The sequence below is a fragment of the Flavobacterium undicola genome (assembly GCF_009909155.2).
Taxonomy (GTDB): Bacteria; Bacteroidota; Bacteroidia; order Flavobacteriales; family Flavobacteriaceae; genus Flavobacterium; species Flavobacterium undicola.
Genome location: NZ_JAAAPM020000011.1, coordinates 1 through 57671, shown reverse-complemented (window position 1 = coordinate 57671; position 57671 = coordinate 1). Strand labels below are relative to the sequence as shown.

General features: G+C 34.1%; 56 protein-coding genes (1 of these 56 running past the window's edge). 15 read left to right on the top strand and 41 right to left on the bottom strand.

Annotated elements, in window-relative coordinates:
• Positions 1–239 carry the 3' end of a tetratricopeptide repeat protein gene (locus GTZ96_RS08175; protein ID WP_161642772.1) on the top strand. 1483 nt of this gene lie to the left of the window's left edge, so only the last 239 of its 1722 coding nucleotides appear in the window; the start codon falls outside the window, past its left edge; it ends in the stop codon at positions 237–239.
• Between the two features lie 56 nt (positions 240–295).
• On the opposite strand, the gene GTZ96_RS08170 is transcribed toward GTZ96_RS08175, so the two are convergent.
• Positions 296–733, bottom strand: coding sequence for a DUF4844 domain-containing protein (locus tag GTZ96_RS08170; protein ID WP_161642770.1), 438 nt, complete (start codon positions 731–733; stop codon positions 296–298).
• Positions 734–1394: 661 nt separating this feature from the next.
• On the opposite strand from GTZ96_RS08170, the gene ltrA reads away from it, so the two are divergent.
• Entirely contained in the window at positions 1395–2711 is a 1317-nt protein-coding gene (ltrA, locus tag GTZ96_RS08165) for a group II intron reverse transcriptase/maturase (protein ID WP_161642768.1), read from the top strand.
• 163 nt (positions 2712–2874) lie between these two features.
• Here ltrA and GTZ96_RS08160 read toward each other — a convergent pair whose 3' ends face one another.
• Positions 2875–3288 carry a hypothetical protein gene (locus GTZ96_RS08160; RefSeq protein ID WP_161642766.1) on the bottom strand — a complete coding sequence of 138 codons (414 nt, stop codon included), beginning with the start codon at positions 3286–3288 and terminating at the stop codon, positions 2875–2877.
• A gap of 63 nt (positions 3289–3351) precedes the next feature.
• Here GTZ96_RS08160 and GTZ96_RS08155 point away from each other — a divergent pair, with 63 nt between their 5' ends.
• Positions 3352–3540, top strand: coding sequence for a hypothetical protein (locus tag GTZ96_RS08155; protein WP_161642764.1), 189 nt, complete (start codon positions 3352–3354; stop codon positions 3538–3540).
• On the opposite strand, the gene GTZ96_RS08150 is transcribed toward GTZ96_RS08155, so the two are convergent.
• Positions 3518–3754, bottom strand: a complete 237-nt coding sequence (locus GTZ96_RS08150) for a hypothetical protein (RefSeq protein ID WP_161642761.1) — start codon at positions 3752–3754, stop codon at positions 3518–3520. The two genes, GTZ96_RS08155 and GTZ96_RS08150, sit on opposite strands and share 23 nt — an antisense overlap.
• 230 nt (positions 3755–3984) lie before the next feature.
• The gene (locus GTZ96_RS08145) at positions 3985–4662 is read right to left on the bottom strand and encodes a Crp/Fnr family transcriptional regulator (RefSeq protein WP_161642910.1); all 678 of its coding nucleotides are present in this window, start codon (positions 4660–4662) and stop codon (positions 3985–3987) included.
• Positions 4663–4772: 110 nt separating this feature from the next.
• On the opposite strand from GTZ96_RS08145, the gene GTZ96_RS08140 reads away from it, so the two are divergent.
• From GTZ96_RS08140 to GTZ96_RS08105, 8 genes are all read left to right on the top strand, one after another.
• Positions 4773–7229: a heavy metal translocating P-type ATPase gene (locus GTZ96_RS08140; protein ID WP_161642759.1), complete on the top strand. Its 2457-nt coding sequence runs from the start codon at positions 4773–4775 to the stop codon at positions 7227–7229.
• 158 nt (positions 7230–7387) lie between these two features.
• A complete protein-coding gene (gene ccoS / locus GTZ96_RS08135) occupies positions 7388–7591 on the top strand; it encodes a cbb3-type cytochrome oxidase assembly protein CcoS (RefSeq protein WP_161642757.1) in 204 nt (67 codons plus the stop codon).
• 46 nt (positions 7592–7637) lie between these two features.
• A complete protein-coding gene (gene ccoN / locus GTZ96_RS08130) occupies positions 7638–9815 on the top strand; it encodes a cytochrome-c oxidase, cbb3-type subunit I (protein WP_161642755.1) in 2178 nt (725 codons plus the stop codon).
• Between the two features lie 103 nt (positions 9816–9918).
• A complete protein-coding gene (locus GTZ96_RS08125) occupies positions 9919–10086 on the top strand; it encodes a CcoQ/FixQ family Cbb3-type cytochrome c oxidase assembly chaperone (protein WP_128194637.1) in 168 nt (55 codons plus the stop codon).
• A gap of 28 nt (positions 10087–10114) precedes the next feature.
• Positions 10115–11020: a cbb3-type cytochrome c oxidase N-terminal domain-containing protein gene (locus GTZ96_RS08120; RefSeq protein ID WP_161642753.1), complete on the top strand. Its 906-nt coding sequence runs from the start codon at positions 10115–10117 to the stop codon at positions 11018–11020.
• An 85-nt stretch (positions 11021–11105) separates the two neighbouring features.
• Positions 11106–12539: a cytochrome c oxidase accessory protein CcoG gene (gene ccoG / locus GTZ96_RS08115; RefSeq protein ID WP_161642751.1), complete on the top strand. Its 1434-nt coding sequence runs from the start codon at positions 11106–11108 to the stop codon at positions 12537–12539.
• A 67-nt stretch (positions 12540–12606) separates the two neighbouring features.
• Positions 12607–13116, top strand: coding sequence for a FixH family protein (locus tag GTZ96_RS08110; RefSeq protein WP_161642749.1), 510 nt, complete (start codon positions 12607–12609; stop codon positions 13114–13116).
• Between the two features lie 106 nt (positions 13117–13222).
• Positions 13223–13924, top strand: a complete 702-nt coding sequence (locus GTZ96_RS08105; protein WP_161642747.1) for a sulfite exporter TauE/SafE family protein — start codon at positions 13223–13225, stop codon at positions 13922–13924.
• 379 nt (positions 13925–14303) lie between these two features.
• Here GTZ96_RS08105 and GTZ96_RS08095 read toward each other — a convergent pair whose 3' ends face one another.
• The 7 genes from GTZ96_RS08095 to nhaA form a co-directional block, all read right to left on the bottom strand.
• Positions 14304–14546 carry a hypothetical protein gene (locus GTZ96_RS08095; RefSeq protein ID WP_161642745.1) on the bottom strand — a complete coding sequence of 81 codons (243 nt, stop codon included), beginning with the start codon at positions 14544–14546 and terminating at the stop codon, positions 14304–14306.
• Between the two features lie 211 nt (positions 14547–14757).
• Positions 14758–15255 (bottom strand): GNAT family N-acetyltransferase, encoded by a 498-nt coding sequence (locus GTZ96_RS08090; RefSeq protein WP_161642743.1) that lies wholly within the window; start codon positions 15253–15255, stop codon positions 14758–14760.
• Entirely contained in the window at positions 15248–15541 is a 294-nt protein-coding gene (locus GTZ96_RS08085; RefSeq protein ID WP_161642741.1) for a type II toxin-antitoxin system TacA family antitoxin, read from the bottom strand. Before GTZ96_RS08085 ends, GTZ96_RS08090 begins: the two co-directional genes overlap by 8 nt.
• A 119-nt stretch (positions 15542–15660) precedes the next feature.
• A complete protein-coding gene (hemN, locus tag GTZ96_RS08080) occupies positions 15661–17025 on the bottom strand; it encodes an oxygen-independent coproporphyrinogen III oxidase (protein WP_161642739.1) in 1365 nt (454 codons plus the stop codon).
• A gap of 226 nt (positions 17026–17251) precedes the next feature.
• Positions 17252–19225, bottom strand: a complete 1974-nt coding sequence (locus GTZ96_RS08075) for a DUF349 domain-containing protein (protein ID WP_161642737.1) — start codon at positions 19223–19225, stop codon at positions 17252–17254.
• Between the two features lie 241 nt (positions 19226–19466).
• Entirely contained in the window at positions 19467–20078 is a 612-nt protein-coding gene (locus tag GTZ96_RS08070; protein ID WP_161642735.1) for an alpha-ketoglutarate-dependent dioxygenase AlkB family protein, read from the bottom strand.
• Positions 20065–21234: a Na+/H+ antiporter NhaA gene (nhaA, locus tag GTZ96_RS08065; protein WP_235972905.1), complete on the bottom strand. Its 1170-nt coding sequence runs from the start codon at positions 21232–21234 to the stop codon at positions 20065–20067. The genes GTZ96_RS08070 and nhaA overlap by 14 nt, the downstream gene beginning before the upstream one ends.
• A gap of 261 nt (positions 21235–21495) precedes the next feature.
• Between nhaA and yaaA the strand changes: the two genes are divergently transcribed.
• Positions 21496–22254, top strand: a complete 759-nt coding sequence (gene yaaA / locus GTZ96_RS08060; RefSeq protein ID WP_161642733.1) for a peroxide stress protein YaaA — start codon at positions 21496–21498, stop codon at positions 22252–22254.
• A gap of 327 nt (positions 22255–22581) precedes the next feature.
• Here the strand turns inward: yaaA and GTZ96_RS08055 are convergent, their stop codons facing one another.
• From GTZ96_RS08055 to GTZ96_RS08040, 4 genes are all read right to left on the bottom strand, one after another.
• Positions 22582–24162: an MDR family MFS transporter gene (locus GTZ96_RS08055; protein WP_161642731.1), complete on the bottom strand. Its 1581-nt coding sequence runs from the start codon at positions 24160–24162 to the stop codon at positions 22582–22584.
• Positions 24163–24517: 355 nt separating this feature from the next.
• A complete protein-coding gene (locus GTZ96_RS08050; protein WP_161642729.1) occupies positions 24518–25597 on the bottom strand; it encodes an HlyD family secretion protein in 1080 nt (359 codons plus the stop codon).
• Positions 25598–25609: 12 nt separating this feature from the next.
• Positions 25610–26947, bottom strand: coding sequence for a TolC family protein (locus GTZ96_RS08045; protein WP_161642727.1), 1338 nt, complete (start codon positions 26945–26947; stop codon positions 25610–25612).
• Positions 26937–27563, bottom strand: a complete 627-nt coding sequence (locus GTZ96_RS08040) for a TetR/AcrR family transcriptional regulator (protein WP_207720163.1) — start codon at positions 27561–27563, stop codon at positions 26937–26939. The genes GTZ96_RS08045 and GTZ96_RS08040 overlap by 11 nt, the downstream gene beginning before the upstream one ends.
• A gap of 437 nt (positions 27564–28000) precedes the next feature.
• On the opposite strand from GTZ96_RS08040, the gene GTZ96_RS08035 reads away from it, so the two are divergent.
• On the top strand, positions 28001–28555 hold the full coding sequence (locus GTZ96_RS08035) for a DUF4494 domain-containing protein (protein ID WP_161642902.1): 555 nt from the start codon (positions 28001–28003) through the stop codon (positions 28553–28555).
• 116 nt (positions 28556–28671) lie between these two features.
• Here GTZ96_RS08035 and GTZ96_RS08030 read toward each other — a convergent pair whose 3' ends face one another.
• From GTZ96_RS08030 to GTZ96_RS08010, 5 genes are all read right to left on the bottom strand, one after another.
• Positions 28672–28968, bottom strand: coding sequence for a hypothetical protein (locus GTZ96_RS08030; protein ID WP_161642725.1), 297 nt, complete (start codon positions 28966–28968; stop codon positions 28672–28674).
• Between the two features lie 344 nt (positions 28969–29312).
• Positions 29313–30305: a bile acid:sodium symporter family protein gene (locus tag GTZ96_RS08025; protein ID WP_161642723.1), complete on the bottom strand. Its 993-nt coding sequence runs from the start codon at positions 30303–30305 to the stop codon at positions 29313–29315.
• Positions 30306–30421: 116 nt separating this feature from the next.
• Positions 30422–31804, bottom strand: coding sequence for a DUF6055 domain-containing protein (locus GTZ96_RS08020; protein ID WP_161642721.1), 1383 nt, complete (start codon positions 31802–31804; stop codon positions 30422–30424).
• A gap of 70 nt (positions 31805–31874) precedes the next feature.
• Positions 31875–32741, bottom strand: coding sequence for a class I SAM-dependent methyltransferase (locus tag GTZ96_RS08015; protein WP_161642719.1), 867 nt, complete (start codon positions 32739–32741; stop codon positions 31875–31877).
• A 143-nt stretch (positions 32742–32884) separates the two neighbouring features.
• Positions 32885–33274 carry a VOC family protein gene (locus GTZ96_RS08010; RefSeq protein WP_161642718.1) on the bottom strand — a complete coding sequence of 130 codons (390 nt, stop codon included), beginning with the start codon at positions 33272–33274 and terminating at the stop codon, positions 32885–32887.
• A gap of 290 nt (positions 33275–33564) precedes the next feature.
• Here GTZ96_RS08010 and GTZ96_RS08005 point away from each other — a divergent pair, with 290 nt between their 5' ends.
• Positions 33565–33846, top strand: coding sequence for a hypothetical protein (locus GTZ96_RS08005; protein ID WP_161642716.1), 282 nt, complete (start codon positions 33565–33567; stop codon positions 33844–33846).
• 305 nt (positions 33847–34151) lie between these two features.
• Here GTZ96_RS08005 and GTZ96_RS08000 read toward each other — a convergent pair whose 3' ends face one another.
• Positions 34152–34760: a hypothetical protein gene (locus GTZ96_RS08000; protein ID WP_161642714.1), complete on the bottom strand. Its 609-nt coding sequence runs from the start codon at positions 34758–34760 to the stop codon at positions 34152–34154.
• A gap of 111 nt (positions 34761–34871) precedes the next feature.
• Here GTZ96_RS08000 and GTZ96_RS07995 point away from each other — a divergent pair, with 111 nt between their 5' ends.
• On the top strand, positions 34872–35759 hold the full coding sequence (locus GTZ96_RS07995) for a winged helix-turn-helix domain-containing protein (RefSeq protein ID WP_161642712.1): 888 nt from the start codon (positions 34872–34874) through the stop codon (positions 35757–35759).
• 496 nt (positions 35760–36255) lie between these two features.
• Here the strand turns inward: GTZ96_RS07995 and GTZ96_RS07990 are convergent, their stop codons facing one another.
• From GTZ96_RS07990 to GTZ96_RS07895, 20 genes are all read right to left on the bottom strand, one after another.
• Positions 36256–37053 carry an SRPBCC family protein gene (locus GTZ96_RS07990; RefSeq protein WP_207720162.1) on the bottom strand — a complete coding sequence of 266 codons (798 nt, stop codon included), beginning with the start codon at positions 37051–37053 and terminating at the stop codon, positions 36256–36258.
• 555 nt (positions 37054–37608) lie between these two features.
• Positions 37609–38496 (bottom strand): WG repeat-containing protein, encoded by an 888-nt coding sequence (locus GTZ96_RS07985; RefSeq protein WP_161642710.1) that lies wholly within the window; start codon positions 38494–38496, stop codon positions 37609–37611.
• Positions 38497–38731: 235 nt separating this feature from the next.
• Positions 38732–39493 carry a tryptophan synthase subunit alpha gene (gene trpA / locus GTZ96_RS07980; RefSeq protein ID WP_161642708.1) on the bottom strand — a complete coding sequence of 254 codons (762 nt, stop codon included), beginning with the start codon at positions 39491–39493 and terminating at the stop codon, positions 38732–38734.
• A gap of 156 nt (positions 39494–39649) precedes the next feature.
• The gene (locus GTZ96_RS07975) at positions 39650–39970 is read right to left on the bottom strand and encodes a gamma-glutamylcyclotransferase family protein (protein WP_161642706.1); all 321 of its coding nucleotides are present in this window, start codon (positions 39968–39970) and stop codon (positions 39650–39652) included.
• 140 nt (positions 39971–40110) lie between these two features.
• The gene (trpB, locus tag GTZ96_RS07970; RefSeq protein ID WP_161642704.1) at positions 40111–41292 is read right to left on the bottom strand and encodes a tryptophan synthase subunit beta; all 1182 of its coding nucleotides are present in this window, start codon (positions 41290–41292) and stop codon (positions 40111–40113) included.
• A 10-nt stretch (positions 41293–41302) separates the two neighbouring features.
• Positions 41303–41941, bottom strand: a complete 639-nt coding sequence (locus GTZ96_RS07965; protein ID WP_449528464.1) for a phosphoribosylanthranilate isomerase — start codon at positions 41939–41941, stop codon at positions 41303–41305.
• A gap of 271 nt (positions 41942–42212) precedes the next feature.
• Positions 42213–43004 (bottom strand): indole-3-glycerol phosphate synthase TrpC, encoded by a 792-nt coding sequence (gene trpC, locus GTZ96_RS07960; RefSeq protein WP_161642700.1) that lies wholly within the window; start codon positions 43002–43004, stop codon positions 42213–42215.
• 3 nt (positions 43005–43007) lie between these two features.
• Positions 43008–44000, bottom strand: coding sequence for an anthranilate phosphoribosyltransferase (gene trpD, locus GTZ96_RS07955; RefSeq protein WP_161642698.1), 993 nt, complete (start codon positions 43998–44000; stop codon positions 43008–43010).
• Between the two features lie 82 nt (positions 44001–44082).
• A complete protein-coding gene (locus GTZ96_RS07950; protein WP_161642696.1) occupies positions 44083–44649 on the bottom strand; it encodes an anthranilate synthase component II in 567 nt (188 codons plus the stop codon).
• 131 nt (positions 44650–44780) lie between these two features.
• Positions 44781–46181, bottom strand: a complete 1401-nt coding sequence (locus tag GTZ96_RS07945) for an anthranilate synthase component I family protein (protein ID WP_161642694.1) — start codon at positions 46179–46181, stop codon at positions 44781–44783.
• A 255-nt stretch (positions 46182–46436) separates the two neighbouring features.
• On the bottom strand, positions 46437–47003 hold the full coding sequence (locus GTZ96_RS07940) for a YceI family protein (protein ID WP_161642692.1): 567 nt from the start codon (positions 47001–47003) through the stop codon (positions 46437–46439).
• Positions 47004–47293: 290 nt separating this feature from the next.
• Positions 47294–48568, bottom strand: a complete 1275-nt coding sequence (locus GTZ96_RS07935; RefSeq protein ID WP_161642690.1) for a hypothetical protein — start codon at positions 48566–48568, stop codon at positions 47294–47296.
• A 217-nt stretch (positions 48569–48785) separates the two neighbouring features.
• Entirely contained in the window at positions 48786–49352 is a 567-nt protein-coding gene (locus GTZ96_RS07930) for a YceI family protein (protein ID WP_161642688.1), read from the bottom strand.
• Positions 49353–49380: 28 nt separating this feature from the next.
• A complete protein-coding gene (locus tag GTZ96_RS07925; protein WP_161642686.1) occupies positions 49381–50013 on the bottom strand; it encodes an NAD(P)H-dependent oxidoreductase in 633 nt (210 codons plus the stop codon).
• A gap of 13 nt (positions 50014–50026) precedes the next feature.
• Positions 50027–50482 (bottom strand): MarR family winged helix-turn-helix transcriptional regulator, encoded by a 456-nt coding sequence (locus GTZ96_RS07920; protein WP_161642684.1) that lies wholly within the window; start codon positions 50480–50482, stop codon positions 50027–50029.
• A 164-nt stretch (positions 50483–50646) separates the two neighbouring features.
• Complete coding sequence (locus tag GTZ96_RS07915; RefSeq protein ID WP_161642682.1) at positions 50647–51609, bottom strand: alpha/beta hydrolase; 963 nt, start codon at positions 51607–51609, stop codon at positions 50647–50649.
• 44 nt (positions 51610–51653) lie between these two features.
• A complete protein-coding gene (locus GTZ96_RS07910; RefSeq protein ID WP_161642680.1) occupies positions 51654–54374 on the bottom strand; it encodes a family 78 glycoside hydrolase catalytic domain in 2721 nt (906 codons plus the stop codon).
• A 109-nt stretch (positions 54375–54483) separates the two neighbouring features.
• Positions 54484–54777 carry a chaperone modulator CbpM gene (locus GTZ96_RS07905; RefSeq protein WP_181033163.1) on the bottom strand — a complete coding sequence of 98 codons (294 nt, stop codon included), beginning with the start codon at positions 54775–54777 and terminating at the stop codon, positions 54484–54486.
• The gene (locus tag GTZ96_RS07900; RefSeq protein WP_161642678.1) at positions 54774–55673 is read right to left on the bottom strand and encodes a DnaJ C-terminal domain-containing protein; all 900 of its coding nucleotides are present in this window, start codon (positions 55671–55673) and stop codon (positions 54774–54776) included. Before GTZ96_RS07900 ends, GTZ96_RS07905 begins: the two co-directional genes overlap by 4 nt.
• A gap of 239 nt (positions 55674–55912) precedes the next feature.
• The gene (locus GTZ96_RS07895; protein WP_161642676.1) at positions 55913–57361 is read right to left on the bottom strand and encodes a hypothetical protein; all 1449 of its coding nucleotides are present in this window, start codon (positions 57359–57361) and stop codon (positions 55913–55915) included.
• Between the last annotated feature and the right edge of the window lie 310 nt (positions 57362–57671).

Here is a 57671-nt window from a genome sequence, read left to right as displayed (position 1 = left end):
TTTTTTCGGTAAGACATCATTTGGGAGCCGTACAAATAGAAGCCGGGAAATATGATGACGCCATAAAAACCTATGAAGAAGATTTAAAAAGATTACCAAAAAATGGCTGGGCACATCACGGATTGAAATTGGCTTATGAAAAACTGAACAACAAAGCTAAAGTTGCAGCAATGGAAAGACTGATTGCTAAAAGTTGGGCTACCGCCGATGTGAAAATTACAACTTCAAGGATTAAATAACAATACCGTTAATTTTGAACATGCCCCAAAAAGTTAGACACTATTTGGGGCATTTTTTATTGCTTTTGTGTTCCGTCAAAACCATATCTAAAGTTGTTCAATTGTCCGTCTGAACTTTCAAGTCCAACTATATCCATTAGTTCTTCAAAATAATAACAAATTCTTTCTTGGTTTTCGGAATCAATGTAAATACCTGCGAATCTTTCAAGTCCAATTTTGATGGCATTTTGATAGTCTTTGTCTGTTGCGTTACCTCTTTTGGCAAGTTTCTCAAAATCATCTGCCACTAAATTTATTTTTTCTGTAAGTATAGGTTTTTGGGTTGGGTCTCCAATGCCTGGATAAAATAATTTTTCGTCAGGGATAAACTTTTCCTTGAGTTTAAACTCTTCAAATTTTGCCATTGCTTTTTCAGGTGTTTTTATTTGCCCTTGTCCACAAGCTATGAACAAAATCAAAGTCATTCCGATTAATAAGTTAGTTATTAGTTTCATTATGGTTTTTTAAAATGTCAACGTTCCTACGCTACAATAAGTTTAGGGATTAAATTAAGATTTATGTTTCGGTTAAAAACTAATAATTCAAGTACAAAACCATCTATAAATCTAACACTATACCCAAATTTATTGTAGCGTATGTGTGTGCCTTGCATGCACTTCCAATTCCTCAAAAGTAGGAATTTTATCTAGAGGGTGCAAGTCCCTTATCGGCAAGTTGTTGCATTATATTGAGCCGATTAGCAAGTGGCAAGTTGGTTTGGGGCGAGCCATGCAGTGAAGGAAGCCCAACTGCAAAAGTCTGTACCGAGGAACACGAAGCGCATATGAGGCTAGCTAAATTGGGTAAGCATGCACAGCAATGCAAAGCCTAGAGACAACAGGTTTAGTTAGTAGATGCGTCGGGGATAGATGGAAAGAGGAAGTGCTTACCGAGGGAGGTCTCTTGGATTACGGGTTAATCCCAAAAGAGAAGTCAGCCGAGGTCATAGTACTTGGGGCAACGAGTTACCAATAGAAACGGTATAGGACTCACAAACAAGGAAGGACTGAACGCAAGTGGTTCTCAATTTCTAACGGAATAGCTCAAGTTATAGCCCTGGAAAAGCGGGACAGGTTAAACAAGAATCTGAAATAAATTCAGATTAAAACAACAAGTATGATTACACAAGTAACACATTCTTATAATCTCCAAAAGGCACTACATCAAGTAGTTGTCAATAAAGGCAGTGCAGGCGTTGATGGCTTAAAAACCACTCAACTGGCGGATTATTTCCGTGAACATAAGTCTGCAATACTGGAAGACATTAAGAATGACCGTTACTTGCCGCAAGCCATTCTTGGTGTGGAAATTCCAAAAGGAGGCGGAAAGTTCCGACTCTTAGGAATCCCAACAGTAGTGGATAGACTACTTCAACAAGCCGTATCACAAGCAATGATGCCAAGATTTGAAAAAGATTTTAGTGTGAACAGCTTCGGATTTCGCCCCAACAAAAACGCCCGCCAAGCGGTAGGCAAAGCCTTGAGGAACATTCACGAAGGCTACAATTATATTGTGGACATTGACCTAAAGACCTTCTTTGACGAAGTGGATCATTGCTTGTTGCTGAGCCTGATTTACCAAAAGGTAAAATGCCCAACCACCCTGCGATTAATCCGCAAATGGTTGCGAGTGCCGATACTTATTAAAGGGAAACTGGTCAAACGACGAAAAGGCGTTCCGCAGGGGAGTCCGATAAGTCCGCTTTTGTCAAATATTTTGCTCCATGAATTGGACAAAGAACTGACACGAAAAGGCTTAAAGTTTGTCCGTTATGCCGATGATTTTAGTATCTATACCAAATCGAAATACCAAGCCAAAACGGTTGGTAACGCTATCTTTCTATTTTTGAAAGACAAGCTGAAACTAACCATTAATTTGGAAAAGAGCGGGATTAGAAAACCCATTCAGTTCACGATATTGGGATTTTCGTTTGCATCGACCTATCAAAAAGGGGTAAAGGGCAGGTATCAATTAACGGTAGGTGACAAAGCTTGGGCAAAACTAAAGCAGAGTTTAAAAGAAGTTACGCGCAAAACCGCACCGAGAAGTTTCGAGGAACGCATCCGAAAAATCAACGAAATCCAACGGGGATGGTTAAACTATTTTCGGGGGACTAGTATTCAAGGAAAATTACGAGATATTGACGGATGGTTGCGCAATAGACTGCGCTATTGCATTTGGACGGACTGGAAGAAACCCGAACGCAAAAGGAAAAACCTGATACGACTAGGGATTGACAAAGACCACGCTTATGCATGGAGCAGAACCAGAAAAGGAGGATGGCGCATCGCCCAAAGTCCAATTCTAACCACTACAATTACCCTACTGCGACTTAAGAAGAAAGGCTATCAATCAATGTTGGAGATTTACATGGAACTCAACCCATCACTTTGCGAACCGCCGTATACGAGACCCGTACGTACGGTGGTGTGAGAGGCGCACTCCGTCAGTTTCTGGCGGAGCCGTCTACTCGATTGGCGAATCGGTTTTATGGACGGTCACACTTTCCATTAGGCTGAGTAAAACTTTAAAATTATGTCAGATAAAAAAAAAGATGATGATGATTTATTTATTATTATAGTATTAGCTTTTGTATCTATTTTATGTAGTTTAAGTACGCTATTATAGTACTTATAATTGCTATAACTAATGTTATTACTATTGTAATATTATTCCCTTTTTGTATCCAATGATTTTTAATCATCCATTTAATTTTTAGTCTTTCAATGAAATTCAGTTTAACATAAAAGCTACTACCGTTTGTAATTGTAATTTTAGCATTGTATTTGTTTTGGTATATATCGTGCCTGTTTATGTATTCTACTTCGTATGTGGCTTTGTTAGACTTAATTATTTTAATGTCTTGAATATCTAATAATGATTGATTATGTTCTTGCTCTTCATTTTGGATGAATTTTACAATTTTGTTGTCAAAAATAATTATTCTTCCAGAATTTATATCGCAACCACTATCGCTTAAATTTCGGTTTATGTCGGTTTCTATTTCCACTTATATTATTTTAAATTAAACTACTAATCAGTGATTCTTCGGAATCTCACAAATACAAAAAAAATGCAATATTCAGATTTAAAAACCAAAATTCAACAACAAGTCATTTTAATAAATGAACTTTTACTAAAAGCGTGTGAAGAAGATTTATTAGTTAAAATTTCAACTCCATCCAAAACAATTGGAAGAGATGGTGATTTAGAAAGTAAGTATTATAACGAAATTGAAATTAATCTTCTTGTTTCTCTATAATACTTCTTAATTGTTTATCAAGTCCATCGAATGAATCTAAAAAATCTTCAAAAGTTTTTCCTTTGTGTTGATTATTTTTACTGAAATCATCTTTATATTTATCAAATAGGAAGGTATAAATTTTATAAATTCTTTGCTCTGTTCTGACTTGATTGCTAACAATTAATTCAAGTAATTCTCGGTCTGTGTACTGGTCAAGTGCTTTTAATTCCATAATTTATTGTTTTCTGTTATATTCTCTTCTTCTACTAAACTGTTCGCCAACTCGTTTATACTCGCTACAAAGTAGCGACAATCTACCCAATTATGGCTGTATTGTCGCTATTGAATAACGCATTTCTAACAAATATAGAAATAATATTTTTATTACAAAATATCGGAAAGACTATTACTTAGAGGGATTTCTAATTTTATAGGAAAGAGAATAAGAAAATAAAGAAAACCTTAAATCATCTTTTTAAGTTGTGCGATATTTTTAAGGGTAATCTTTTTTCCTTTTAATTCGATTAAACCTAATTTATTAAAATCAGATAATAGACGAATACAGCTTTCGGTAGCTGTACCAATCATGCTGGCGAGTTCGTCTCGGGTTAATTGAATTTTTAGGCTATCGTCTTCATTTTTGCCAAAAGTATCCTGAAGATAAAGTAAGGTTTCGGCCAGACGTTCTTTAACGGTTTTTTGAGCCATATTCACCATTTGGCTATCGGCTTCTTTAAGATCGCCACAAATGGTTTTCATGACATTCATCGAAAACTGATTGTTTTTGTCGAAGAATCCCATGATTTCACTTTTTGGAATAAAACACACTTGCATGTCTTCGAGTGCAACGGCACTAAGGTTTACAGGTTCGTCGCTTATCATCGAGCGTTGTCCTAAAAGTTCCCCTTTAGTAACCAGTTTTACAATATGATCTTTGCCATTCGGGCTTAATTTGGTCAACTTACAAACACCATCTTTTACACAAAAGATGCCGTTTACATTTTCGCCTTCTTCAAAAATGATTTCTCCTTTTTTTATTAAACGAGACGTCTTGCACTCGGCAAGTTTTACTAATTCGTCTTTGTTTAGTGCTTTTAAAGAGCTGAATTCTCTAACGATACATTGTTCGCATTTACTCATTTTACAAAAAGGTTTAATTGTAAATGTAAAATTACTCATTTATATGACATATATCATATTCTGCCTAAGATTCATTTAAGAGCTTTGCATTAGGTAAAATGAGCAAAGTTATGGACACACAACGCTGTTTCCATTGTGGTTTAGATATTGTAGCGGAAGCTGAAATTATTTTTGACGAAAAAACATTTTGTTGTGCCGGTTGTAAAACGGTTTATGAAATTTTTAGTCTCAATGATTTGACTTCTTATTATGATTTCGAAAAATCACCTGGAGCAACCCCACAGGATATAAAAGGTAAATATGATTTTTTAGACAATGAAAACATCGTTTCAAAATTATTGGAATTTCAAGAGGATACAACCGCTATTGTTTCACTTAGCATTCCTCATATACATTGTAGCTCTTGTATTTGGATTCTGGAAAATTTACAGCGTCTTCAAGAAGGAATAAATGTTTCCCAGGTTAATTTCCCTGATAAAAAAGTACGGATTAACTACAATCCCCAAATCGTTTCGCTTAGTAAAATTGCGTACTTACTGAGTTCTATTGGCTATGAACCTTATATCAGTTTAGAAAATTACGAATCAGGAACGCAAAACGTTGATAGAAGTTTAACCTATAAATTAGGGGTTGCTTTCTTTTGTTTTGGAAATATCATGCTGCTTTCGTTTCCGGAATATTTTGAGGTGAAAGAATTTTGGCTGGACAATTACAAGCCTTTTTTCAGGTGGTTAATTTTTGCGTTGTCATTGCCATCTTTTTTGTATTCAGCTAGTGGCTATTATGTTTCTGCTTATAAAAGTATCAAAACGAAGATGCTCAATATTGATATTCCTATTGCCTTAGGAATTATTATCTTTTTTATTCGAAGCACCGTTGATATTGTTATGGACTACGGTTCCGGTTTTTTTGATAGTCTGACAGGTTTGGTTTTCTTTATGCTTTTGGGCAAAATGTTCCAAATCAAAACCTATAGTTTCCTGAGTTTCGAAAGAGATTTTAAATCCTATTTCCCGGTTGCTGTTACACGAATAAACACCGATGCTTCCGAAGAAAGTGTGGCTGTTTATGATATTAAAAAAGGCGACCGATTACTCATAAGAAACCAGGAGTTGATCCCTGTAGACGGAATTTTGATAAGCGAAACAGCTGCAATTGATTACAGTTTTGTAACGGGTGAATTTATTCCGATAAACAAGAATTCAGGCGATAAAGTTTTTGCAGGAGGAAAACAAATTGGAAAAGTAATCGAAATGGAAGTGTTGTTTTCGGTTTCTCAAAGTTATTTGACCCAATTGTGGAGTAATGATGTGTTTCAGAAAAATGTCGAGCAAAAACATAAAAGCATCACCGACAGTATTTCCCGTTATTTCACACCTATATTATTGTTGATTGCTTTTGTGGGATTTGGCTATTGGATTTTTAAAGATGTCAATACAGCTTTTAATGTCTTCACTGCGGTATTAATCGTGGCTTGTCCCTGCGCCTTGGCTTTGACGGCACCTTTTACTTTGGGAAATGTATTGCGAATTGTAGGCAAGCAAAAGTTTTATCTCAAAAATGCTTTGGTAATAGAGCAATTGGCAAAAGTGGATACGATTGTTTTTGATAAAACCAGAACGATAACGACCAATAAAAAATCGAATATTTTTTATGAATCCTCCCCCAACCCCTCCGAAGGAGGGGAGCCAGGAAAAGTAATGAGTAATGAAAATATTAGATTAATAAAATCAGTGCTTCGAGCGTCTAATCATCCTTTAAGCCGAATGTTGTATGACTTTTTACCGGAAATGGGAAGGGTGAAAATTGACCATTTTGAAGAAATTACCGGAAAAGGAATTCAGGCAGAAGTAGAGAGCAATTTTATCAAAATAGGTTCTGAAGAATTTTGCACTCCGTCTTTATCGGTTTCTTCTCCCTCTCCTTTGGAGAGTCCCGAAGCGTCGGGAGGGGAGAGGACTTCGGTTCACATCCAGATTAATGAGGAGTATTACGGGAAATATGTTTTCAAAAATCAATATCGTGAAGGCTTAGAGGAACTTTTTAAAAGCCTGAATAGTAATTATCAAATCAAAGTGCTGTCAGGCGATAATGCGGGAGAAAAAGACGCTTTAGAACAACTTTTGCCTAAAAGTACGGAGCTTATTTTTAATCAAAAACCAGAACAAAAGCTGGAGTTTATCAAGCAATTACAGGATTCAGGTAAAAATGTAATGATGGTGGGCGATGGCTTAAATGATGCCGGAGCTTTGGCACAAAGCAATATAGGGATTTCGATTTCTGAAAATGTGAATGTTTTTTCACCTGCCTGTGATGCTATTTTAGAAGCAGGTCAATTCCAAAAACTACATTATTTCCTGAAACTTTCTAAGAAAGCGATGTTAGTGATAAAGATGAGTTTTGGTCTGTCCTTACTCTATAATGTAGTGGGTTTAACTTTTGCAGTTACAGGCAATTTAGAACCTCTGGTAGCGGCTATTATTATGCCTTTAAGTACCATTACTATTGTGAGTTTTGTGACTGTAATGAGTAATTATTACGCCAGGAAGTTAGAGGTTAGAAGTTAGAAGTGGGGAAATTACGCGACTTCCCCTCCTTTGGAGGGGTGCCCAGCGGGCGGGGTGGTTTATTTTGAATAACAAACAGTATTAAAATTCAAAGCATGATAAATGTCATAGTATGCCTGAAACAGGGAGTCTAATTTTGGGGTATAAATTTTTAAGGTATGAGTGTCATCTATTTATTAATCACCATTAGCATATTCGTTGCCGTTGGCTTTTTCGTCGCTTTTGTTATTGCGGTAAAAAGTGGCCAATATGACGACGATTACACACCCTCGGTCAGAATGTTGTTTGACGATGAGCTCAAAAAAGTTAAGAGTGAGGAGTTGAAAAAGTTAAGCGACTATAAACAAACTTCTGACTCTTAACACCTAACACTTTACGTATAACTTATAACCTTTTAATAAAAAAAATATGGAAATGCAGCAGTTTTATTACGACAACAAAATTGTTAAGAAGTTTATTTATGCTACCATTGTTTTTGGGGTAGTCGGCATGGCGGTCGGGCTTTTATTGGCAATCTTATTTTTATTCCCTAACCTGACTGATGGGGTTTCCTGGTTGAGTTTTGGTCGATTAAGACCTTTGCATACCAATGCTGTTATTTTTGCTTTTGTTGGTAATGCCATGTTTGCGGGGATTTATTATTCTTTGCAACGATTGTTAAAAGCAAGGATGTACAGTGATTTTTTGAGTAATCTTAATTTTTGGGGATGGCAATTGATTATTGTTGCGGCGGCTATTTCCTTGCCTTTAGGATACAGTACCTCTAAAGAATATGCCGAATTAGAATGGCCTATAGATATTGCTATTGCTTTGATTTGGGTAGTTTTTGGTATCAATATGATTGGGACTATTTTAAAAAGAAGAGAGCGTCATTTGTATGTTGCCATTTGGTTTTATCTGGCCACTTTTGTTACGGTAGCGGTGTTGCATATCTTTAATAGCTTGGCTTTGCCGGTTTCGGCTTTAAAAAGTTACTCTGTTTATGCGGGAGTTCAGGATGCTTTGGTGCAATGGTGGTACGGTCACAATGCGGTGGCTTTTTTCCTGACTACGCCATTCTTAGGATTGATGTATTATTATATCCCTAAAGCAGCTAATCGTCCGGTTTATTCTTATAGATTGTCTATTGTTCACTTTTGGTCATTAATATTTTTATATATCTGGGCTGGACCTCACCATTTATTGTATTCTGCTTTGCCTACCTGGGCACAGAATTTAGGAGTTGTTTTCTCAGTAATGTTGATTGCTCCGTCTTGGGGAGGAATGATAAACGGATTGTTGACTTTGCGTGGAGCCTGGGACAAAGTGCGTACCGAACCCGTTTTGAAATTCTTTGTAGTGGCTATTACAGGTTATGGAATGGCAACTTTTGAAGGGCCAATGTTATCACTTAAAAATGTAAATGCTATTGCGCATTTCACCGATTGGATTATTGCTCACGTACACGTAGGAGCTTTGGCCTGGAACGGATTTATGGCTTTTGGTGTTATCTATTGGTTAGTTCCAAGAATGTCAAAAGGGCCTTTGTACTCTCTTAAATTAGCCAATGTACACTTTTGGATAGGAACTTTAGGAATCATCCTTTATACTTTACCAATGTATGTTGCCGGTTTCCTGCAAGCGTCTATGTGGAAACAATTTAATCCTGATGGAACCTTGACTTATGGAAACTTTTTAGAAACGGTGACCCAGATTATTCCAATGTATTGGATGCGTGCCGTAGGAGGGACTTTATATATAACAGGGATGTTTGTTTTAGTGTATAATATTTATAAAACGGTAAAAGCAAACGATGTAATTGAAGACGAATTAGCTGAAGCTCCTGAATTGCAAAAAATCAGAAGCAGAAGAGTACAGGGAGAAAAATTCCACCCTTGGTTAGAAAGAAAACCAATTCAGTTAACCATTCTGGCTACTGTTGCTATTTTGATTGGAGGAATTATCCAAATCGTTCCTACGATTATGGTAAAATCAAATATCCCAACTATTACAAGTGTAAAACCATATACTCCATTAGAACTGGAAGGACGTGATTTGTATATCCGAGAAGGCTGTGTGGGCTGTCACTCTCAAATGGTACGTCCGTTTAGAAGTGAGGTGGAACGTTACGGATCACAATCTAAAGCAGGGGAATTTGTATACGATCATCCATTCCTTTGGGGGTCTAAACGTACAGGACCTGATTTATTGAGGGTAGGAGGGAAATACAATGACAACTGGCACTTTAATCACTTGTGGTCTCCACAAAGTACTTCTGCGGGTTCTATTATGCCAGGATACAAATGGTTATTTGACAATAAAGCATTGGATGTTTCTGATATCGAAGGCAAGATGGAAACAATGAGAACGCTGGGAGTTCCGTATAGCGATACTGATATTGCCAATGCTCAAAAAGCAATTAAAGAACAGTCTCAAGAAATTGAAAATAGCCTGCATGCCGATCCTGATTTTGTAAAAAGTTATGAAGACAGTAAAAAGAAAGCAGTAGCTAGGGGCGAAAAATTTGTTCCAATGCAGAATAGGGAAATTGTTGCCTTGATTGCTTACATCCAAAGATTAGGAACTGATATTAAAGTGAAAAAATAGTTTTTGACGTACTGAGTTTCTAAGGTTCTAAGTAGCTAAGAAAGTAAGCTAAAAACTTAGGAACTTAGTCACTCAGCATCTTAGAACCTTAAAAAGAAAAAATATGTTTGAACAAATAAAACACAATATGGAAACTATCGCGGGAGTAGCGATATATCCGATACTATCGTTATTGATTTTCTTTTTCTTCTTCGTAGGATTAGCTTTTTGGGTTTTCTCCTATAAAAAAGAAAAAATAAAGGAGTTGAGCCAGATTCCCTTTGAAAGATAGTTTATAGTATAATTTCAAAATAATTAAAATGAAAAAACTAATTCCAGTATATGTTAGAGTGCCCGTGATTTTCTTCATCATTTTTGGTGCAATGGAATATTTTATTGACTCAGGTGATCGGGCTGCATTTATAAAATATCCTATGGTGGATCTTATTCTGTTGGTGATTTTATTGCTAATAATTGCAGTAGAAATGATTGTAAGTGCCGTAGATGCTATTGTTTACCAAATATTGCCAGAGGAAGAAAAAGCAAAATTAGCTGCCGAAGAAAATTTGAAAGTAAAAGAGTCAGCATGGTTTAAAAATTTGATGAGTAAGCTAACCCGAACTGTGCCAATTGAAAATGAAGCTAGTTTATTGCTAAACCACGATTATGATGGCATCAAAGAATTAGACAATAATTTGCCGCCTTGGTGGGTGTATTCTTTCTATGCTTGTATCTTATTTGCCGGGATATATCTAGTGCGTTTTGAAATTCTGGGTGCTGATAATCAGGAAATGGAATTGAAAAAAGAATTGGCTCAAGCCAAAGTAGAAGTCGCCGAATACATGAAAAATGCACCCGATTTAATGGATGAAAAAACGGTAACACAGCTTACTGAACCTGCTGATTTAGCCATTGGGAAAGAAATTTTCACCACTAATTGTGCTGCTTGTCACAGAGCCGATGCAGGTGGACAAATTGGACCCAACCTGACTGACGATCACTGGATTCTTGGTGGTGGAATTAAAAATGTGTTTCATACGATTACTAATGGAGGTCGTGATGGAAAAGGGATGGTTTCTTGGAAAACTAATGGAATGAAACCTAGAGATATTCAAAAAGTGGCGAGTTATGTACTCTCTCTTAGAGGAAGTAATCCGAAAGATCCAAAAGCACCGGACGGTGAAATTTGGGTAGAAGAAAAAGCTGTTACTTCGGAAAAATTATAAAAGTTATTACAACCATTAAGAAATTGAGAGTCATTAAGTTTTAGCTTAATCTTCTTAATTTCTTAATGGTAAAAAAAGATACAAAATGTCAAAAATAACCAACGAAGCTTTTAGTCCCGATAGCTATCGGGATACCATTGGAACAATTGACAAAGAGGGAAAAAGGAAATTTATTTATCCTAAAAAACCTTCGGGCAAATTTTACAGTTATAGAAAAGGATTGAGTTATTTTCTATTATTGATTCTGATTGCCAATCCGTTTCTGAAAGTAAATGGCAATCAGTTCATGATGTTCAACATTCTGGAACGTCGCTTTAATATTTTTGGGTTTCCATTTTGGCCTCAGGATTTTTATCTCGTTGTGCTTTCTATGCTCATTGGGGTGGTGTTTGTCATCTTATTTACGGTAATATTTGGGCGTATTTTTTGTGGTTGGATTTGTCCGCAGACGATATTTCTGGAAATGGTTTTCAGAAGAATCGAATATTGGATAGAAGGAGACAGAGGAGCTCAAATGCGATTAGCAAAACAAGAATGGAACGGCGAAAAAATCAGGAAAAAAGGATTAAAATGGACATTGTTCCTGATTATTTCTTTTGGTATAGCCAATGTGTTTTTGGCTTATCTGATAGGAAGTGATGCGTTGATTGAAATGATTGAAGATAGTCCGCTGAATCATTTAAAAACCTTGATTTCCTTATTGATTTTTACGGGGATATTCTATTTTATTTTTGTTTGGTTTAGAGAGCAGGTTTGTATCATTGCCTGTCCTTACGGAAGGTTGCAAGGCGTTCTTTTAGATAATAAGTCTATAAATGTGGCTTATGATTTTGTTCGTGGCGAAAAAGAAGCAGGACGAGCTAAATTCAATAAAAAAGAAGACAGGGATTTAAGTGGAAAAGGCGATTGTATTGATTGTCGACAATGTGTGAATGTATGTCCTACTGGAATTGACATTCGTAACGGAACCCAATTGGAATGCGTGAATTGCACAGCTTGTATTGATGAATGCGATTCGATTATGGAAAGTATCGGATTTCCGAAAGGATTGATTCGTTATGCTTCTGAAGATGAAATAGAGAAAAAAGCGCCTTTTAAATTCACCGCAAGAATGAAAGGTTACAGCGCTATTTTAATCATTTTGATAGGAATGCTAATTGGTTTATTGTTTTTGCGTACCGATGTGGAAGCACTTATTTTAAGATTACCGGGGCAGTTGTATCAGCATAAAGGCGAAAATATAAGTAATGTGTTTACCTATAAAATCATCAATAAGACTAATAATGATTTCAATACCATTCATTTTAAACTCGATGGTATAAAAGGGACATTAAAATTGGTTGGAAACCAAATTTTAAAAGTACCCAAACAAGGCATGAGTAGCGGAACCTTATTTGTTGAAATCAATCAGTATTTATTAGAAAATGATAAAACAAAATTAAAAATTGAAGTGTACAACGGCGATAAAAAAATTGAAACCACCGCAACCAGTTTTTTAAGCCCGAGAACATTTGATTGATCCCCTAGCCCCCAAAGGGGGGACTTTTATAGGGATTAGAAAAAGGATATTTTAAGATATAGAAAAGATGAAAAACAGCAATTTAAAAGATTTAAATACTTCTGTGGGAGTTCCCCCTTTGGGGGCTAGGGGGATTAATTGGGGAACAGGATTAGTAATTGCCATAGCGTTGTTTATGAGTTTTATATTGTATTTTGTCATTAAAGTACAATCCAATTCAAAATACGATAATGAGCTGGTGGTGGAAGAATATTACAAACATGACGCCCGTTTTCAGGAAGAAATGGAACGCGTTCAAAATGCACATGATTTAAAGCAAAAACCAATTATCAGCTATACTAGCGAAGGAATTACAATCGTTTTTCCGGAATCGTTTACTTCAAACCAAATTACAGGAACAGTGTCCCTCTACAGACCGTCTAACAAAAAATTAGATTTCGATACTCCGATTTCGTTGTCTAATCCAACTTTGCTCATACCTAAATCAAAATTGGTAGGCGGTCAATGGGACATTAATATGGAATGGCAATATGAAGGGAAAAAGTATTTGACGAAACAACCTATTTATATACAGTAAAAAAGTTAAGGGTTATGAGTTAAGTGTTAAAAGGCGTAAATGATAACTCTTTGATATTCTGGATACTTAACTTCTAACGCATAACTCCTAACTTCAAAAAAAAAAAATGCTTTACACCGCTCTACTATTCGGACTCATAAGTAGCTTTCACTGCATCGGAATGTGCGGTGCTATTGCTATGATGTTGCCAGTAGATAGAAGCAATCCTGCAAAAAAAGTAACGCAAATTATTACCTATCATTTGGGACGAATAACCGCTTATGCCACAATTGGTTTTATTTTTGGTTTGCTGGGGAAAGGTTTTTTTATGGCTGGAATGCAACAAAAATTATCCATTATTATTGGAATATTGATGATTGTAGCAATTGTAATTCCAGAGAAAGTATTTGCCAAGTATAATTTTTCAAAACCTGTTTTTAGATTAATTTCCAAAGTAAAACAAGTTTTAGGAAGTCAGTTTAAAAAGAAATCCTATCAATCGCTTTTCACTATTGGGTTGTTAAACGGATTTTTACCTTGCGGAATGGTATATGTAGCCTTGTTTGGAGCCATTGCTATGCAAAGTACTAGTTTAGGTGTTTTGTATATGGTTTTATTTGGTTTAGGAACCGTTCCGTTGATGAGTTCTGTGGTCTATATCAATTCGATTTTGACTGTTCCGGTGAGAAACAAAATACAAAAAACAATTCCTTATGTGGTGGTTTTAATAGGAGTGTTGTTTATCCTGAGAGGATTAGGACTAGGAATTCCTTATGTTTCTCCCACTACAATGAGTTTATTTGTTCAGGCAAATCCTAATTGTCATTAATTAGGATATTTTGGTTTAAAAAGTTTTTTAATGAAAGCTGTTTTGCAATTTGTGGAACAGCTTTTTTTGATTTATTGTTCGTTTGTGAGTTTTTCTGGATTTTGTCTGCAATCAAATACATTGGCAACATAAACAATTAGTTTGGTTTCATCTATCCAGTATATAATCTTGTAATTTTTGTAGACTAGATATCTAAATTACTGAACTCTATCAGATAATAATTCTTCTTTTTGTCCTCTATAAGCATTTTTATCTAATGTTAAGGAAGTATCAATGATTCCATTTATTAACTTTTGGGCAACCCTAATTCCAGCCCTGAACTTGTAGTATTCAAAAATATCATCAAGTTTGTCTTCAGCAAATTCAGTCCAGAAAACAGTTAGCTACATTTCTGAACTTTTCTTTTCAAATCCTTTGCCGAAATTACCCGACCATTTTTTGAATCTTCTATGGATTGGTCAATTTCATTGTTGAATTGCTCCATACTCATAGGTTTCATTTCCTTCTCTAAAAGTTCAGCTTTTCGTTTGTGAAGAAGTTTTTCTAAACCTACAATTATTTCCTCATTTTGGAGTCTGAGAAATTCTTGGATAAATGATATTTTTCTAGCTTCTAAATCCATCCTTAAATTATTTTATTCAAATGTACAAAATTATTCTAAATGTTGTTTTTATTAAGGCTGCTTGCTGTTGGTTTCCAGTATGTTTAAAAAAGTTTTAATATATCGGAAAATAAACCCCGTTTAAATTATCTTAAACGAGGTTGGGATTTATGGAGATTTATATTTTTGAATAGTTTGTCTAAGGGCTACTTTATCTTGTAAGCGGTATTAATTAGTTGTCAAAAAGTTGTTTCAAAGTATTAATTGCAATGAACATTTTACCACTATCAGGAAGTTGTATAAAACCATATTTTTTATAGAATTTTACAGCGTCTTCATCAATAGGGTCTACTACTATTGCATAAGAGCCAATTTCTTTCGAAATTTCATAACTTCTTTTTAAAGCATCAATCAATAAAATTTTACCTATTCCTTTTCCTTGATATTTTAGATCAATTGCTAATCTTCCTAAGAGTGTTGTTGGAATAGAGGTGTAAGATTTGGGTAATTTTTTTTGAATTTCATCTGGAAGACTACTGAGAGGAATACTATTATTAGATAATGTATAATATCCACAAATGGTATCTGTTGTATCATCTAATAAAACAAAACAACCAGAAAGTTTACGTTTAATATCCTGTCCTGCTTGATTTTTGAGATAGTTATTCAATAAATCTTTTCCACAATCAAATCCTTTTTTGTTATGCTTGCTTTCTAAAAGTTTAATCATCTGATTTAGAGATAAAAGCATTATAGTCGTTTAAGGCATCTGATAAAGCTTTATTTGGACTTTTAGATTTAGTTATTGCATCAAAAAATATTTTGCTATCTCTTTCCGAAGCTATAATTTGTTCTTTTTCCTTAATAATTTCTTTAGCCTTTTCTTCAACGGTTGCCATAATAAAATCAGTCAAATTTCTGAAACCACCTAAAAGCGCAGCCTTTTCAAAGAATTGTTTTTGTTCTTTGGGAAGTCTTGCATCAAATCGTGCTTGTTCTTTTGCCAGAGTACTCATAATTTTATTATTTATTTACAAATGTACGTTTAAATCCCGTACTAATAATTAAAATGTACGTTAAATTTACGTACACAATAAGCCAGAGCTGACATCAATTTCACTAGAACTGAAGATTATTACACCGTCATTGAAAATAAAGCCGTTTCGGGGGCTTTTCTTTTTAGGTGTAAATCAAATGCCATACAGATATTTCTAACATAGGCTTTGCCTTTATTGGTAACCTGAATTCCGTTTTCATTGATTATAAGGATGCCATCTTTTTCCATTTCTCGCAGTTGTTCCAAAACTTCGGGAATTTCTTTGAAATAAGTAGCGGTTTTGTCCCAAGTGGTTTCAAATTGGCACATTAGATTCAGAATGTGTTTTCTAATGATCAGATCTTCATTGTTTAACAGATGTCCTCTAAAAATAGGTAGTTTGTCCCATTCTAAAAGTTGGTAATAATCCTCTAAATTTTTCTCATTTTGGGCAAAACTATACCAGCTGTCACTAATTGAAGAGACACCTAAACCAATCATCAGTTTTGTTTTAGAAGAACTGTAGCCCATAAAATTGCGGTGCAATTGACCTTTTTTAAAGGACTGATACAAACTATCAGTTTCTAAGGCAAAATGATCCATTCCTATTTCGTGGTAGCCATTTTTTTGTAATAATTCTTTTCCCACTTGGTACAATATTCTTTTTTCATTGTCTTTAGGAATATCTTCGTCTTTAAAACCGCGCTGTCCATTTCCTTTTATCCAAGGCACATGGGCATAGCTGTAAAAAGCCAATCGGTCGGGCTGTAGTGATTTTGTTTTTTCGATAGTATCGACAACATCTTCTATTTTTTGAAAAGGCAAGCCAAAAATAATATCGTGACCAATAGAGGAATAGCCAATTTCTCTGGCCCAAAAAGTAACTTTGGCAACATTATGAAAAGGCTGCTCGCGATGAATTGCTTTTTGTACTTTTTCGGAATAATCCTGAACGCCAAAACTCACTCTTCTAAAACCTAAATCGTAGAGTTTTTGTAAATGTGCATGAGTAGTATTGTTAGGATGTCCTTCAAAACTAAATTCATAATTTTCCGCTTTCACAGCATAAGCAAAGATACCATTGATTAAATCTTCTAAGGTTTTAGTCGAAAAAAAAGTAGGTGTTCCTCCACCCAAATGGATTTCTTTGATGATTGGTTTTTCGTCAAGAAGTTGGCTATACAAACGCCATTCTTTTAAAACCGCTTGAATATAAGGTGATTCTACAGTGTGGTTCTTAGTAATTCGTTTGTTACAACCACAAAAAGTGCACAGGCTTTCGCAGAACGGAAGATGAATATACAAACTGATGCCTTCTTCAGCATTGCTTTCTACAAACGTTTTTTTGAAAGATGAAATCCAATCTTCATATGAAAATCCGGCTTCATTCCAGTACGGAACAGTTGGATAACTGGTATATCTGGGGCCAGGTACATTGTATTTTTGTATCAAAGAATTTTTCATGATGGTCTAATTTTTATCATTCAAAAGTAAATCGATTTGAAACGATTTGAAATGATAATTATCATGGTTGTGGAAGTTAGAAGTTAGAGGTTAGAGGTGGGAAGTGGGTAGTAGGAAGAGGGGAGTAGTCAAACATTGTGTAAAAAAAACAGCGATTCTCAGTTTGAAAATCGCTGTTTTTTATCTAGCTTCTGGTGTCTGTTTTTTAAACTTCTAACTTTTCCTGTTATTCTTGATTTATATTTCTAAGTTGTTTTAGTTTTTCTTTCCATGTATCAAGGCTTTCTTTGTGAATAGCAATGTTTTTTCGAACTTCTAAAACAATAGAATTTTCTTTTTTAGCGTTTTTGGTATTGGTGAAAAACTGAATGTTATTTTCTAATTGGAAAATTTCGTTTTGTACTTCTTCGATTTTACGAATAATAAAAATCTTTTCGTTTTCTATTTTTCGGTTATCACCCCCTTCAGAAAGATTTCCTATTTTATTAGCAAAACGCATCATTTCAGAATCTTTTTTGCTCAAACTCAATTTGTCAAAAAGGGCATCTAATATTTTATTAAATTTCCCTTCGATATGTCTTCTGGTAAAAGGTACTTTGCCGTAGCTTTTCCAGTTTTCAATGTGCAGTTTTATAGCATCTAAATCGGTTTTGTGTTCTCCTGTTAACTGAAATTCTTTTATAGCTTCCAGATAGGCTTTCTTTTTATCAAAAGCTTCCATTTCTTCGGCATTATGCTCATTTTGTTGTTCTTTTAGACGATCAAAAAAATGATTACAGGCTTCTTTAAATTCAGCCCAAACTTTATCAGAATATTTTCTAGGAACATGACCTATTTTTTTCCAATCCTCCTGAATTTGTTTCATGATTGGAGTAGTAGCTGCAAAATCTTCATTGTCTTTTAATTCATTTGCTTTAGCTACTAAGGCATTTTTTTTAGTCAGATTTTCATTTTGTTCTTTCTTGATGTCTTTGTAAAAAGAGTTTTTGAAGGAATTAAAATTTCTAACCGCAGTTTTAAAGGCTGCCCAGGTTGCTTCGTTTACATCAGTAGGAACTTTTCCAGTTGAGAAAAAAGCCTCTCTTAAAGCTTCTACTTTTTCTATTTGAACGAGCCATTGCGAATGCGCATTTACTTTTATAGTCGCTAATTCTTCAATTTGGGCAATAATAGAGTTCTTTTTCTCTAGATTTTCATGCTCAGTTCCTCTTATTTTTTCAAAAAGGACTTCGCGTTTGTCGTGCATTTTTTTAGTTAAATCACTAAATTGATTCCAAATGGTATCGCGATGTTCTCTGGAAACAGGACCAATTTCTTCTTTCCAGATGCGGTGTAAATCTTGTAATTCTCTAAATGCTTTATTGATATCTTGCTCCTGTATTAATTCTTCTACACGCGCAATTATTTTTTGTTTTTGCTCTAAATTGTGTTTGAAATCTAAATCTCGGGCTTCTCTATCGAGGTGTAAATAATCGTAAAAATTCTCTACATGAAAATGATAGTTGTTCCAAACGTGGTTGTATTTGTCTTTTGGGATAGCACCTGCATTTTTCCAACGCTCTCTTAATTCGTTGAAATGTTTTAGGGTATCTTTAATATTTTCATTTGGATTAATCAGCTCTTTTAGTTCTTCAACTATGGCTAGTCGAACTTCTAAATTAGTTTTTAGATTGTTTTGTAAACTTTTAAAATGGGTGTTTTTATTGTCTTTATATAAAGTATAAAATTGATCAAATTTTGTTTTTAAAGGGAAATGATACTGAAATTCTTCGGTGCTTTCTGGGTTTTCGGCGTGGAATTCTTCTTTTTTCTCTTCGATAAAATGGTTGTATTTTGACAAAAACGCTTTTTTGATTTCTTCGATATGGTCACGTATCGACATGACTTTTTCATTCGAAACCAGTTTTTGCAACTCATCAACTAATACTTCCATCGACAAAGTATCATAATCAAGCATCGGAATTTCGTGACGGGCTTTTAAGGTTTCGTCTTCGTTTTCTTCAGCGTTTGATGCTTCAATTTCGTTTAAAGCTTGTTGCTTTTCACAAATTACTGCTGCTTCATCTGTCTCTTCTAAAGTTGGTTCTTGTTCCACTTCAGGATTAGTTGTAGCTTGATTATTCACTTGGATATCAGTAGCTAAATTTCCATCTGACTCATTCTGAGATTGAGGCAGGTTATCATTCGTTTCTTCTAACATTTTTTTAAATGTTTAAGGGTTCTGTGTAATTGGTTAAATCGATGTGGAAAGATAGTAAAGGTCTGTTGAAAAACAAAATAAAACCTTTATTTATAGTTGCTTTAGCTAAAAAAAACATTGTTTTTAAGTAGTTTTTGTACATTAATTAGACCATAATAAGGCATATAAGTTTTTGGTTTTAGTAGAAACAAGAAACTTATATGACTCCTGCCTGTCGGCAGACAGGTATGTGGTAAAAAAATTATTGAGTAACAATAGTTCTAAAAGTCAAGTTAATTCGAGGTTTGAAGATTTTTTTAGTAGGAGGAAGGCGGTGTAGCCAATGGGTTTGGGTTTCGTCTTTCATGACTAAGAGGCTTCCGTGTTCAAGGTTTAGAGAAACAGTTTCTTTGGTTGTTTTGTGTTTGAAAGCAAATTTTCTTTCGGCACCAAAGCTCAATGAAGCTATGGCTCCATTTTTTTTCAAATCTTTTTCTCCATCGCTGTGCCAGGCCATGCCTTCATTGCCATCATGATATAAATTCAGTAAGCAGGAATTGAAGGTTTCGGCAGTTTTTTCTTCGACTAAACGTTTTAATTCTTCCAGTTCCGGAGTCCAAAGAAGCGCTTCTTTAGTTATTTTTGAATAGCTGTATTTAAAATGAGTATCGCCATACCAAGCCACTTTTCGTTTGGTAGTAATGAGTTGGCCAAAAATAATAGCTTCGTCATTTTTCCATTCGATAGTTTCCATTAAACGATTGAAAAAGTGCTGTGCTTTAGAATAATCCATGATTTTACCATAGTACAAAACCGTGCCGTCTTTAGGCAAAAGGTTGGTGTTTTCGTCGAATTCGCTACTAAATAGATCCATGGTTGCGCTTTAAATTTTGCTTTAATAAAATAAAACCAACAATACCTGCGATCAGTGAAGAAAGTAAAATGATAAACTTAGCATTATTAATAATATGCTGGTCATCAAAAGCAAGTAGGGTAACAAAAATAGACATGGTAAAACCAATTCCTCCCAGAAAACCAACGCTTATAATGGTTTTCCAATTCAAATCTTTTGGTAATTTGCATAAGCCCAAAGAAACCGCTAAAAAGCTAAATAAGGCAATGCCTAATGGTTTTCCAATGACTAAGCCCAACATGATTCCGATGCTGTAATGTAAATTTAATGTTGTTATAATATCTGATCCTAAAACAATTGCGGTATTCGCTAAAGCAAATAACGGAAGGATAATAAAGGCAACGGGTTTATTTATAGAATGTTGTAATTTGTATGAAGTAGAATGTTTGCTTCCATCTCCAAAAGGAATAACAAAAGCCAATAAAACGCCAGTAATAGTAGCATGAATTCCAGAATTTAACATAAAATACCACATGATAACTCCTCCTATAAGGTAAGGAATCAGGCTTTTTACTTTCATTCGATTAAGGATAAATAAAAACAACATAATACCAAAAGCAATAGCAAAATTAGTCCAAAAAATAGTTTTAGTATAAAAAACAGCAATTACCAGAATCGCTCCTAAATCGTCGATAACGGCTAAGGCAGTTAAGAAAACTTTTAATGATAATGGTATCCGATTTCCTAATAAAGACAAGACTCCTAAGGCAAAAGCAATATCGGTAGCCATTGGGATACCGGCTCCCGATTGAGCAACGGTTCCGTAGTTGAGTAATAAATAGAGACCGGCAGGTACCAGCATACCTCCTAAGGCTGCAAAAATAGGCAATAAGGCTTCTTTTATATTGGATAATTCACCCAGATAAATTTCCCGTTCTAATTCCAATCCGATTAATAAAAAGAAAATGGTCATCAAACCATCGTTAATCCAATATTCAAGACTTCCGCTTCCTATTCTGGTATGCCAGGTATTAAAGTACTGCTCGGCAAAAATAGAATTGGCCAGGGATAAAGAAACTAAGGTACAGCCAATTAAAACCAGTCCACTGAATTTTTCACTTTCGAAAAAATCTTTAAAAAGGGCTGAATTGTAAAGGCGTTTCATTGTCTTTCTCATCTGTTTTATATTGTTTTGTTCTTTAGTTAAAGACATGATTGCTTTCTACAATTTAGAAAAAAGTAGTTACATACAAAAATAGCGAAATACTTAGTGAAATCCGGTTATAAATTGCGAATGGTCTTTAATTATCTTTATTAAAATAGAGGAACTAGAAATGATTTTTAACTGAATTCAGTTAAAAGAATTTAATTCTGCTTATTAATTTGTTTGCAATTAGTATTTTTGAAATTGGATAAGAAAAAATGCCAATAGCACTTTATGAAAATAGTAATATCACCCGCCAAATCATTGAATTTCGAGAAAGAATTGCCGACAACTCAATTTACTCAACCTTCGTTTTTAAAAGAATCCAGACAAGTTCATAAAGTATTAAAACAGCAATCGCCTAAGGATTTAGCTGATTTAATGTCTATTTCAGATAAGTTAGCCGATTTAAACTGGCAGCGTAATAAAGATTGGAAAACTCCTTTTACACCCGAAAATGCACGTCCCGCCGTTTATACTTTTGATGGCGATGTGTACACAGGATTAGATGCTTACACGATTCCTGTTGAAAAATTAGACGTTCTTCAAGACAAATTAAGAATTCTGTCTGGTTTGTACGGAATCTTACATCCATTGGATTTGATGCAAGCCTACCGACTGGAAATGGGAACGAAATTGCCTATTGGAGACAAAAAAAATCTATATGAATTTTGGAAAACTACTTTAACACATTCGCTAAATAAAGAATTAAAAAAAGGCGAATTGTTTATCAATTTAGCCAGTAACGAATATTTCTCAGCAATTGATACCAAAGCCTTAAAAGTTCCTGTAATCACTCCGGATTTCAAGGATTATAAAGATGGAAAGCTAAAGATGATTAGTTTTTTTGCTAAAAAAGCCCGAGGAATGATGGTGCGTTATATTATTGATACCAATGCCGAAACTATTGACGACCTGAAAGGATTTAATTATGAAGGCTATCAATTTGATGCCAATTTATCCAAAGGAAATCATTTGGTTTTTACTAGATAAAAAGAATTAAGAAAGAGTTTTATAAAAAAGAAGTTTCGAATTCCATAATATTTGATAAGTGGATTCAAGAGCCATAGGCTCGTAATATATTGTAACAATGGATTTTAATCCGTTGAAAGTAGGTAATTATGTATAAAGAAGTTCCGTAGGAACGATTCATTTTTTTTTAAATCTGCCTTTTGTTATCATTGGCTGATATAAATGAATCGTTCCTACGGAACTTTTTATTATCCTATTTTTGTTATCAACGGATTAAAATCCATTGTTACAATATAAATCGTCCGCTATGCGGACTTTATGCCGAATACAAATCTGAAATCTAAAATCTTAGTGCATCGCATCTGCGGGATTGATTTTGTTTTTCCCTTTTTTAATTAATAAAATAAAAGGAATACAACACAAAAACAGCAAACCCAGATACAGGAAAATATCCATATAAGCCAGTACTGTACTTTGTTTCATAACTGAAAAGTCAAGTACTTCATAGGCTTTTTTGAGTGATTCGTTTATCGAATAGCCTTTAGCCATAAAGCCATGTTGTAACTGCGTTAGGCGGTTTTGTACTTCCAATTTGCTACCATCTAAATTAGCCACTAAATTCACACGATGAGTTTGTGATAAACGGGTGATGAAAGTGGTAATAATCGCAATACCAAAAGAACCTCCTAATTGTCTCATCATTCCGGTAAAAGCAGCTCCTTCACCAATATTTTTTCCTTTAAGGGTGGAGAGCGATAAAGTGGTAATAGGTACAAATAGTAATCCTAATCCAATTCCTCTCAAAATTAAAGGCCAATACATGTGCTCGACACCAGTATCTGGAGTCATGTTGAAATACATCAGTAAGGTAAACATAAAGAACATTAGGAAACCTACAGCTACCATATATCCTTGCGGAACACCTTTTTGAATCATTTTACCCACAAACGGCATCATAATAGCCGTGGTAATCGAACCTGGTATTAATAATAAACCGGCATCGGTGGCGGTCCAACCTAAAATAGATTGGGTGTAGATAGGTATAATCAACGTAGAGCCATACAATCCAAATCCCATGATGAAACTCATAAAGGTACCAATTCTTAGGTTTCCGTCTTTTAATACACTTAAATTAACAATTGGATATTTGTACACTAATTGCCTCCAAATAAAAAGGATTAATCCAAATAAAGAAACAACACTCAACGTAACAATTAAATCATCGTTAAACCAATCGTCCTGTTGACCGTGTTCCAAGACAAATTGCAATGAACCAATAAAGGCGGCTAAAAGAATGATTCCGTACCAATCGACCTGATTCGATTTTAATTTCTCACCGTATTTCGGGCTTCTAACAAATGTAAGTGTCAAAAGTGTAGCAATAATTCCCAAAGGAATATTGATATAAAAAATATAAGGCCATGAAAAATTATCTACTAAATAACCTCCTAAAGGCGGACCAAGCGTAGGACCTACAATTACACCCATTCCGTAAATAGCTTGTGCCATTCCACGTTTGGCAATAGGATAACTTTCGGTAATAATGGTTTGTGCTGTTACCAGTAAAGCGCCACCGCCTAAACCCTGGACAAATCGAAAGGCTACTAATTCCCAAATATTCGTTGCATTTCCGCATAAAAAGGAAGAAACAGTAAAAATAATGATCGAAACGGCAAAATAATTACGTCTTCCAAATTGTTGCGAAAGCCAACTTGTCATTGGAATTACAATAACGTTTGCAATAGCATAGGCAGTAATTACCCAGGCAACATCCGTTAAAGTGGCACCCAGGCTTCCCCTCATGTTGGTCAAAGCCACATTGACAATAGTGGTATCTACAATTTCGAGCAAAGCACAAAGTACCGCTGTAATTGTTATGATAACTCTTCTAAAGCCATATTCTACTAAATCGTCGTCTGCTAGTACCATTTTATTCTTTATTGTTTTGGTCTAATCTCGTTTGTTATTTTATACTCACTAAGTGTATTGTTGAAGCGTCAATGGTAGTGTTTTGCGTAATGAAATGAAGCAAAATGTATCGAGAACCCGTTTTAATTCTAATTTTCTTTTTTGCTTGATCAAAAAAGAAACAAAAAAATCAAGTCTTGCGCTTTCTCGTCGGTCAAATTAGTTTTCGAATGCTAAAAGAAAAAAACTCGCTACGCTCAAACAGTTTTTCTTTTTACGCATTCTTAAAACATTTGACACTCGACTGCGAAAGCTAAGGACATTCGGAATCCAGAAATAACAATGATTTGATTCCTAATTAAATTAGCTTTTATAGTTATTTTATATGTACATCAACATCCACATTCATTCCTGGACGCAATAGTTTTACTTTTTCAATATCATTACTAGGATCAATACTAATTTTCACAGGCAAACGTTGGATTGTTTTTACAAAGTTTCCAGTCGCATTATCTGGAGGCAGGATAGAAAAACGAGCTCCTGTTGCCGGAGAAAACGAAGTTACCGTTCCTGTAAATTCATAATCTGGATAAGCATCTACTTTTAAAGCTACTTTTTGACCTGCAATCATTTTGTTCAATTGCGTTTCTTTGAAATTAGCAATTACCCAAGCTTCGTTGTTGTTGATAATGTAAAATAAAGACTGTCCCGGTTGTACCAATTGTCCTGGTTGAATGTCAATTTTAGAAACCTGACCATCAATAGCCGCTGTAATAACGGTATAAGTTAGGTTTAATTTAGCCGATTCTAATAAGGCTTGTGCTCTTTTGATATTAGCCGAAGCCACATCCGTTTCTTTGTTTGAAACTACCGATTTAGCCTGGATAACCGATTTTTGAAAAGCACTCGCTCTTTCTTGTTGTTGTACAATACGCACTTGATTTTCAGCTTCTTGTTTGGCGGCTAAAGCTTGTTCGTATTGTTGTTTTGTAATGGTATGATTTTTATACAAATTGCTGTAACGGTTGAAATCATTGGTTGCCAAACCTAATTTGATTTTAGCTGATTCAATGTTTCCAGATGCCGATTTAACATTAGCATCCGATACTGAAATATTAGCCAGAATACTACCAATATCCGCTTTTGATACTTCAAAATTTCCTTCGGCTGCTGCCAATGCTGCTGTAGTTTCGTCAATTTTTAATTGGTAATCTTTTTGATCAATAGTAAATAAAGTATCTCCTTTTTTTACAAAATCATTGTCTTTAATGTAGACCTTTTTCACATAACCCGAAACCCTTGGAATAATTGGATTCATGTATTTCTCTACCTGTGCATCATCAGTTCCTTCATGAGATAGAGAGTGAATGTATTTGTAAGAACCATATATAACGCCTAATAGAATTAAAGAACCTATTATAGCGATGAATTTTTTGTTTGTTTTTTTCTTTTCCATTTTAGGTATCGATTATATTTTAGAAAGGTTGAAAGTTTGGTTTAATTGTCCTGTTACAGACAGTAAGTTGTAATATTTTTGAATGACATTGGCTTTAGCCACTGTTTTGTTGATTTTTGAACTCAGTTGCTCTACATCGGCTTCTAATAAATCATTAGTATCCGTAAGGCCGTTATCGTATTTGTCTTTTAAAATTCTATAGTTTTCGGTAGCTTGTTCTACGGCTTGAGTGTAAACCACATTTTGTTTTACAGCCAAATCATAATCTTCAAGAGCTTTTTGAACCTGAATCTTGATGTAATCGGTAAGTATCATTTCCGAAGTTTGCAATTCTGCCGCTTGGCTTTTAGCGATTTTCACCTCAGTTGCATTTTTCAGGATACCACTTAGATTATACGAAATTCCAACTCCAAAATTCATGGCGTTTTGAACAGTCACTACATTTTTTAAATCCAAAGTAGTATATCCGCCAATAAGTGAAAGAGAAGGGTAGTAGCCACTTCGAGCCACTTTTATGCGGGCAAGACTTGCTTTTTCCTGAAAACGAAGCGCTTCTAAATCTTTACGATTTTCCAATGCAGGAGTTTCGTCAGAAGGAAGATTATCGAATTTAAAGTCGTAGAAATCACTTTCTTTAATTTCGATTATTGTTTTAGGATCCAGTTTCAATAGATTCGTTAATTCATAATTCACAACATTCAAATTACTTTTGGCCTGGTCTAAAGACAATTGGACTTTAGAAAGTTGTAATTGTGTTTTGAGCAAATCGTTTTTAGGAACAATTTCGTTTTTTTCTAATTCGGTAAAATCTTTTACACGTTGTTCAGCGCTTTTGTAATTCTCATTAAGCAGTTCAACTGTTTTTTGTGCTTTGTATAAAGCCGCATAATAGTTGATGACTTTCATAGCCATTTCTTCTTTGGTTTGCAAAGCATTAGCCGTTTCAGCTTGGTACAAATTATCTGAAACTTTAATGCTGTTTTTTAACTTAAAACCGGAGAAAATAGGCAAAGTAGCATTAATTTGTCCTAAAACTAATTGGTCTACATTAGGCGCTTTTGTATCCGATTCGCTATCACTACTAGAGCTATTGCTTTTCATATTGATAGAAGCCTTAGTCAATCGTTGGTATTGTGCTGAAGCTTTCAAATCGGGATATTTGTTGTTTTTCATCGATTGCAACTCGTATTTCTTAGTCGTTACTTTGGCATCGGCTAAATTTACTTCATTGCTTTTCTCCCAAGCCAGATGAATGGCTTCGTCGAGTGATAAACTCTTTTTTTCCTGTGCTTCTACGGATGTTATTCCCAGAAATAAAATCCCAAAGAGTATTAAATGATTAGCTTTCATATATTAGAAGTGCTTTTATTGTTTGTTGAATGTGCGTTTTAAGTTTTGTTTGTATATAATTTTCGAATTGTTCGTCTGTTTCGAGAAGTAATAGTTTTTTGAAATAGGCTTTATTCATGGTAAAGTGAAAAAACGTACCCATTATTGTTGGCGGAATTAGCGGAATAATAATGTCTTTTCTAAAAATTCCTTTTTGTTGTCCCTCGTGAATAATGGTTTCCAATGATTTTAAATTTTTATCCCTTACTTCGTTTAAGACTTTCAATTTGTCCTCTTTCTCTTCAGTTGAAAATTCAAAATGTAAGATTCTGTAAATTCCTTTATTGCATCTAATACGGTTGACGTAGAGTTCAATCATTTTATCAATTTTTTCGACGGGGTCTAAATCCTCAACAGATAGATTTTCTATTTGAATTTTTAAATCGGAAGTTCTGTAAACAATTAAAGCTTCCAATAATTTTTCTTTCGAACCAAAATAATAGGATACCATCGCGACATTAATCCCGGCCTCCTTAGCTATTGTTCTAATCGAAGTTCCCTCGAATCCATTCTCAGCAAATAGCGTTTCGGCTATCAGTAGAATTTGAATTTGCTTTTCGTTAAAATCAGTTTTCAATTGGATTTGTTTTTAATTACAGTACAAAATTAAACAACTGTTTAAATTAAACAGTTGTTTAATTTTTATTTAACGTAATATTAACATAGTAAAGCAGAGTCTATTTTGATTAATTTAATTCGTAAATCATTGTTTTTTGTGTTGTTTATGTTGTTTTTTTTGTTCGTGTTTTAAAATGTAAAACAAAACAATAAGGAAACATTAGGCTTTAATTGGGAACGATAAATTGATGCAGTATTTGTGTTTTCCCCTTTTTTTGGTACCAATCATTATGGACAAATTTGAGTTGGTCTACTTTAAATCCTTTATTAAAAAAGCTAAATGCTTCGTTGTGAATAGAATAGTTTTTTGGATTCAAAATTGTGAATATCTATTTTGATAATTTGCGGTTTCTTTTGCTCTAAAATCTATCTTTGGCATCCTTAAAAAAAGAAATTATGAGTGCAATTTGGTACGAATGCAAAGTAAAATATAGAAAAACAGACGAAACAGGAAATCAAAAAGTGACAACCGAACCCTATTTGATTGATGCCATCTCTTTTACAGAGGCTGAAAGTAGAATCAACGAAGAAATGAAGGCTTATATTAGTGAGGAATTTAAAATTACCAATATAAAAGTGGCTAATTATGCTGAGATTCATCCTTTTGAAAATGCCGACCGTTGGTTTAAATCGAAGATTTCTTTACTGGCTTATGACGAAGAAAGTGGAAAAGAACGCAAGACCAATATGTATTTCTTAGTGCAAGCCAATGATGTGAAAGAAGCTTATGATAACACTGTTTTTACAATGAAAAGCACTATGGGTGATTACACTATTCCTGCAATAGCAGAATCGCCTATTATGGATGTTTTTCCTTATTTCAGTGGAGATGAAGACGAACTAGAGCAATTAGAAAAGTTCAATGCACTTAAAGCTTCTAAACCGGAAATTGTTTCAGAGGTAGAAGACCACATGGAATTTGCCGTTGAAGAAGAAGAGACGGTTTCTTAATCCTTTAGATTTTCGAATAAAAAATAAAAATTCGCAAATTACAGCCTCCATTTAGGGATTTGTAGTTTGCGAATTTTTAATTTATAGAATAGATTTAATCGGTATTTTTAATATAATTAAGAGACTTGTTTGAGAATTTCCCTTTCGGAATGGCGAACCAGAACTTTAAATTTTTCGTACCAGGGTTTCCAGTCTGTAGCCCCCATGTCTTTTGCAAGTCCTTGTTCAAAATCCGCAAGAGTGGCATAAGATGATTCAAAAATCAGTCGGTAGCTTTCTCCCGTAAAATCAGTTAAAATTCTATTTCCAGTTGTTTGTGGAAATAATCCACCCTGAGTGGCCTCATCAATTAAAGCTTTGGCATCTTTATAACGGCCAAATTGCAGATAAAAAATTTCACGAACTATATACATGAGTACAAAATTTAGGAGTTAAACAAATAATTTTATACGCATAAAGTTAAGAAATAATACAATTAAATTGTTTTTAATGTATTGAAAAACAGTCTGTTTTTTTACTGTTTGTTATAGTTCTTCATTTTGTTTATCCAAAGAGAAACTGACCAAACCACTGTGATGCCGAAAACGATAAGAATTGGGGTATAATAGTCATCAAAAAAATCGTGGAAGTACGATCCGATGAAAAGATAGGCCGAGGCAATACAGAGTTTTAACGGAATAAATTCAGAATTTGACCAACAAGTTTTGATTTTGAAAAAGTTCATATCGCTCTATTTTGGGTTATCAAAATTGATTTTTTATTTATTTCTCACATAAGATAGTTGAGTTTCTTTTCGATTACCAACATGGGTAGCAATAAAGCTAATAATAAAAATCTGAAAAGCATGAAAAAGCATGATGGGAAGCAAGACAATGCCCATGGCACTAGGATTAGGGAATAATATTTTGGCAAAAACGGTTCCGTGTACTAATGATTTTTTGGTGCCACAAAACTGAGCTGTAATTTTATCTTCTACATTAAAGCCAAGTTTATTACTTAAAAAACCAGTAAGGAAATAAACCAAATAAAATAAACTGAAAACGGATACTGCAATAATCATAAAATCAAAAGTGTCTATTCCGCTAAATACATTTTCTTCAAAGGAGCTGGCAAAACTTTTGTAGATAATCAATAAGATGATTGATTTGTCAAACAGGGTCAGGTAACTATTGTATTTTTGAGCTAAACTGCCCCAATAGCGATGTAACAGTAAGCCTAGAATAACCGGAACTACAACTTCAATAATCAATTTGATATAAATGTCTCCTAAGTCATAACTGGCAGCGGTATTATTCAAAAAAAGTCCCAACCAAAGCGGCGTAACAATAATTCCAATTAAGCCTGAAATGCTGGCGTTAAATATGGCTGCAGGAATGTTTCCTTTGGCCATAGAAACCATCACTACCGACGATGAAACCGTTGAAGGAAGCGAGGCTAGAAATAAAAACGCAAGCCAAATGTTTTTATCGTATTCAGAGTGGATTAAAGGGTAAAAACACAGAATAATGATAGGGAATACCAAGAAAGTACAGCCTTGTACTAATAAATGTAATTTCCAGTTTTTTAATCCTGATTTTGTTTTTTCAGGACTTAGTTTGAGTCCGTAGAAAAAGAAAATTAAAGAAACGCCAATACTTCCAATTTTGTCTAATGGAATCGGACTTGATTTGCCTCCAAATTGCGGAAAAAGATAGGCAAAAAGCACTACCACAATTATTGAAAGAACGAATTTGTCGATTTTAAATTTCATTATCTTCTAATCTTATAGGTTTAGTAGGCAAATGTACTAACTTATGAAAAAGTCAAAGAAAAAATAGTTGAATTTTAGTAGCTTTTTAACGGTTTTGGTAAAGCCAAAGGTTTTAATTATTCAATAACGGTGTTTGTAAATTTAACTTTATAAGGGAAATTTTCGTCGTTGTTAGGATTGTCATCCCACACATGGTTCATGTGTTCGGTAGGAGCTCCAGTTACCACTAACCAAAGTTCTTTGGCTCCTTCGGGTATTGTGATTGTAGCAGTACCTTGTTTTGTTTTTTTCATAGAACCATAAACAGCAGCGTCATTTTCTTTTATTGCAACAAAACCATAACGCCATCCTTCAATAGAAGACCATTGTCCTTTTAAGCCTTCGAAATCAACAGTTACCTTGGTTCCTGACTTCGGAACACTAAGCTGAATTGCATTATATCCATAAATTTGAGGAATTTGCTTGTCAGCTATTCGATAATAACCATTGTCAGCAACTTCTAATGTTGTGTGATGTGTGTATTTTTTTTGATCGGTAGCTGATAAACTTTTAATAAACAATTTATTGTAGTTTCCTAAAGGATAATCCCAACTGATATTTTTACAGGCATATTCAAAAAACTCATCATTCAATTGTTCCTGATTAATTCCTGTAATTCTTTTATAGACTTGTAATGGGTGTTCAGGAACTTTAGCTCCTCTCCATAGTTTTCCTAAAAAATCTACTCCATGTTTTTGTTTCCAAAATTCCATAAAATACATCGATTGATACCTGTAATCTTCATGCGAAAAATTCTTGTGCGCATTTGCTAAGAAATGAGGAATTTCATGAGTAAAACTACTGTTGTTTATTTGCCATGACATGTATTGTGCACATTGTTCCCAAAATTGGCCTACATAATTTTGGTCTCTAAAACCATAATTCCCATCACAGGCTGTTTGATATTGAAAAGTATGTCCAAACTCATGAGCCAAAGCCGAATCAGTTCTTGATGCCCAGGGATTAACCCATAAAGCCCCAATAACATTATCATATCCCGCTCCGGTGGCCAGCCATTCTTCCTGATAACGCAGTATAATTATCATTCTGTATTTGTCTGTTTTTGACTTTCCTTTTATTACAAATTTCATCTTGTCACGATAATAGGAATAATAGTTTTCAGCCTTTGCCAATGTATTATTTACATCTACGCAAAGTTTTGGATTTGGAGCTTTGTCAGGATATTGTCCAAATCCTTTTGCCCAAAAAATAATGATATTATCCGAAGAAGCGCTTCTTTGGTAACTCCATTCACTATCATCAGAATTAAAATCATTGTTTTTTAATTCAATTGGTATGTAAATATCTTTTCCTCCAATAGGTTTTTCTGCAAAAGTATATTTGAAATTTTCAGGAGCTGTTATTTTTGAGTTGGAAGAAATACCTACTGTAGCAGAGCATGAAAAACTTAAGGTAATACAAAATAAAAAAAAGGGCTTAAAAAATAAAAGTTGTTTCATAGTTGGACTAGTTGATGACTAATTGAGTTACGCAATAGCGCAAAATCTTGTTATTACAGACTCGGTGAAATTAAGGTTTTTCTCCAACAGCTACAACCATTTCGCATGGTCCGCTAAAACCTTTTTCCGATTCGAAGGTTTGAAGTTCTCTTTCAATTTCCTCCCAAATTGCTTCCCTTTCTACGTTAGATAAATTACTCATCATTTGGTGTAAGGCTCCAAATGATTCCTTTTCAAATCGCAAGCATTCACTTGCTGACGAAAGTTGTAAAGGCGAGTCTACAAGTTCTGATTTTACATTTATAAATCCAGCCTGTTCAAACGCTTTTTCTATAATGCCCTCAGTACCTAAGCTAAAAGGACCAGGTTGCCCCGGTAAAGGTGGTGGCAATTTTGCCCGATTGCGAATAATAGAAACAGGAATCGAGAAAAATTTGTTTTTTTCAGGAGTCGAATAAACAATGGCAGCTACTTTTCCGCCTGGCTTAAGTACCCGCAACATCTCTTTTAATGCCCGTTGTTGGTCAGGAAAATAGATTAGTCCCACTCTGGAAATAACGGCATCAAATGTTTCATCTTCAAGACTTAGGTTTTCGCCATCCATTACTTTTATCTTGATATTACTGATACCATTTTGTTCGGCCATTTTTAGGGCATATTCCAAAATATTAGAGGAAATGTCAGTAGCTAAGACTTCGCCTGAGGAACCCACTTTTTTTGCTGTGGTGATGGATTGTTCACCTGCTCCCGCAGCGATATCAAGAACGCGATGTCCAGTGGTAATTCCAGCCATATCGAGCATTTTTTCAGTGGCATTGCCCAGCCATTGGTTAAGCGTAGGACTCCAACGAAACCAAGCGTCAGCTGTTTCTTGCCACTGGTCGCGAGTTGTATTTTTGTACTTAACAGGATCAAATTGAGGTGTTGTTGGTTCCATAGTATTTAGAATTAAGTTAATGTAGAGTTTTCAAAATGTTCTAGAATGTTAGTTGTCTAAAGATTCGTTACTGTGTTTTTTATGAGTGCCAATGAGAGAGTGATTTTGCTGATTGTTATAAAATCGTTTAATAATTAAATGTTCTACATTCCAGGCCAATACAGCACATTAAATTTATGTCCGTCTGGATCAGAAAAGCCAAAAGTGTATCCTTGTTCATACTTTGTTGGTTCAAGGAAAATTGTTCCTCCAACCTTTCTAACTGCTTCTGCCCAGTTGTCAACTTCTTCTTTGTTTTTTGCGGATAAACTAAATATAATTTCGTTTCCTTTGGATAAGTCTGCTATTTCGGGCATAAACTTTTCAAGTTGTTCTCTTATAAAGAAGTGTATAACAAAATTGGAATCACCAAAAAAGAAACTTGTCAGTTCTTTCGAATTACCATTGGATTTAAAGCCTAACGCTGTGTAGAATTTAGTTGTTCGCTCAAGATCTTTTACGGCTAAATTCGCCCATATTTGTTTCGTTTCCATAAGCTTACTTTTGATATTCTTATAAAATTATGAATTTATTTTTGTATTGAATCATAGTCATTCCTATTATAAATAGTTTTGGTTCAGATTACTAGCATTTGACTTTTCATTTAAGTAGGTATCCGATGCAATTTGTATCCGACTGTGCTTAGAAAATTAATATAATATTGGCATTTATAAGGAAGATAATTTTTATTTTTATGTATACGGTTATTGTTAGAAAGCTAACGCTTAAAGCCTTTTGTTTTGCTACAATAATTTAGATTAGTATTAATTAAATTTTTACAATTATGACAGAAGAATTCACAATCATTGAGAAAGAAGACATAGCTTCTCTTAAGTTTCCGACAATAGATGTTCTGGACGATGATAATGAAATAAAAACGAGAGTAAGTGATATCAATCGGGCTTTATCATTGGGGAACTTGGAGCATTCAAAAATTAAAATTTTCTTTGAAGACAACGAATCCAAGAAGATAGTAAATACTACCGTTTGGGCTGTTACTGACAAAAATGTCATTTTAAAACAAGGGGTGATGATCCCAATTCACAGAATATATAAGTTGTTTTAGTGGCTTTTCCTGATATGAAAAATTGTTGTTTTTAGTAGTATTCAGGGATGAAAAACGGCGCAAGTCTCTATAGAGTTTGCGCCGTTTTTTAGTGGTTTTCTTTCTCTTTTTTGATAAAGAATTGTTTTTTACAGATTCGCGTTGTAAACGCTACGATTTGATTTTTCATTTAAGTAAGTACTCGATGCAATCGAGCCAGTTTGTGGTTTTTTAAAACGTTGGAGCCAGTTTTAATTGCCATTGCCTCTGGCCAGTTCGCCCGCCGTGGCGGGCTCGGGTGTCGCTAATAGTGAGTCCCTTAGCCCTCAGCAACGGTTATTTTTGCTAAAGTCACGTTTAAAAAGTATCTTATTATTTCGCGCAATATAGTCGCCCGATATAATCAAATAGGGATGATTAGGCGAATACCCTGCGCTGCGGCTTCTTACAATTATTTTGTCGTTAACTTTCAGGCTTTTTAACTGCTCAAAATCCTTAGGAATAAATTGCATCATGTATTCTTCGCCATTAATCCTGACTATAAGCCATTTTATTGCTGATGATTTCCCGTTGCGCTGAAAAGTAACAGAGGTTACCACGGCCTCCATATTGGTAAAATCCTTTAGGTACTTACTTATTTTATCATGACTGGCATGCACCTTTTTACCTTCGGGAGAAACCTCCCATTCTTTGTACTTTATACCGTCAGGAGAAGCCTCCCATTTTTTCCTGTCATCCAGGTTGGCTTTCCTGTCCTCAATGGACAACGGCTTTGGGGATGGCTTAGTTTCATTTTTAAATTCCCGATTAGCACCCGAGCCGTAGGCGAACGGAGCGAAGCTACCCGAGGGCTTTAGCCCGAACTGACCGAAGGTAAATACTAGTCCGCTTACCACAACGAGCGGTAAGATCAGCACATAGATGATTTTTTTCATATATTTCATATCTTTTCAAATTGATTCTACAAATTTACATTGCTATTTTTCGGGCTGAGTGATTTGGATTGTAAATAAAAATGTAAACTTTGTAAATAAAAAATTGACACTATGCATCTTAGTCAAAATCTCTTCTCCGGAAAACGCAAATACCTATTCGCATTGATATCACTCTCGTTTATCTCTGTAATTTGCGCAGCTTTTAGTATGACTGATAGTGACGATTTTGAGATCGCCAGAAGGGAAGTTTTACTCCGCCGGATTGGACATGAAATACTCTTACAGTCCGGCGACAGTACATCAAGAGTGCTACCCGTAAAAAAGATAGCTGAAAATGAATATCAAATCAGGTTTGAGAATGAGCTTACTTTTCAAACCGACTCCCTGGTGAATACTACTCAGCGTTTGTTAGCCAAAGACCCGTTCGCAAGTGATTATGTTGTTAACGTACTTAACTGTAGCAATTCCAGTGTAATCTATGGATACGCTGTATCCAAAAATAAAAAAGATGATATTGTAGCGTGTATAGGAAGAAGGCAACCCTTCGCCTGTTATATGATTAACATTAAATTTAAACCGAATGGTATAACTACAGCAAGGTATAAATATTTTTTGGGCCTGTCATTTTTAGCAATTCTTGGCTTTATTTTTTTGAGATCGGTTAAGCCGCTGAGAGCCTTAGCTAAAGATGAGAGTAACAAGATATTCACTTTTGGTTCGGTCTTATTTGATACGCAGAAACGGCAACTGACAATAAATGGAAATACCATAGATTTGACTGGAACTGAAATGCGTCTGCTGCTCATTTTCGCATTATCTCCTAACGAGACTATAGAGAGAAGCCGGCTGCAAAAAGAGATATGGGAAGATGAAGGGGTTATTGTGGGGCGTAGTCTGGATATGTTCATATCAAAACTTAGAAAAAAACTAGAGCCTGCTCCGAATATTAACATTGTTGTTATACGCAGCAAAGGATATAAGCTTGAAGTTAGCGCTTAAGACCCGAACCCGCCGCGGCGGGTGAACTGAGCGAAGCTAAAATCTTCGCGTTCCGAACTGAAGTTAATAGAATTCAATTTGGCATTTGTAAAACGCTATAGTGAGTTTACGCCGTTTTTTATTGGTTTTCTTTATCTTTTTTGATGAAGAATTGTTTTTTACAGATTCGCGTTGCAAGCGCTACGATTTGTTTTTTCATTTTCTCTGGTGCTCGATTGCATCGAGCGCCAGTTTGGGGTATTTTTTTTTAGTTAGCTGCATTGAAATCTTTCTGTGACTCGATTGGATAGAGTACCAGAAAACTTGAATATTAGGAGCACTAGTAGGGCTTATTTACTTTTAGTCTTTTCTGAATTCTTTTTTATATGTTTTAATACTCTATCGTGAATTTTATGTATTATTAAATTACTCCACTCTTGCCAATAAAAAGCAGGTTTTATATTATGGTAATACCAAGTTGTTCCTTGCAGTAATGTTTTTCCGTTTTCTAATTCGATTAGTTTAAATAGACCTTTTTTTGAAATAAAATAATCGTGTAAATGGGTGCATCAATATCCCAAAAACTTAATTCTTTCATTGGTGCTGGTTGTTCAAGAACGTCAAATTTTAATAATTTCCCTTCTTTCCAAACTGTTACAGGTTCTACAAAACTCCCTGTTGTAAAATTACAATGCCTTACAGAGCCAATTCCACTCCCAACAATTTTTGCATTAATTGGATATGCAATTCCTGTTTTGAATATAAATTCGGTTGGTTTATCTAATTGTGGAAACTCAATTACGTTTTTCCAAACATCCATAGGTTTAGCATTTATAATAATTGAAGTTGTTACTGAAGTCAATTCTGGTTTAATTTTATTTTCTACAAATGAAGTTAACGGAATAATTCCAATAAGGATTAATAAAATTGATGGAGTAGAAGTTGTTGTCGTTTTTAACAAATTATATCCAATTAAACTTCCAATCCAAGTTAATAATATTCCGATAGGTGCAGCCATTGCTATACAAATCAAACCTTCAATTGCAAAAACAATTAATGCCAAAGTACAAATTGCAAGAGTTGTAAAACCAATCCAAATTGCTTCACTTTTAGTTATTTTATTTTTGTAACCATAAAGAAATGTTGAACAAAATCCAATTAAAAATGGAGTTAGTATAAAAAGTGCAATTCCATATTCTCCAATTCCATAAATTCCCCAAAGTGATAAAATTCCAGTAATAGAAACCGTAATTGTTATTGAAATCCATTTTCTTTTAGTTTCATCTAATCGTGTTAATTTGTCAAATATTTTCATTTATTCTTCTATTTTTTGCGGTTTCAAAACTGTTTGCCAATGTTAGGTCTTTTGGCGGTGTGGCGGAATTATTTTTTTAGTGAGCCGCGTTGCAAACGCTACGATTTGTTTTTTCATGAAAGTAGGTACTCGATGTAATCGAGCACAAGTTTTGGGGAATTATTTTTTACAGATTCCCGTTGTAAACGCTACGATTTGTCTTTTCATGTAAATAGGTTCATTAATTATACAAAGGACTATATAATCTGGCGAAAAATAAAAATACTCCTCCTAACAAAAAAAGCAGCCAATATTTTTTTATTGATAAATAATTTTCGTTTTTGGAGATTTTCAAAAATATTCCCCAAAAAACAAGTACAATTGGCACTAGAAAGTGCAAAATATTATTACTCATATTATCAGACATTTGTTCATTTATTTTAAGAATTATTTTTTAGTGAACCGCGTTGCAAACGCTACGATTTGTCTTTTTATGTAAGTAGGTACTCGATGCAATCGAGCACCAGTGGGACTAAACCCGCCATATTGCCAAACGGCGGTTATGCAACGTTTTTATTAATTTTCGTAAGAGTAATATTCGTCTTTTAAGTTTTTTCTCTTTAAGATGATATATTCTTTTCGTAGCTGAATATTGTCATAAATTGGCTCTTTAGTTACAATTCCATTTATATTTATTAATCCAATTTTGTTTTTTTGTTTGATTATAAAATATTTCCAATTTTCTGACGATTTAATTTCATCATAAATGATTGGAATTATTGTTTCATTTTTTGAGTTTATAATTCCATATTTATTTTCCTTTTTTATAATTTGAAATAAATTTTCATCCATTGAATAATGCCTAATAGTTTCGATTAATTCAATTTTTTTATCTAAATCAATATTGTTTTTAGAATTCTGTATGTCTATAATTTGTACTTTATTGTTTTTTGTTGCAAATATTTTATACTTGTCAACTGTGTAAAATTTATATTCTTCTGGAATTATATTTTTTCCGTTATAATCATAAACGCCGTTCAGATTATTTTCATTTTCTGTTATATAAAAATCATCATTTTCTGTTGAAGAAACTCTTTTATATTTTATTGGAATAATAATTTTTCCATTAGTATCAGATAATCCATTTATTGAATTTTTTTTCCAAAGGATAAACCTATCATTTTTTCGCGGTAAGATAAATTCAAATTCTATCGGAATTAGTTCTTTATTATCAAGCGAGAAAAGACCATTCAAGTTATTATTTCGAATAATCAGTCGTTGGTTTTTAAACTCTATAAAATCATATTTAAATGGAATAATAACGTTTTTTAAACTGTCAGTAATGCCGAATTTATTATCTCTTCTTTCAATAAATCTATTTTCCTCAATTTTCGTTTTGGAATTTTGAGAATAAATTAATGTTGATAAAGACACAAATAATATTGTTGAAATAGTTCTTTTCACCGATGTTGTTTTAAAATGTTGCATAACTCGTTTATATGTGTGATAAAATCACATAAAGCCAACCGTTTTCGGGTAGATATGTGTGACTACTGTCATACAGTATTTTAATTCAAATGTATAAAAATAATCTTATGATTTACAGAAATTACTACCATTTAAAACCAAAAAAATACCGCAAATTCACAAAATTTTAATTTGTGAATTTGCGGTATAATAAATTTATAAGAAGTAAAAACTATCGAATTGCTTTTACAAAATCAGCAATTTTTCCACTGCCGTTTTCTTTTAAGTGAGTAATAAACGCACTACCAATAATGGCACCTTTGGCGTATTGAGTAGCCTGGTTAAAAGTTTCGGCATTATTGATTCCGAATCCTACAATTTGTGGGTTTTTTAAATTCAAATCGGCAATATGTTTGAAATAATCTTCCTGTGTGCTTCCAAAACCAGCTGAAGATCCTGTAACACTTGCTGAGCTTACCATATAGATAAATCCGCTGGAAACGCTGTCTATAAAACGAATGCGCTCATCAGATGTTTGTGGCGTAATTAAAAATACATTAATCAAACCGTATTTGTCAAAAGTAGCTTTGTATTCATCAGCATAAATAGCTACCGGTAAATCAGGAATGATTAAACCATCAATTCCAATTTCGGCACATTTTTGACAAAATTTCTCCACACCATATTGCAACATCGGGTTAAAATAACCCATAATTACTAGAGGAATAGAAACTGTTTTACGGATGTCTTTGAGTTGGTCAAATAAAATTTGAGTAGTCATTCCGTTGTGTAAAGCAGTGGTGGAACTCGCTTGGATAGTAGGGCCATCGGCTAATGGATCGCTAAATGGCAAGCCAATTTCGATCATGTCAATACCGTTTTTTTCTAGGTCCTGGATAATTTGTACCGTATCGTTTAAGTTAGGATATCCCGCCGAAAAGTAGATGGAAAGTATCTTTTTGTTTTCTTGTAATTTTTGTTCGATTCTGTTCATTGTATGTTTTTTTAACTCTAAAAAATTATTCCGAGGAACGAAGGAATCTCACTATCTAAATCACTTGATGTGATTGTTTCGCCAGTTCGCTATCGCTTGTGTCCTCGTTCCTCGGAATGATAATTTTGGGGTAACTATGTGTTAGTTTATTCTGTTTTAATTGGTAACAATATACGCCCAGGCAGTTTGAAGGGATTCTAAAGTCACTTCTATGCGTCTGTAATGCAAACCTTCGTAGGTATCGGCAAGATAAACGTCTTGTTCGCTGATATCATATACTAATCCGGTAACAATGTCTTCAGGATTTCCGGTAGCAACAATAATAGGATATCTTTCTATTCCAAATTCCTCTTCAATTTCGATGTAGTTAATTACAAAACCTACTAATCTGTCCGGAACTCCTTTTAGAGTGCGTCCAAAAATATTTTCTTGAATGTCTTTGTCTTTTAAAGTTCCGTAAGCGAATAACTTTTCCATTTGTACTGTTTTGAAATTAGACTTTCTTTATTGTTTGCGTTAGGGATGGTAGTGGAGCTCTCCCGATTTTTTATCGGGAAGCGGGAACGTACAGCCCGACCCCGTCTCGTTTTTTTTGACGAGACGGGGTAACGCCCTAATTAAAATTTAAAATAATCGATATAGGTATTTAAATCTTTATCGCCACGACCCGAAAGGCAAATAACCACTACATCTTCGGGCTTGAATTTTTTGTCGTTCAATACCGCCAAAGCGTGTGAAGATTCAATAGCAGGAATGATTCCTTCCAGTTTGCACAATTCAAGACCGGCATTCATTGCCTCATCGTCAGTTACAGAGAAAAACTCGGCACGACCTGATTCGGCTAAATGTGCGTGCATAGGTCCCACACCAGGGTAATCCAAACCAGCCGAGATAGAATAAGGCTCGGTAATTTGTCCGTCAGGAGTTTGCATCAAAAGGGTTTTACAACCGTGGATGATACCTACTTTTCCAAGCTTACTTGTAGCAGCACTGTGACCTGAATTTACTCCTTTTCCAGCGGCTTCAACAGCAATGATTCCAACTTCGGGTTCGTGTAAAAAGTGGTAATATGTACCCGCAGCATTACTTCCTCCACCAATACAAGCAATTACATAATCAGGGTTTTCACGTCCTTCTTTTTCTTTTAATTGCCATTTGATTTCCTCAGAAATAACACTTTGAAAACGTGTTACCATATCTGGATAAGGATGTGGTCCAATGGCAGAACCAATGATATAATGGGTGTCAACGGGATTGTTAATCCAGTCGCGAATGGCTTCGTTAGTGGCATCTTTTAGCGTACGTGAACCGGAAAGCGCAGCACGAACAGTTGCACCCAGCATTTTCATTCTGGCTACGTTTGGCGCTTGGCGGGCAATGTCAATTTCACCCATGTACACAATACATTCCAAGCCCATTAAAGCACAAACGGTAGCAGTTGCCACGCCATGTTGTCCCGCACCTGTTTCGGCAATAATACGTTTTTTTCCCAGTTTTTTAGCTACTAAAATCTGTCCAATGGTATTGTTGATTTTGTGTGCTCCGGTATGATTTAAATCTTCTCTTTTCAGATAAATTTTAGTGTTGTATTTTTCAGAAAGTCTTTTTGCAAAATACAACGGGCTAGGGCGACCTACATAATCTTTTAGTAATTGGTCAAACTCAGCTTTAAATTCCGGTTCAGCTGTAATTTTTAGGTATTGTTGGCGTAACTCCTCCACATTAGGATATAACATTTCAGGAATGTAAGCTCCTCCAAATTGGCCATAATAGCCTTTTTCATCAACGTTGTATGACATTTTATATGTTTTAATTGATATCAATGCGTTTTAGTGCATCTTTACATAATTGTACGTTTTTTAATCCCGGTTCTATTTCAAATTTGCTGTTTACATCTATGGCATAAACGGGTAAATTGGTTTTTAATATTGCATTGACAGCATCCATTTCTTCTATTCCTATTCCGCCGCTTAGGAAGAAAGGTTTGGTCGAAGGGTAGTTTTCCAAAACTTTCCAGTCAAATGTGGTTCCGTTTCCTCCGGGTAATTTTCCTTTGGTATCAAAAAGAAAATAATCACAAACGGCTTCAAATGGCGCCAGTACTGAGAAATCAAAATCATCTGCAACCGAAAATACTTTTATAATTTCAATCTGAACCAGTTTTAGAATCTGTAATTCAGTTTTCAAATTTAAACAAAATTCCACAGATTCTTTTCCGTGCAACTGTATGGCCTGCAAATCGTGTTTTTGTATTTTCTCGATAATATTTTCGACAGTTTCATTAACAAAAACGCCAACTTTTTTAATTGATTGTGGCAGGTTAGGAATAAGGCCGTCAAAAAATCGAGCGGAGTTTTTCCAAAATATAAATCCCATATAATCGGGTAGGAGGGCACCTACTTCGAGAATATTGTCGGGATATTTCATGCCGCAGATTTTTATCCCCACCCCAGCCCTCCCCGAAGGAGAGGGAGTCGTTGTGTTATATTTGACCGATTTACTCATTTTTTATTTTTTTTAACCGCAAAGTTTTTTTAACCGCAAAGATTTACAAAGTTTTTCGCAAAGTTTTATGCTTTCTTAAGCAGATAGCTCGTAACTTTTATTTTTTACCGCAAAGATTCACAAAGTCCTTCGACAAGCTCAGGATGACGCGCAAAGATTCGCAAAGTTCTATGCTTTCTTAAATTCATAGCTTCCATCTTCCATCTCCCAACCTCTAACCTCTAACCTCTAACTCCTGAATAAACTCCGTTGCAGCTTTTCCTGCATTATTTGTTTTCATAAAGTTTTCGCCTATCAGGAAACCTTTGTAACCATAAGGTTTTAGTTCGTTGATAGCGTCGACCGAGCTAATTCCACTTTCTGAAACTTTTACAAATTCATCTGGAATTTGGTGAGCCAATTGCTTACTGAAATCCAAACTTACTTCGAAAGTTTTAAGATTTCTATTGTTTACGCCAATCATATCTAATGTTGGCATAATTGATTTTTCTAATTCTTCCTGATTGTGAACTTCCAATAAAACTTCTAATCCTAAGCTTTTTGCAAATTCAGATAACGATTTGATTTCTTCGCGGGTTAAAACCGCTGCGATTAGCAAAATCAAATCGGCACCGTGTGCTTTGGCTTCTAAGATTTGGTATTCATCTACAATAAATTCTTTTCGCAATAAAGGAATATTTACAGAAGCTCTGGCTAACAATAAATCGTCCAGAGAACCACCAAAATACTTTCCGTCTGTTAGTACCGAAATTCCACAAGCACCGGCACTTTCATATCCTTTCACTACTTCTTCTACTGTGAAACCATAATTAATTTCGGCTTTAGAAGGCGAACGACGTTTGTGCTCGGCAATAATTCCCGAGTTGCTGTTTCTTAAATTGTTGCTTAAAGAAATGGTCTTTTTTCCAAAGAAAACCGAAGTTTCCAATTGTGATACTGGAATGATTGATTTTTTAAGAATGACTTCTCTTTTTTTGTCAACTATGATTCTATCGAGTATATTCATTTTTTATTTACTTAAATCCTGTAATTTTTTCAAAGCTGTTAATCCTTTTCCAGAGAATAAACTTTCTTTGGCTTGTTCAAATCCTTCTAATGGGGTACATCCTGTAACGGTAGCGATTGCCATAGCAGCATTGGCACAAACCACATTGTTTTGCGCTTCAGTACCTTTTCCGGAAATAATATTCAAGAACATTTGAGCCGATTCGGCAACGGTTTTTCCGCCTTCAATTTCGCTTTGTTGTATCAATCGAACACCAAAATCTTCCGGATTAATCATTCCTTCTGTACTATGCGTAATCACTTTTGTAGCTCCGGTTAAAGATACTTCATCATATCCATCTAAGGCATGAACTATAGTGAAATTGCTATCGGTATTTTGATAAAGGTAAGCATACATTCTGGCCAATTCAAGGTTGAAAACCCCTAACAATTGGTTTTTGGGAAATGATGGATTAATCATTGGCCCCAAAATATTGAAAATGGTTCTTACTCCTAATTCTTTTCGAATAGGTCCCACGTTTTTCATAGCAGGGTGGAATAGAGGTGCGTGTAGAATACAAATTCCAGCTTGATCCACACATTTCTTTAAAAAATCAGAATCATTACTGAATTTGATGCCTAAACTTTCCATTACATTACTGGAACCCGTAATAGAAGAAACTCCGTAATTGCCGTGTTTGGTCACTTTTATTCCTGCTCCAGCCGTTATAAAAGAAGCTAAAGTCGAGATATTGAAAGTGTCTTTTCCGTCTCCTCCGGTACCTACTAAATCAATGGTATTGTATTCAGATAAATCAATACGTACACACAATTCCTGAAGCGCTTCTCTAAAACCGGACAATTCATCAATGCTGATGCTTCGCATCATGTATACGGTTAAAAAAGAAGCAATTTGGCTTGGGTTGTAACTTCCGTTAGAAATATTAACCAAAACACTTTTAGCCTCTTCTTTCGAAAGCAATTCGTTATTGATTAATCTATTTAATATGTTTTTCATTTTTTTTAAAGTTGCTAAGAATCTAAGTGATTAAGATTCTGAGTTTTCTAATAACTGATCACTACAAACTGAATACTGCTTACTAGCTATTTACCCAGTTTTCAAGCATTTTCTTTCCATTTGGAGTCAACACACTTTCAGGGTGAAATTGTACTCCGCGAACATCAAATGTTTTGTGACGCAAAGACATGACCTGACCATTTTCGTCAAAAGAAGTCGCTTCTAAAACGTCCGGTAAAGTAGCATCAACAACCCAAGAATGGTAACGACCTACTTCGAATTCTTTTTCTAATCCTTGGAATAAAAGTTCGTCGTCTACAACCGTTTTTACCAAGGTTGCCACACCGTGATAGACTTTATCTAAGTTAGAAAGCGTTCCTCCATAAACTTCTCCGATGGCTTGTTGACCAAGGCAAACACCAAAAATACTTTTGGTAGCTCCATATTTTGCGATAACCGGTTTTAATAAACCGGCTTCATCAGGAATTCCAGGTCCAGGTGAAAGTAGAATTTTGTCGAAATGAGCAATTTCATCTAATTCAAATTCGTCGTTTCTATACACTGTTACTTCACAATTTAAATCTTCCAGATAATGCACTAGATTGTAAGTGAAACTATCGTAATTATCTATAACTAATATTTTTTTCATTTTTCCTCCCCCAACCCCCACCGCGGCGGGGGAGTTCCTATTGGGGTAAATAGGGGTTTAATTGTTATTTTAGTTTAAATTTTTAGGTTCTAAATTACTGCTGAATACTAAAAACTGAACACTGAATACTTTTATATTGTTTCTGCCAAATCCAAAGCCGCATTTAAGGCTCTCAATTTGTTATATACTTCTTGCATTTCGCTTTCTTCATCTGAACTGGCTACAATTCCCGCTCCAGCCTGAGAGTGTAATTGATGGTTTTTACTCAGGAAAGTACGAATCATAATAGCATGGTTGAAGTTGCCTTCAAAATCCATAAAACCAATGGCTCCACCGTAAAAATTACGATTTGTTTTTTCGTAATCTTCAATTAATTGCATCGCTCTGTGTTTTGGTGCACCACTTAATGTTCCTGCCGGGAAAGTATCGGCAACTACCTGCATAGTGGTAGCATCCTCATGTAAATGTCCTGTTACTTTAGAAACCAAATGGATAACGTGAGAGAAAAACTGAACTTCTCTATAACGCTCCACGTTCACTTTATGTCCGTTTCGGCTTAAATCATTTCGAGCCAAATCAACTAACATGACGTGTTCACTGTTTTCTTTTTTATCTTCTGATAATTGTTTTGCTAAAATAGCATCTTTTTCATCATCACCTGTTCTTTTGAAAGTTCCTGCAATAGGATGAATTTCGGCTTTTCTGTTTTTTACAATAATTTGGGCTTCAGGTGAAGATCCAAATATTTTGAAATCCCCATAATCAAAAAAGAATAGGTAAGGGGACGGGTTGATGCTTCTTAATGCTCTGTACACATTGAATTCATCTCCTTTAAAACCTTGAGTAAATCGTCGAGAAAGCACTAATTGGAACACATCACCACGGAAACAATGTTTTTTAGCCAAGGCCACATTGTGCTTGAATTCTTCGTCAGTTAAATTAGAGAAACCTTCTCCTTCTTTCGAAAATTTATATGAAGGAATATTTCTGGATTGTATTAATTGCTCAATTTCGGCAATGTTGTTTCTATCGTCTAAACTATGACAAAAAATATAAGCCTCATTTTTAAAATGATTGATGGCAATGATGTTTTGGTAAACCGCATAAAAAACATCAGGAATAGTATTACTGTTTTCTTTTTTAGCGATGGTTACTTTCTCAAAATAACGAACCGCATCATAAGAAATGTATCCAAATAATCCATTATTGATGAATTTGAAATTGTTTTTCTCCGACTTGAATTGGCCTGAGAATTCTTGTATTACTTCAGGAATATTCGTTTTAGCATCGATTGCTATTGTTTCAGTAGTTCCGTCAGGAAAGTGCTTGAAAATAGTTTCGTTTTCGATTTTAATCGAAGCAATAGGATTACAACAGATGTAGGAGAAACTATTGTCATTTCCGTGATAATCACTGCTTTCCAGTAATAGACTATTAGGGAATTTGTCTCTTATTTTGAAATAAATACTAACAGGAGTAATCGTGTCAGCCAGTATTTGTTTGAATTTTGTATTTAGTTTAAATTGTCTCAATTGGAATAAATTTAAAATTTGTAAGCATTTATTTTAATCTCGTTTGGCATAAAAAAAGGCCTGTCGTGATGACAAGCCTTTTTATATTTATAGATAATAATACCATAGGAGCTTAGTTCACGACTATTGACGTAAATTGTTCCACCACCAAGTATTGTTTGTAATTGTTTTCATATTGCAAATATATAAATGTAATTTGAGTTTACAAATTTTCAAGTATAAAATTATTGAGTAGATTTTATTTATAATTCATTTTTAAAAGACCAAGTCGACTTTTAATTCAAATAAATCATAAATGGTTTTATCTCCTAAATCATCAAAATAACTTCCCGAACCATATTTGATGTCATATTTTGTTCGGTCAATACTAAAATTAGCTGTTGCGGTTTTTCCTTTAATGATTAAATCAAAAATTACAGGATTAGAAATACCTTTAATTGTTAAGGTTGCAATTACAGTATAAGTGTTATTTCCCTTGTAAGTGATGTTTTTGAAAGTTAGAATAGCCGTTTTGAAATTATAAGTACTAAAAAAATCATCAGATTTTAAATGTCCTTCCAGTTTTATTTTTGAACTGCCTGTTTGGTCAGTATTGTTCAAAGTTGTCATGTCAGCAACAAAATTCCCTCCAGTGACTTTATTATCTTTAAAAACAAGTTCTCCTTCTTTGAATTTTATTGTCCCTTCATGTTCTCCTGTTATTTTTTTTCCTGTCCAGGTTATGAGGCTTTTAGAAACATCTATTTTTTTGGTTTGTGCTTCTGTTTTTGTAAAAGAATATAAGAAAATAACAGCTAGGAATATTAGTTTCAAGTTTTTCATTTTATATATGGTTTTGGTTAGTACTAATTTTTTGGTTTATTATGGTTAAAAATAAACGTTCTTTTTCTCAAAGTTACAATAAAAGCATAAGATTTAGAAGTAAAAAATAAAAATAGCATTGTTGTGAATTAAAAAAAATGAAAAAAAAATAACCCCAACAAAAATGCTGGGGTTATTAGAATAAAGTGGGGATATGATTAGAATTTCAAAGCAACAGCTAATTCAAATTCATCATTGATAGTTCTGTCTACTTTAAATGCAGTTGTTTGTTTTTGGATAATGAGACAGCTTTAGTTATTTGCTAATGCAATATTTTTAAATCTGAAATCGGGATTGGTTTTTATATTTGGATTCATGAATAAATCTTTCAGTTTCATGTTTGTGTATTCTAAATTCTCATTTATATGAAACCAGTTTTTTAAATCGTTATTTAGTTCTTCTTGTTCACTAAGATATACATTAGCAGTAGTACTGTTGTTTATTAATGTTTTTTCAAAAGTTATTTTGTTTAAGTTTTCTGTACTAATACCGATTTTAGATCCTAATAAAACAACAGAGTTAAATCCAGAAATAATGCTGTTTTTTAATGTAAAGTTGCTGTTTTCTTTGATATAAATAGATTCTCTTATTAATCCTTGATCATTCTCTTCCATATTTATTAATGTCATGTTTTCAGCAATGATATTCGTTCCTTTTTGTTTAAAGTCAGCATTTTCTACTTTGTCATAAGAATCGATTTCAAAACATCTTGATCCTGAAATATCCGAATTATAAGGATAACGGATAGCAATACTATTATTGATATTTGCCTGAACACCTTGGGTAAAATCAAAATCATCATCGGTTGTACGATAAGAAATAAGGTGGCTTAAATTTACAGCTCCACCATAAGATTCAAAAGAATCATCATTAGAAAAACTAATTTGTATGTAATCTAGTAAGGTTTTATTTCCAATTCCAGCTAACGAAAGACCATTTAATTCTTTTAAAGAATTTAGTTTTCTTCCAGCATATTCAATGCGTACATATTTTAAAATTCCCGAATTATCTTCCGGGTTTTGACCGCCGTAAAAGCCATATTGAGAATTTAAATTAAAATCTAAAAATGATACTCCTCCAAGTTTGTTAATTGGAGCATTTCCTAATAAAATGATTCCGCCCCAATCACCTGGTCTTCTAGTTCCGATTTCTTTATTTGAGGTAAAAACAATAGGATCTGTTTCTGTTCCTTCAGCAATAATTTTTGCACCTTTTGTAATCACTAAGGTACCACAAGTTTTTTCGTCTCCTCTAATTACTGTTCCCGGTTCAATAGTTAAGGTGGCATTTTGGGTTACATAAATTACACCTGTAAGAATGTAGGTATTTCTTTTGAGTAGTTTAGTGTTTTTATCGATTACGCCGTTTAGGATGTATTCGGCTTCGTTATAATTAGTGGATATGGGTTTGAAATTAGTCCAGTTTACCATCCAGTTTGATGTTGTTTCAATACCTTTTGCTTTTTGAGCAAAACAGACAATACTTATTAATAGGTAAATAGAGGTAAGTTGTAATTTGTTTATCATAATCGTTGTTTTTGTTAAGCTATTATAGAATAGATTTGGAGGTTGCTTTAAAAAACAAATTTATAGCTGAAGTGTTAAGTCAATAAACAAGTACCGTTACTAGATTGTTATATTTGGGTAGGGAATTTATTAATTTTTGTATTCTTTATTTTTTATATAAAAAAAGCTCGATAGTGTAATTACTATCGAGCTTTAGATGTATGGAGTTATTATTTCCTTAGAATTTCAAAGCAACAGCTAATTCAAATTCGTCATTGATAGTTTTGTCTCCTAAACCTTGGAAGAAGTTTCCTGAACCGTATTTAATATCATATTTAGTTCTGTCTACTTTAAATGCAGTTGTAGCAGTGTTTCCTTTTACAGCAAGATCAAAATTAATTGGTTTAGTGATACCTTTGATAGTTAAATCAGCAGTTGCAGTGTAAACATTCTTAGCTTTTGTACCTATTTTTTTGATTACCAAAGTAGCTGTTGGGAATTTATCAGTTCCAAAGAAATCGTCAGCTTTCAAGTGACCATTCAATTTTCCTTGGTATTCTCCAGTTAAATCAGTAGATGTTAGAGAAGTCATGTCAACAGTAAAAGTACCACCAACTAATTTTTTTCCTTTTAATACTACAGCTCCGTCTTTGAAGTTTACAGTTCCAGAGTGCTCTCCAGTTACTTTTTTACCTACCCATTTGATAGAAGATGCTTTTGCGTCAATTTTTTTAGTTTGTGCGTTTACTGAAATACTAGCTGCTGCTACGAATAATGCTATTGCAATTGTTTTTAAATTTTTCATTTTTTTTAAATTTGATTTTTATTAATAATTAAAGAGTGATAAATAATTCTTCGTGTGATTTTCTAACTTTTTTATAATGTTGGGTTGCGTCTTCTTCGTGTCTGTAACCTAGTGTTGCAATAAGCGAAGTGTTCAATCCCAGTTTTTCTAATCCTAAAATTTCGTTTACTTGTTCTGGAACAAATCCTTCCATAGGAGTAACGTCAATTTTTAATTCGGCAGCTGCGTTCAACAAATTCCCTAAGGCTAAATAAGTTTGTTTAGCTGTCCAAATGTTTTTAGAGTCTTGAGGAAGTGTTAGAATTTTTGATTTCATAAAATCGGCATATCCAGCTAATGAATCAACAGGAATCCCTCTTGTTGCACTAATGTTGGTGATGTAATTGTCAATGTCTTCTTCTTCTAATTGCGTTTCATTTGCAAAAACAATAAGGTGAGAAGCTTCAACTATTTGCGATTGTCCCCAAGCAGCAGGCTGAATTTTTGCTCTTAATTCAGGATTCTCCACTATGATTACTTTGTAAGGTTGTAATCCATAAGAAGAAGAACTCAAGCGGATGGCTTCTTTTAATATGTTTAAGTCTTCGCTTGATATTTTTTTTGTAGCATCAAATTTCTTTGTTGCATATCTCCAGTTTTGATTTTCTAAAAATTTAATCATGATCGTATTTTTATTATTGATTTCTATATTTTTCTAATAAACTATTTAATTGTTCTAATTCTTCAGCGTTTAAATTGCTGGTTAAGGCATTCTCGTGTTCAATTACTTTAGGATCTAATTCGCTTAAAACATCCAATCCTTTTTGTGTAATTAGCACTTCTATTTTTCTTCTATTATCAGGACAGACGTTACGTGTTACTAATTCCTTTAATAATAATTTGTCTACTAATCGAGTGGTGTTGCTTGTTTTAGCAATCATCCGATCTTGGATAACACACATATTGGCAGGATTTCCTTTTTGACCTCTAAGTATGCGTAGTACATTGTATTGCTCTCCTGATAAATCGTAAGGTTTTAAAACTTCATTAAATTTTTCACTCAAAATATTCTGTGTGTACATAATATTGAGAATAATTTTTTTAGAAAGATTTAATTCAACCGTACTTTTTATTTCATCTTCAATTTTCATTCCAATGTTTGTTTTGTTTGTTTGTACAAATGTAACATATTTTTTATTTGTATATACAAATATTTTAAATGTTTTTTTAAATATTTTTTATAAAATAGTTTAATGTGTTGTTTTATTGGTGTTTGCGTTGTTTTTTAAGCGAAAAAAAACTCGCTATTTTTACATTAAAAACGATTTACTTTTAAAAATTTGTTTTTATTTGGAGTAATTTCAGCTTTAGATTTGTCCAAAATACTTAAATCAGTAAGCCATTCTTCGCATAAAGTAGTCCATAAATTAATCGATTTAGGATTATTTTTCAACGCAATCGAATGTCCGCCTTCAGGGAAAACGTGCAAACTGCCTGAAATATTATGTTCCAGCATGGCTTGATAAAACAGAATACTATTAATAGGATTTACAACGGGATCGTTTTGTGCCAAAACGATAAAAGTAGGTGGAGTGGTTTCGCTAATGTGTTTTTCATTTGAAAAATATTCGATCAATTGCTCTGTGGGTTTATTGCCTAAAAAATTATCAAGACTGCCTTTGTGTGCATATTTCCCCATGGTTATGACTGGCGAAATTAAAATCATAAAATTAGGTTGGAAAGAAAAACTATCTAAACCATCTTTTATAAGCGAGTAATCTTCGGAATGAGTTCCCAGGGTTGTGGCTAAGTGACCACCAGCCGAAGCTCCCATTACACCAATCTTGGAAGTATTGATATCCCAAGTGGTTGCATTGGAACGAATTATTTTCATGGCTCTTTGCGCATCTTGAATAGGACCTTTTTCTCTTTCGACTAAATCAGGGGAAGTTGGCAAGCGATGTATCAAAACAAAAGCATTGATTCCCAAGGTATTTAGCCATTTTGCAAACTGAAATCCGGCAATAGTATAGGTCAATTTAGCATAACCACCCGGAGGACAAATTAACACGGCACTTCCGTTATTTTCTTCTTTTGACGTAAAAAAAGCATATATCCCGGGTTGAGAAACTTGAGTAATTCGCTCTCTTTCTTCTATATGTTCTAATTTCATTCCTTTAGAGTTAGGCATTTTGCCTGCAGGCCATAAAGGAATAAAATCTTGCGATTGCATTGTACTGAAACAGAAAAAAAGTAGAATAAGTGCTTTGACTTTCATCTTTGTATTTTTAGGTTTAATTCTTGTGTTTTTTCGAAAATGAATTATCTCTCAAAATGATGTTCTCCCGATCCAATAGTATCAAGATAAAGATAGTTTCCTTCTTCGGTAGCACTTACTTCTTTATTATCAAATCGAATTGTTGTTCCTGTTTTTCCACATTTTGGCACATACACTTTTGCGGTGCAGTTAGCAGGAACGCTAATTTTTAAATGATAATTATTGTTTTCATAACTCCAGTCCACTTTGATATCGCCTTTGTCTGTTGGATAAGTTCCTTTGGCATAGGTTAGTTTATCGCCAAACCATAATGGTTTGATTTGAATTTTTTCATGTTGTGGAGCTAAGGCTTTTATTCCTAAGATGTAGTTTTGCATGGCCAATAAACCTACCGTTCCCCAAGGATGAGACATGCTTTGGTTGGTTGTGTTAGCATCCCAGGATTCCCAGGTGGCAGTACCTCCCAGAGCAATAGTTTTAGCCCATCCGTCCCATTCGGTATTGGTGTATAAATCAATCAGATGTTTTCCTTCGTCAGCTAAACCAAGTGATTCAGGCAACCAGCGAAGGCACACCATTCCGATACTCATTTTTTGTTTTTTAATTTCCTCAATGACTTGTTTTTTGTTGGCTTCGGGCACAATATTTAATGCAAAAGGAAGAATATTAGCATGTTGCGAAACATGAGTACTCGCATTTTGAGTGTTTTTTATTCCATCAATATACACACCGTCTTGGTTAATAAGATGCATATTGATCGCTTTTTTGATGGCGTCGGCTTTGTCTGCATAAAGTGCTTTGTCGACGGTATTGCCTAAAACTGCTGCAATTTTTGAAATAATATTAAAATCTTCAAAAGCATAAGCATCAATAACCGTTCTGGAATCAACAGCTGTGTCGTAACCATAACGCATTGTAGGAGGCCAATCGATGATTCCAAATTCATAAGGCCCTTTTCCGCCTTTTAATTGATGAATTAATCCAGTACTGGAGTTTTTATAAGAGTCAACGTAATCGGCAATTTTTTTCAAACGCGAATAATTGGATTTTAGAAATTCGATATTCCCAGTTTGGGTGTAATAATCCCAAACCCAAAGTAGATAAGATTGGGTGAAATCAGGAATATCTCTTCCACCATCAACGTTTGGATATACGGCATTGATTCGTCCATCAGGCCAGTATTGATCTTGAGATTGTAAAAATTCGTTCAAGACACGCATATTCATCGTTCGATCGTACATTACGCTCATGCAAGGAACTGCCTGCGACCAACTATCCAATAAAAAAGCACCTTTTTCTCTTGTAGGTGTATCAACAAAGTCTTCTTGTGCGCCCAGAATTAGTGTATGCGCCATCAATTCCCAGGTTTTGTTTAGCATGTCATTTGATGTTTCGAATGAAGAGCGAGAAGGATCTAATTCGAAATGGCGACTAATAAAACTCACATTATTTTGATTCAAATCGTTCGGAGCATTCTCCACTTGTAGATAACGCATCCCGAAATAAACATAAGGATTGAAAACAGAATTATTCCCATTTGGGATGTATTTAAAGCTTAGATTGGTAGATTGATTCATTTTTGATGAAACAGTTCCGTCATTGTTTAAAGTATATCCGCCAAGCATTTTAATAGTATCTCCGGCAATACGTTCGTTAAAATTGATTTTAAAACTACCGGCATATATTTTGCCCAAATCAATAACAAATTTACCATTTCCTAAATTCTGGATGCTTTTAGGTTTGATTTCTTTTTCGATTACTCGAGTTAAATCAGATTGTAAAGTTCCAGTCCAAGGAGCGGTAGGCTGGGAGCCAATTTCGGTGGCGTTTTTCCAATTCGAATCGTTTAAATTTGCCTTGTTCCAATTAGCGATAGCTTTTCGACTATCAACAGATTCGATTCTACCTACACCTTCACCATTGCGTTGAGGTTGACCTAAAAGCCATTGTGAAGCTTGTGTTTGTTTCCAGGATTTATCTGTACCAATAATAGTTTGAGTACCATCAGTATATTCGATAATCGTTTTTAGAATCATGCCGCGACTCCCTGTAACGCGACCTTGACCACCACCATACCAGTGGGTCAGACAGCCTAATAGATTTTCAGTGTTTTTATTTAGTAAAGTAGTAACATCCCAGGCATTATAATAGCTGTATTGCGGATAATGATTGTTGAATCCTTTTCCAACAAATTGTCCGTTAACATATAATTCATAACTGTGACAGGCCGAAATGTATGCAATTGCTTTTTTGATGCTCTTGTTAGGAAGATTGGCTTTTTTTCTAAAATAGGTGTAATCGTCGTTGTCTTTAGAATCTCTTTTAATCCATTGCGCCGATGCCCAATCTTTGTTGCTTAAAAAACCTGTGGTGAAATTTGCAGCAGCCGAATAGGAACTCGCATTTCCATCTTTATCCCAGCAACGCACTTTCCAATAATATGTAGTTGCGGCTTTAAGAGTAACGCCATCTAAGTAAATATAATTTTGTTTTCTGGAATTGATCTTTTTGCTATCCCAGATATCAGCTTTGTTTGCTTTTAAATTAGCCAGACTTGAAGAAATAATGATTTGGTAAGCCGACTGTATTTCGTTAGCATCGGGATCGCTTAGATACCATCCAAAATAAGGTTTGTCGTTTGTTCCAATAGGATTTTGTTTGTCAAAACTTCTTAAATTAAAAGGAGCATTTGGGTTTGCAGCAGTAATTATAATAGACGAAAAAAGAAAGACTACTAAAATTAAAGATTGTATTGTTTGTTTCATCAATAGCTGTTTGATTATTTTTTAATTGGATGCCAAAATATAAAAAATAATCGATTTAGCTTTCCTGCTTTTTTTGGTTTTTTAGCTTAATTGATTTATTAAGATCAATTTAGTTTTCGTATAACAATAAACGGTTTCTAACATTGTGTAATTCTGTTTGTAAGGCGTCAATTTTTTGAAGTAAATTAAGAACAATATCAATTCCTTCAATATTGACATCCAGTTCTTTGTGCATGCGTACTATTTTTTCAATTTCATAAATAGAATCTTTATGGATGTATTGAACGTTATCAACAAGCTCAATATCGACAAGCCCATTTTCATTGAGATTATTAAAAAAACTAATTTCAAGTTTGTAATGTTGGCATAGCGTATCTATAGGGATGAAATTTTCGGTACTCATGATGTTTTTAATTTAGATAGTTCAGTAAATAATTCTAGTTCTTTACTAGAGAGATGAGTTGGAATGTTTATTTGAAAAGTAATGTATAAATCGCCAAAATGACCTTCTTTTTTGTAAACAGGAAATCCTTTTCCTTTGAGTTTTACCTTAGTCCCATTTTGCGTTCCGGGAGCTATTTTTAGTTTTACTTTACCATCAAAAGTGGGTACCGTAATTTCGCCTCCTAAAACGGCTTTGTATAAATCGATTGTAACATTAGTGTATAAATTATCCTTGTCTCTCTTAAAATCAGAATGATTATTTATGGTGAAAGTAATGTACAAGTCGCCTTTAGGGCCTCCGCCCATTCCTTCACCTCCATGTCCGGTTATTTTAATAGTTTGACCATTTTCTACTCCTGCAGGAATGGTAAAGCGAATATTGTGTCCGTTGATATTAACCGTGCGCTTGTGAGTGGTGTAGACTTCCTGTAAATCTAAATTTAATTCGGTGGTAAAATCGGCTCCTTTGTATTGATGTCTTTTACCGCGACTTCGACTGCTGTTTCCAAAGAGAGATTCAAAAAAGTCAGAATAATCATCAGCATCTCTTCCGTAAGAGGTAAAATCTTCATGAGGCTGGCTTTGATTGTAATAGGGTTGACCCTGATTGGCTTTTTCATATTCGGCTATGTGTTTCCAGTTTTCGCCATAAGCATCATATTTTTTTCTGTTTTCGGTATTGCCAAGTACTTCATTGGCTTCGTTGATTTCTTTGAATTTTTTCTCCGCTTCTTTATCGTTCGGATTAACATCAGGATGGAACTTACGCGCTAATTTTCGGTAAGCCTTTTTTATTTCGGCATCCGATGCTTTTTTGTCTATTTCTAATACTTTATAATAGTCTATAAATGCCATGTTGAATTGTTTTTTGAATTACTATTCCGTTAGTGCTATTATAGAATTCCCTATGGAAAATCTTAAGACAAAATGATGAAGATGATTTATCTTCTTGTTATAAATTTACTCAAATTTTAATTGAAAATAAGACTATTGAAGAGTTTTATTTTTAGAAAACACTAATTGATTATTGAAAAACAATTTGTTCTTTTTGAATACAATAACGAGTAAAAAACAGAAAAAAGGCTGACTAATAATTAGTTTAAAGGTATTTTAATTCCTGAAATATAGTAATCAGGGTCATCTGTTCCAAATGCCATAAAAAGATACATAGTATTGTTTTTAATAATAGGAGAGATAAATCCACCTAAATGATCCCAAGCCCAATTATAAATGGGGTATTTATTTTGAAGTTGAACAGGATTAACTATTAGCGGACTTCGGCTATCATGGAACCATTTTTCATTGTGCAAACGCATTAAACCATATTCTCTATTATTGGAAGTTAAATAGTTAGATGGTACTTCTTCACTACCAATTATGATGTACAATTTTGATTTGAAAGTTACATATGTAGCATTATCGGCTTTCCCTTTTAAATACCCCTCGCTTAATCTACCTTTATGGATTATTTTAGAAGAAATTATGCCTTTATTTAAATCTAAAGCATCAGATAAATTCGAAAAAATGATTTCATGTATTTCTCTATCAATAAAACCTTGACTTCTTTTATGTAATAATAGTCGGTATTGATTATTAAATTTGGTTATTGATAAGGGAAAACTATTTTTATCTGATTCATTCCATTGCGGAATCATAATTTTTTTAGGTTGTTGAATGATATTTAAATTTTCATCCATTATCATGTATGCTGAGGTGTAATTATTGTTAGGTTGTTCTACACCTAATAAAACGAGTAGGTTGCCATTGTCTAATTTAAGAGGATTTCCAGTAGAAAATACATTTCCATTTGTTTTAGCAAAAGGAATTGTATTTGTACTAAGTATTTTTTTATTATGAAAAACCCAATCATCTAAGTTAGTACTACTGGCGTAATAAATACTTCTTTTATAATGTGATCCAAATACGATAGGGGTTAATAAGATGTAAGTTCCATCCGATTTTTCAAATATACCTCCTGGTTGAATATAATTGAATTCTCCTTCAATTACTGATGTTGGATAAGAATCAAATAGTGGTTTGTCTTTAATTATTTCGTAATTAACAAAAGGATTAAAAAATTCTACAGTTGCACCAATAGCAGTGTTTAAAGTTCCCAGATAAGTATTTCCTAATGTAATCCAACCATCATTATTATTGATGTCTTTTATTTCAACAACTGTAGCAGCCTCACTATCTTGAGTAACAAACCAACTTTGATTGTTTTTTGCTTTGATTAGTAAATTGTTTAAATTACGATAGTTCGTTTTTATTCGATTATTTACAGCATCAAACTCAGTTATTTGTATCGGATTGGCTCTGTTAATATTATTGAATCTATCAGAAATTAAAGCATTTGAAAAATAGCTGTTTAAACTTCCTGCCGGAAAATTTTCTTCTACAGAAGCAATGTCCATTTCACTTTCAGTTGTTGATGTTGGTGTTTCTACAGGAGGCAAAGTTTCATCGTTTTTTAGTGGATCTGAATCTTCTGGACTACAAGAAATAATAAAACAAAATGTAAAAAAAAGTAATGCTTTCTTCATGCGATAAATTATACTTAATAAAATATTTTGAGATTTTTACAATGTAGGTTTTATTATAAAGGTGCAAATGTATAAGTTTAGTTTGTAAATGCTTAAAAATTATTTGGTTACAAATTACTTATTTGTTAATAAAATAATTTGTAATACTGTTTGTGTAGTAATTCAGTTATAAAATATGAATAATTTTTGAGTTAGTCATTTAGTTTCTGTATTTTTATGTCTTTAAAAACAGTCGTTATGGAAGTATTTGAAGGACAAAGCATACTAAACTTTATAAAAGAATTGCCAAATGATGAAGCTTGCAAAGCTT

What these genes read in the sequence shown, in the direction of transcription:
- GTZ96_RS07920 (WP_161642684.1), bottom strand. Translation starts at nt 50,482, where the DNA reads ATGAAAATTGAAGATGAAATAAAAAGTACGGTTGAATTAAATCTTTCT.
- GTZ96_RS07940 (WP_161642692.1), bottom strand. Translation starts at nt 47,003, where the DNA reads ATGAAAAACTTGAAACTAATATTCCTAGCTGTTATTTTCTTATATTCT.
- GTZ96_RS07975 (WP_161642706.1), bottom strand. Translation starts at nt 39,970, where the DNA reads ATGGAAAAGTTATTCGCTTACGGAACTTTAAAAGACAAAGACATTCAA.
- GTZ96_RS08010 (WP_161642718.1), bottom strand. Translation starts at nt 33,274, where the DNA reads ATGGAAACGAAACAAATATGGGCGAATTTAGCCGTAAAAGATCTTGAG.
- GTZ96_RS08140 (WP_161642759.1), top strand. Translation starts at nt 4,773, where the DNA reads ATGGACACACAACGCTGTTTCCATTGTGGTTTAGATATTGTAGCGGAA.
- GTZ96_RS08145 (WP_161642910.1), bottom strand. Translation starts at nt 4,662, where the DNA reads ATGAGTAAATGCGAACAATGTATCGTTAGAGAATTCAGCTCTTTAAAA.
- GTZ96_RS08030 (WP_161642725.1), bottom strand. Translation starts at nt 28,968, where the DNA reads ATGTATATAGTTCGTGAAATTTTTTATCTGCAATTTGGCCGTTATAAA.
- GTZ96_RS08155 (WP_161642764.1), top strand. Translation starts at nt 3,352, where the DNA reads ATGCAATATTCAGATTTAAAAACCAAAATTCAACAACAAGTCATTTTA.
- GTZ96_RS08110 (WP_161642749.1), top strand. Translation starts at nt 12,607, where the DNA reads ATGAAAAACAGCAATTTAAAAGATTTAAATACTTCTGTGGGAGTTCCC.
- nhaA (WP_235972905.1), bottom strand. Translation starts at nt 21,234, where the DNA reads ATGAGAAAGACAATGAAACGCCTTTACAATTCAGCCCTTTTTAAAGAT.
- yaaA (WP_161642733.1), top strand. Translation starts at nt 21,496, where the DNA reads ATGAAAATAGTAATATCACCCGCCAAATCATTGAATTTCGAGAAAGAA.
- GTZ96_RS08170 (WP_161642770.1), bottom strand. Translation starts at nt 733, where the DNA reads ATGAAACTAATAACTAACTTATTAATCGGAATGACTTTGATTTTGTTC.
- ccoN (WP_161642755.1), top strand. Translation starts at nt 7,638, where the DNA reads ATGGAAATGCAGCAGTTTTATTACGACAACAAAATTGTTAAGAAGTTT.
- GTZ96_RS07935 (WP_161642690.1), bottom strand. Translation starts at nt 48,568, where the DNA reads ATGATAAACAAATTACAACTTACCTCTATTTACCTATTAATAAGTATT.
- GTZ96_RS07930 (WP_161642688.1), bottom strand. Translation starts at nt 49,352, where the DNA reads ATGAAAAATTTAAAAACAATTGCAATAGCATTATTCGTAGCAGCAGCT.
- GTZ96_RS07905 (WP_181033163.1), bottom strand. Translation starts at nt 54,777, where the DNA reads ATGAGTACCGAAAATTTCATCCCTATAGATACGCTATGCCAACATTAC.
- GTZ96_RS07925 (WP_161642686.1), bottom strand. Translation starts at nt 50,013, where the DNA reads ATGATTAAATTTTTAGAAAATCAAAACTGGAGATATGCAACAAAGAAA.
- GTZ96_RS07915 (WP_161642682.1), bottom strand. Translation starts at nt 51,609, where the DNA reads ATGAAAGTCAAAGCACTTATTCTACTTTTTTTCTGTTTCAGTACAATG.
- GTZ96_RS08090 (WP_161642743.1), bottom strand. Translation starts at nt 15,255, where the DNA reads ATGATTAAACTTTTAGAAAGCAAGCATAACAAAAAAGGATTTGATTGT.
- GTZ96_RS07950 (WP_161642696.1), bottom strand. Translation starts at nt 44,649, where the DNA reads ATGAAAAAAATATTAGTTATAGATAATTACGATAGTTTCACTTACAAT.
- GTZ96_RS08105 (WP_161642747.1), top strand. Translation starts at nt 13,223, where the DNA reads ATGCTTTACACCGCTCTACTATTCGGACTCATAAGTAGCTTTCACTGC.
- GTZ96_RS08055 (WP_161642731.1), bottom strand. Translation starts at nt 24,162, where the DNA reads ATGGTACTAGCAGACGACGATTTAGTAGAATATGGCTTTAGAAGAGTT.
- GTZ96_RS08085 (WP_161642741.1), bottom strand. Translation starts at nt 15,541, where the DNA reads ATGAGTACTCTGGCAAAAGAACAAGCACGATTTGATGCAAGACTTCCC.
- GTZ96_RS08045 (WP_161642727.1), bottom strand. Translation starts at nt 26,947, where the DNA reads ATGAAAGCTAATCATTTAATACTCTTTGGGATTTTATTTCTGGGAATA.
- GTZ96_RS08015 (WP_161642719.1), bottom strand. Translation starts at nt 32,741, where the DNA reads ATGGAACCAACAACACCTCAATTTGATCCTGTTAAGTACAAAAATACA.
- hemN (WP_161642739.1), bottom strand. Translation starts at nt 17,025, where the DNA reads ATGAAAAATTCTTTGATACAAAAATACAATGTACCTGGCCCCAGATAT.
- GTZ96_RS08070 (WP_161642735.1), bottom strand. Translation starts at nt 20,078, where the DNA reads ATGGATCTATTTAGTAGCGAATTCGACGAAAACACCAACCTTTTGCCT.
- GTZ96_RS08005 (WP_161642716.1), top strand. Translation starts at nt 33,565, where the DNA reads ATGACAGAAGAATTCACAATCATTGAGAAAGAAGACATAGCTTCTCTT.
- GTZ96_RS08125 (WP_128194637.1), top strand. Translation starts at nt 9,919, where the DNA reads ATGTTTGAACAAATAAAACACAATATGGAAACTATCGCGGGAGTAGCG.
- GTZ96_RS08120 (WP_161642753.1), top strand. Translation starts at nt 10,115, where the DNA reads ATGAAAAAACTAATTCCAGTATATGTTAGAGTGCCCGTGATTTTCTTC.
- GTZ96_RS07895 (WP_161642676.1), bottom strand. Translation starts at nt 57,361, where the DNA reads ATGAAGAAAGCATTACTTTTTTTTACATTTTGTTTTATTATTTCTTGT.
- ccoS (WP_161642757.1), top strand. Translation starts at nt 7,388, where the DNA reads ATGAGTGTCATCTATTTATTAATCACCATTAGCATATTCGTTGCCGTT.
- trpD (WP_161642698.1), bottom strand. Translation starts at nt 44,000, where the DNA reads ATGAAAAACATATTAAATAGATTAATCAATAACGAATTGCTTTCGAAA.
- GTZ96_RS08050 (WP_161642729.1), bottom strand. Translation starts at nt 25,597, where the DNA reads ATGGAAAAGAAAAAAACAAACAAAAAATTCATCGCTATAATAGGTTCT.
- GTZ96_RS07995 (WP_161642712.1), top strand. Translation starts at nt 34,872, where the DNA reads ATGCATCTTAGTCAAAATCTCTTCTCCGGAAAACGCAAATACCTATTC.
- GTZ96_RS08000 (WP_161642714.1), bottom strand. Translation starts at nt 34,760, where the DNA reads ATGAAAAAAATCATCTATGTGCTGATCTTACCGCTCGTTGTGGTAAGC.
- GTZ96_RS08025 (WP_161642723.1), bottom strand. Translation starts at nt 30,305, where the DNA reads ATGAAATTTAAAATCGACAAATTCGTTCTTTCAATAATTGTGGTAGTG.
- GTZ96_RS07910 (WP_161642680.1), bottom strand. Translation starts at nt 54,374, where the DNA reads ATGAAACAAACAATACAATCTTTAATTTTAGTAGTCTTTCTTTTTTCG.
- GTZ96_RS08095 (WP_161642745.1), bottom strand. Translation starts at nt 14,546, where the DNA reads ATGGATTTAGAAGCTAGAAAAATATCATTTATCCAAGAATTTCTCAGA.
- GTZ96_RS07990 (WP_207720162.1), bottom strand. Translation starts at nt 37,053, where the DNA reads ATGAAAATATTTGACAAATTAACACGATTAGATGAAACTAAAAGAAAA.
- ltrA (WP_161642768.1), top strand. Translation starts at nt 1,395, where the DNA reads ATGATTACACAAGTAACACATTCTTATAATCTCCAAAAGGCACTACAT.
- trpB (WP_161642704.1), bottom strand. Translation starts at nt 41,292, where the DNA reads ATGTCATACAACGTTGATGAAAAAGGCTATTATGGCCAATTTGGAGGA.
- ccoG (WP_161642751.1), top strand. Translation starts at nt 11,106, where the DNA reads ATGTCAAAAATAACCAACGAAGCTTTTAGTCCCGATAGCTATCGGGAT.
- GTZ96_RS08075 (WP_161642737.1), bottom strand. Translation starts at nt 19,225, where the DNA reads ATGTTAGAAGAAACGAATGATAACCTGCCTCAATCTCAGAATGAGTCA.
- trpC (WP_161642700.1), bottom strand. Translation starts at nt 43,004, where the DNA reads ATGAATATACTCGATAGAATCATAGTTGACAAAAAAAGAGAAGTCATT.
- GTZ96_RS08035 (WP_161642902.1), top strand. Translation starts at nt 28,001, where the DNA reads ATGAGTGCAATTTGGTACGAATGCAAAGTAAAATATAGAAAAACAGAC.
- trpA (WP_161642708.1), bottom strand. Translation starts at nt 39,493, where the DNA reads ATGAACAGAATCGAACAAAAATTACAAGAAAACAAAAAGATACTTTCC.
- GTZ96_RS08020 (WP_161642721.1), bottom strand. Translation starts at nt 31,804, where the DNA reads ATGAAACAACTTTTATTTTTTAAGCCCTTTTTTTTATTTTGTATTACC.
- GTZ96_RS08150 (WP_161642761.1), bottom strand. Translation starts at nt 3,754, where the DNA reads ATGGAATTAAAAGCACTTGACCAGTACACAGACCGAGAATTACTTGAA.
- GTZ96_RS07900 (WP_161642678.1), bottom strand. Translation starts at nt 55,673, where the DNA reads ATGGCATTTATAGACTATTATAAAGTATTAGAAATAGACAAAAAAGCA.